At 37.2% G+C, this 57,671-nt stretch carries 57 protein-coding genes and 3 tRNA genes (1 of these 60 running past the window's edge); 30 read left to right on the forward strand and 30 right to left on the reverse strand.

What is annotated here, in order from left to right; translation table 11 throughout:
* The 10 genes from BM141_RS12220 to BM141_RS12260 all read left to right on the forward strand — a co-directional run.
* Nucleotides 1–341 (forward strand): transposase (locus BM141_RS12220; RefSeq protein ID WP_143090853.1); only part of this gene is annotated, 341 nt, incomplete at its 5' end.
* A 51-nt stretch (nt 342–392) separates the two neighbouring features.
* On the forward strand, nt 393–2,072 hold the full coding sequence (locus BM141_RS12225) for an SUMF1/EgtB/PvdO family nonheme iron enzyme (RefSeq protein WP_091545724.1): 1,680 nt from the start codon (nt 393–395) through the stop codon (nt 2,070–2,072).
* Nucleotides 2,073–2,237: 165 nt separating this feature from the next.
* Entirely contained in the window at nt 2,238–2,675 is a 438-nt protein-coding gene (locus tag BM141_RS12230) for an HRDC domain-containing protein (protein WP_091545727.1), read from the forward strand.
* Nucleotides 2,676–3,020, forward strand: coding sequence for a diversity-generating retroelement protein Avd (gene avd, locus BM141_RS12235; RefSeq protein WP_091545730.1), 345 nt, complete (start codon nt 2,676–2,678; stop codon nt 3,018–3,020).
* The gene (locus BM141_RS12240; RefSeq protein ID WP_091545732.1) at nt 3,008–4,024 is read left to right on the forward strand and encodes a reverse transcriptase/maturase family protein; all 1,017 of its coding nucleotides are present in this window, start codon (nt 3,008–3,010) and stop codon (nt 4,022–4,024) included. Before avd ends, BM141_RS12240 begins: the two co-directional genes overlap by 13 nt.
* Complete coding sequence (locus BM141_RS22600) at nt 4,021–4,248, forward strand: hypothetical protein (protein ID WP_143090908.1); 228 nt, start codon at nt 4,021–4,023, stop codon at nt 4,246–4,248. Before BM141_RS12240 ends, BM141_RS22600 begins: the two co-directional genes overlap by 4 nt.
* A gap of 457 nt (nt 4,249–4,705) precedes the next feature.
* Entirely contained in the window at nt 4,706–5,353 is a 648-nt protein-coding gene (locus tag BM141_RS12245) for a transposase (RefSeq protein ID WP_091545735.1), read from the forward strand.
* A gap of 252 nt (nt 5,354–5,605) precedes the next feature.
* Nucleotides 5,606–6,505, forward strand: a complete 900-nt coding sequence (locus BM141_RS12250; RefSeq protein WP_143090909.1) for a hypothetical protein — start codon at nt 5,606–5,608, stop codon at nt 6,503–6,505.
* Between the two features lie 25 nt (nt 6,506–6,530).
* Nucleotides 6,531–7,088 carry a hypothetical protein gene (locus BM141_RS12255; protein ID WP_091545741.1) on the forward strand — a complete coding sequence of 186 codons (558 nt, stop codon included), beginning with the start codon at nt 6,531–6,533 and terminating at the stop codon, nt 7,086–7,088.
* A gap of 320 nt (nt 7,089–7,408) precedes the next feature.
* Nucleotides 7,409–8,029, forward strand: a complete 621-nt coding sequence (locus tag BM141_RS12260; RefSeq protein ID WP_143090910.1) for an NADase-type glycan-binding domain-containing protein — start codon at nt 7,409–7,411, stop codon at nt 8,027–8,029.
* Between the two features lie 191 nt (nt 8,030–8,220).
* On the opposite strand, the gene BM141_RS12265 is transcribed toward BM141_RS12260, so the two are convergent.
* The 3 genes from BM141_RS12265 to BM141_RS12275 form a co-directional block, all read right to left on the reverse strand.
* The gene (locus BM141_RS12265) at nt 8,221–10,029 is read right to left on the reverse strand and encodes a sodium:solute symporter family protein (RefSeq protein ID WP_091545745.1); all 1,809 of its coding nucleotides are present in this window, start codon (nt 10,027–10,029) and stop codon (nt 8,221–8,223) included.
* Nucleotides 10,030–10,120: 91 nt separating this feature from the next.
* Nucleotides 10,121–11,191, reverse strand: coding sequence for an N-acetylmuramoyl-L-alanine amidase family protein (locus BM141_RS12270; RefSeq protein WP_091545747.1), 1,071 nt, complete (start codon nt 11,189–11,191; stop codon nt 10,121–10,123).
* 95 nt (nt 11,192–11,286) lie between these two features.
* Nucleotides 11,287–11,538 carry a hypothetical protein gene (locus BM141_RS12275; RefSeq protein ID WP_091545751.1) on the reverse strand — a complete coding sequence of 84 codons (252 nt, stop codon included), beginning with the start codon at nt 11,536–11,538 and terminating at the stop codon, nt 11,287–11,289.
* 182 nt (nt 11,539–11,720) lie between these two features.
* Between BM141_RS12275 and BM141_RS12280 the strand changes: the two genes are divergently transcribed.
* A complete protein-coding gene (locus tag BM141_RS12280) occupies nt 11,721–12,914 on the forward strand; it encodes a putative sugar nucleotidyl transferase (RefSeq protein WP_091545753.1) in 1,194 nt (397 codons plus the stop codon).
* A 64-nt stretch (nt 12,915–12,978) separates the two neighbouring features.
* On the opposite strand, the gene bshA is transcribed toward BM141_RS12280, so the two are convergent.
* On the reverse strand, nt 12,979–14,124 hold the full coding sequence (gene bshA / locus BM141_RS12285) for an N-acetyl-alpha-D-glucosaminyl L-malate synthase BshA (protein ID WP_091545755.1): 1,146 nt from the start codon (nt 14,122–14,124) through the stop codon (nt 12,979–12,981).
* A 146-nt stretch (nt 14,125–14,270) separates the two neighbouring features.
* Between bshA and BM141_RS12290 the strand changes: the two genes are divergently transcribed.
* From BM141_RS12290 to BM141_RS12310, 5 genes are all read left to right on the forward strand, one after another.
* Nucleotides 14,271–14,456, forward strand: coding sequence for a PspC domain-containing protein (locus tag BM141_RS12290; protein WP_221407678.1), 186 nt, complete (start codon nt 14,271–14,273; stop codon nt 14,454–14,456).
* A gap of 106 nt (nt 14,457–14,562) precedes the next feature.
* Entirely contained in the window at nt 14,563–15,459 is an 897-nt protein-coding gene (locus BM141_RS12295) for a 1,4-dihydroxy-2-naphthoate polyprenyltransferase (RefSeq protein WP_091545760.1), read from the forward strand.
* A gap of 8 nt (nt 15,460–15,467) precedes the next feature.
* Nucleotides 15,468–16,853 carry an HTTM domain-containing protein gene (locus BM141_RS12300; RefSeq protein WP_091545762.1) on the forward strand — a complete coding sequence of 462 codons (1,386 nt, stop codon included), beginning with the start codon at nt 15,468–15,470 and terminating at the stop codon, nt 16,851–16,853.
* A 109-nt stretch (nt 16,854–16,962) separates the two neighbouring features.
* Nucleotides 16,963–17,358 (forward strand): diacylglycerol kinase family protein, encoded by a 396-nt coding sequence (locus BM141_RS12305; RefSeq protein WP_091545765.1) that lies wholly within the window; start codon nt 16,963–16,965, stop codon nt 17,356–17,358.
* Between the two features lie 182 nt (nt 17,359–17,540).
* The gene (locus BM141_RS12310) at nt 17,541–18,035 is read left to right on the forward strand and encodes a general stress protein (RefSeq protein WP_091545767.1); all 495 of its coding nucleotides are present in this window, start codon (nt 17,541–17,543) and stop codon (nt 18,033–18,035) included.
* Nucleotides 18,036–18,114: 79 nt separating this feature from the next.
* Here BM141_RS12310 and BM141_RS12315 read toward each other — a convergent pair whose 3' ends face one another.
* Entirely contained in the window at nt 18,115–18,705 is a 591-nt protein-coding gene (locus BM141_RS12315; RefSeq protein ID WP_091545770.1) for a DUF6134 family protein, read from the reverse strand.
* Nucleotides 18,706–18,870: 165 nt separating this feature from the next.
* The gene (locus BM141_RS12320) at nt 18,871–19,527 is read right to left on the reverse strand and encodes a hypothetical protein (RefSeq protein ID WP_091545772.1); all 657 of its coding nucleotides are present in this window, start codon (nt 19,525–19,527) and stop codon (nt 18,871–18,873) included.
* Nucleotides 19,528–19,828: 301 nt separating this feature from the next.
* Between BM141_RS12320 and BM141_RS12325 the strand changes: the two genes are divergently transcribed.
* The 3 genes from BM141_RS12325 (at nt 19,829) to BM141_RS12335 (ending at nt 23,858) form a co-directional block, all read left to right on the forward strand.
* Nucleotides 19,829–20,401, forward strand: a complete 573-nt coding sequence (locus BM141_RS12325) for an RNA polymerase sigma-70 factor (RefSeq protein WP_091545774.1) — start codon at nt 19,829–19,831, stop codon at nt 20,399–20,401.
* A 453-nt stretch (nt 20,402–20,854) separates the two neighbouring features.
* Nucleotides 20,855–21,844: a FecR family protein gene (locus tag BM141_RS12330; protein ID WP_091545776.1), complete on the forward strand. Its 990-nt coding sequence runs from the start codon at nt 20,855–20,857 to the stop codon at nt 21,842–21,844.
* A 121-nt stretch (nt 21,845–21,965) separates the two neighbouring features.
* Nucleotides 21,966–23,858 carry a carboxypeptidase-like regulatory domain-containing protein gene (locus tag BM141_RS12335; protein WP_143090911.1) on the forward strand — a complete coding sequence of 631 codons (1,893 nt, stop codon included), beginning with the start codon at nt 21,966–21,968 and terminating at the stop codon, nt 23,856–23,858.
* 330 nt (nt 23,859–24,188) lie between these two features.
* Here BM141_RS12335 and BM141_RS12340 read toward each other — a convergent pair.
* Nucleotides 24,189–24,261: transfer RNA gene (locus tag BM141_RS12340), tRNA-Met, on the reverse strand.
* Between the two features lie 120 nt (nt 24,262–24,381).
* Here BM141_RS12340 and era point away from each other — a divergent pair.
* The 4 genes from era to BM141_RS12360 all read left to right on the forward strand — a co-directional run bounded on the left by era (nt 24,382) and on the right by BM141_RS12360 (nt 28,041).
* On the forward strand, nt 24,382–25,269 hold the full coding sequence (gene era, locus BM141_RS12345; protein WP_091545781.1) for a GTPase Era: 888 nt from the start codon (nt 24,382–24,384) through the stop codon (nt 25,267–25,269).
* Between the two features lie 18 nt (nt 25,270–25,287).
* Entirely contained in the window at nt 25,288–25,842 is a 555-nt protein-coding gene (locus BM141_RS12350) for a DUF3347 domain-containing protein (protein ID WP_091545785.1), read from the forward strand.
* A 102-nt stretch (nt 25,843–25,944) separates the two neighbouring features.
* A complete protein-coding gene (hslV, locus tag BM141_RS12355) occupies nt 25,945–26,490 on the forward strand; it encodes an ATP-dependent protease subunit HslV (protein WP_091545788.1) in 546 nt (181 codons plus the stop codon).
* Nucleotides 26,491–26,562: 72 nt separating this feature from the next.
* Nucleotides 26,563–28,041: an MBL fold metallo-hydrolase RNA specificity domain-containing protein gene (locus tag BM141_RS12360; RefSeq protein WP_091545791.1), complete on the forward strand. Its 1,479-nt coding sequence runs from the start codon at nt 26,563–26,565 to the stop codon at nt 28,039–28,041.
* A gap of 29 nt (nt 28,042–28,070) precedes the next feature.
* Here BM141_RS12360 and BM141_RS12365 read toward each other — a convergent pair whose 3' ends face one another.
* The 7 genes from BM141_RS12365 to BM141_RS12395 form a co-directional block, all read right to left on the reverse strand.
* The gene (locus tag BM141_RS12365) at nt 28,071–29,525 is read right to left on the reverse strand and encodes a hypothetical protein (protein ID WP_091545794.1); all 1,455 of its coding nucleotides are present in this window, start codon (nt 29,523–29,525) and stop codon (nt 28,071–28,073) included.
* A gap of 10 nt (nt 29,526–29,535) precedes the next feature.
* Nucleotides 29,536–30,723, reverse strand: a complete 1,188-nt coding sequence (locus BM141_RS12370) for an HU domain-containing protein (RefSeq protein ID WP_091545796.1) — start codon at nt 30,721–30,723, stop codon at nt 29,536–29,538.
* Between the two features lie 104 nt (nt 30,724–30,827).
* Nucleotides 30,828–32,525, reverse strand: a complete 1,698-nt coding sequence (locus BM141_RS12375; protein WP_091545799.1) for a TonB-dependent receptor — start codon at nt 32,523–32,525, stop codon at nt 30,828–30,830.
* 158 nt (nt 32,526–32,683) lie between these two features.
* On the reverse strand, nt 32,684–33,307 hold the full coding sequence (locus BM141_RS12380; protein ID WP_091545802.1) for a polysaccharide deacetylase family protein: 624 nt from the start codon (nt 33,305–33,307) through the stop codon (nt 32,684–32,686).
* Between the two features lie 71 nt (nt 33,308–33,378).
* Nucleotides 33,379–33,464 (reverse strand) — tRNA-Leu (locus BM141_RS12385).
* Between the two features lie 52 nt (nt 33,465–33,516).
* Nucleotides 33,517–33,589 (reverse strand) — tRNA-Gly (locus tag BM141_RS12390).
* 162 nt (nt 33,590–33,751) lie between these two features.
* Complete coding sequence (locus BM141_RS12395) at nt 33,752–34,369, reverse strand: hypothetical protein (RefSeq protein ID WP_091545805.1); 618 nt, start codon at nt 34,367–34,369, stop codon at nt 33,752–33,754.
* 128 nt (nt 34,370–34,497) lie between these two features.
* Here BM141_RS12395 and BM141_RS12400 point away from each other — a divergent pair, with 128 nt between their 5' ends.
* The gene (locus tag BM141_RS12400; RefSeq protein WP_091545807.1) at nt 34,498–35,760 is read left to right on the forward strand and encodes a DUF819 family protein; all 1,263 of its coding nucleotides are present in this window, start codon (nt 34,498–34,500) and stop codon (nt 35,758–35,760) included.
* Between the two features lie 4 nt (nt 35,761–35,764).
* Here the strand turns inward: BM141_RS12400 and BM141_RS12405 are convergent, their stop codons facing one another.
* Entirely contained in the window at nt 35,765–37,006 is a 1,242-nt protein-coding gene (locus tag BM141_RS12405) for a hybrid sensor histidine kinase/response regulator (protein ID WP_091545810.1), read from the reverse strand.
* A 431-nt stretch (nt 37,007–37,437) separates the two neighbouring features.
* Between BM141_RS12405 and BM141_RS12410 the strand changes: the two genes are divergently transcribed.
* Both BM141_RS12410 and BM141_RS12415 read left to right on the forward strand, forming a co-directional pair.
* Nucleotides 37,438–37,950, forward strand: a complete 513-nt coding sequence (locus BM141_RS12410; protein WP_143090913.1) for a hypothetical protein — start codon at nt 37,438–37,440, stop codon at nt 37,948–37,950.
* A 26-nt stretch (nt 37,951–37,976) separates the two neighbouring features.
* Nucleotides 37,977–39,098, forward strand: coding sequence for a serine hydrolase domain-containing protein (locus BM141_RS12415; protein WP_091545814.1), 1,122 nt, complete (start codon nt 37,977–37,979; stop codon nt 39,096–39,098).
* Nucleotides 39,099–39,140: 42 nt separating this feature from the next.
* Here the strand turns inward: BM141_RS12415 and BM141_RS12420 are convergent, their stop codons facing one another.
* From BM141_RS12420 to BM141_RS12455, 8 genes are all read right to left on the reverse strand, one after another.
* Nucleotides 39,141–39,881: a tyrosine-protein phosphatase gene (locus BM141_RS12420; RefSeq protein WP_091545817.1), complete on the reverse strand. Its 741-nt coding sequence runs from the start codon at nt 39,879–39,881 to the stop codon at nt 39,141–39,143.
* Between the two features lie 21 nt (nt 39,882–39,902).
* Nucleotides 39,903–42,380: a polysaccharide biosynthesis tyrosine autokinase gene (locus BM141_RS12425; RefSeq protein ID WP_091545819.1), complete on the reverse strand. Its 2,478-nt coding sequence runs from the start codon at nt 42,378–42,380 to the stop codon at nt 39,903–39,905.
* 2 nt (nt 42,381–42,382) lie between these two features.
* Nucleotides 42,383–43,279 carry a polysaccharide biosynthesis/export family protein gene (locus tag BM141_RS12430; protein WP_091545821.1) on the reverse strand — a complete coding sequence of 299 codons (897 nt, stop codon included), beginning with the start codon at nt 43,277–43,279 and terminating at the stop codon, nt 42,383–42,385.
* A gap of 221 nt (nt 43,280–43,500) precedes the next feature.
* Nucleotides 43,501–43,962: an amidohydrolase family protein gene (locus BM141_RS12435; protein WP_143090914.1), complete on the reverse strand. Its 462-nt coding sequence runs from the start codon at nt 43,960–43,962 to the stop codon at nt 43,501–43,503.
* 97 nt (nt 43,963–44,059) lie between these two features.
* Nucleotides 44,060–44,521 carry a hypothetical protein gene (locus BM141_RS12440; RefSeq protein ID WP_143090915.1) on the reverse strand — a complete coding sequence of 154 codons (462 nt, stop codon included), beginning with the start codon at nt 44,519–44,521 and terminating at the stop codon, nt 44,060–44,062.
* Nucleotides 44,522–44,617: 96 nt separating this feature from the next.
* The gene (locus tag BM141_RS12445; protein ID WP_245764054.1) at nt 44,618–45,964 is read right to left on the reverse strand and encodes a peptidylprolyl isomerase; all 1,347 of its coding nucleotides are present in this window, start codon (nt 45,962–45,964) and stop codon (nt 44,618–44,620) included.
* A gap of 40 nt (nt 45,965–46,004) precedes the next feature.
* Entirely contained in the window at nt 46,005–46,880 is an 876-nt protein-coding gene (locus BM141_RS12450; RefSeq protein ID WP_091545832.1) for a hypothetical protein, read from the reverse strand.
* A 55-nt stretch (nt 46,881–46,935) separates the two neighbouring features.
* Nucleotides 46,936–47,370 (reverse strand): hypothetical protein, encoded by a 435-nt coding sequence (locus BM141_RS12455; RefSeq protein WP_091545837.1) that lies wholly within the window; start codon nt 47,368–47,370, stop codon nt 46,936–46,938.
* A 231-nt stretch (nt 47,371–47,601) separates the two neighbouring features.
* Here BM141_RS12455 and BM141_RS12460 point away from each other — a divergent pair, with 231 nt between their 5' ends.
* Entirely contained in the window at nt 47,602–48,288 is a 687-nt protein-coding gene (locus BM141_RS12460) for a hypothetical protein (protein ID WP_091545839.1), read from the forward strand.
* A 23-nt stretch (nt 48,289–48,311) separates the two neighbouring features.
* Here the strand turns inward: BM141_RS12460 and BM141_RS12465 are convergent, their stop codons facing one another.
* Nucleotides 48,312–48,839 carry a DUF4199 domain-containing protein gene (locus tag BM141_RS12465; RefSeq protein WP_091545842.1) on the reverse strand — a complete coding sequence of 176 codons (528 nt, stop codon included), beginning with the start codon at nt 48,837–48,839 and terminating at the stop codon, nt 48,312–48,314.
* Between the two features lie 225 nt (nt 48,840–49,064).
* On the opposite strand from BM141_RS12465, the gene lgt reads away from it, so the two are divergent.
* Nucleotides 49,065–49,898: a prolipoprotein diacylglyceryl transferase gene (lgt, locus tag BM141_RS12470; RefSeq protein ID WP_177217368.1), complete on the forward strand. Its 834-nt coding sequence runs from the start codon at nt 49,065–49,067 to the stop codon at nt 49,896–49,898.
* A 4-nt stretch (nt 49,899–49,902) separates the two neighbouring features.
* Entirely contained in the window at nt 49,903–51,216 is a 1,314-nt protein-coding gene (locus BM141_RS12475; RefSeq protein WP_091545844.1) for a glycosyltransferase, read from the forward strand.
* Nucleotides 51,217–51,271: 55 nt separating this feature from the next.
* Here BM141_RS12475 and rplW read toward each other — a convergent pair whose 3' ends face one another.
* The 6 genes from rplW to rfaD form a co-directional block, all read right to left on the reverse strand.
* Entirely contained in the window at nt 51,272–51,559 is a 288-nt protein-coding gene (gene rplW / locus BM141_RS12480) for a 50S ribosomal protein L23 (RefSeq protein WP_091545847.1), read from the reverse strand.
* 15 nt (nt 51,560–51,574) lie between these two features.
* Nucleotides 51,575–52,204, reverse strand: coding sequence for a 50S ribosomal protein L4 (gene rplD, locus BM141_RS12485; protein WP_091545850.1), 630 nt, complete (start codon nt 52,202–52,204; stop codon nt 51,575–51,577).
* A 40-nt stretch (nt 52,205–52,244) separates the two neighbouring features.
* Entirely contained in the window at nt 52,245–52,865 is a 621-nt protein-coding gene (gene rplC, locus BM141_RS12490) for a 50S ribosomal protein L3 (protein ID WP_091545852.1), read from the reverse strand.
* Between the two features lie 159 nt (nt 52,866–53,024).
* Nucleotides 53,025–54,632, reverse strand: coding sequence for a type IX secretion system motor protein PorM/GldM (gene porM / locus BM141_RS12495; protein WP_091545856.1), 1,608 nt, complete (start codon nt 54,630–54,632; stop codon nt 53,025–53,027).
* A 58-nt stretch (nt 54,633–54,690) separates the two neighbouring features.
* A complete protein-coding gene (gene porL / locus BM141_RS12500; protein ID WP_091545859.1) occupies nt 54,691–55,518 on the reverse strand; it encodes a type IX secretion system motor protein PorL/GldL in 828 nt (275 codons plus the stop codon).
* A 457-nt stretch (nt 55,519–55,975) separates the two neighbouring features.
* A complete protein-coding gene (gene rfaD / locus BM141_RS12505) occupies nt 55,976–56,941 on the reverse strand; it encodes an ADP-glyceromanno-heptose 6-epimerase (RefSeq protein WP_091545862.1) in 966 nt (321 codons plus the stop codon).
* A 123-nt stretch (nt 56,942–57,064) separates the two neighbouring features.
* Between rfaD and BM141_RS12510 the strand changes: the two genes are divergently transcribed.
* Nucleotides 57,065–57,671, forward strand: the 5' portion of a protein-coding gene (locus BM141_RS12510; protein WP_091545865.1) for a hypothetical protein. Its footprint extends 17 nt past the window's final position; the window shows 607 of its 624 coding nt (coding positions 1–607); it begins with the start codon at nt 57,065–57,067; its stop codon lies beyond the right edge, outside the window.

The raw sequence follows: 57,671 nt of genomic DNA on the forward strand, positions 1-57,671 counted from the left end.
ATGGAGATAAGGGTTATATTACTGCACTAAAAGAAGAATTTGCAGAAAGAAACTTGCACTTAATCACTAAGTTAAGAGCTAATATGAAGAAAAATCAAGTATTAACAGAACCACAAGCCTATTATTTAAGGCATAGAGGATTGATAGAAACTGCTTTCGATGTACTTAAAAATCAACTAAATATAGAACATTCAAGGCACAGAAGCCCTAAAAATTTTCTTATTAATTTGCTGGCAGGCTTAATTGCTTATACATTTTTGGAAAAAACACCAAACATAAAAGCATATCCACAAAAATTAGAGGACAAACAAATTGTATTTATTCAAGAAAATGTAAAATAATTCACGTTAATACTATTTTTCATACTCGCTTTTACGCAAGCGAGGCAGTCCATGCCCGAAAAGCGAGTAGCTCTCTTAATTGGCAATGCCAACTACGCCGGAGAGGCAAAGCTCTACAACCCAATTAATGACGTAAACTCACTCACTACCGCATTGAAGAAGGTCGGATTTGAAGTTACTCTCTTCTACGACCTTTCCCTGACAAACATGAAGAGCAAAGTAGGCGAATTTATCAGTAAGATTACCTCGCTCAAGCAACAAGGGTATTACGTAACTGCCCTCTTTTACTTCTCGGGGCATGGAATGCAAGACAACGGAGAAAACTTCCTCTTCCCCATAGGGGCAGAAGTAAACAAGCCCGCAGACCTCCCTTATGAGTGCTACCCACTCTCTCGCTTGGAAGCCAACCTCAGCCAAAGCAAGGCAGATATGCAGATAATCATGATAGATGCCTGCCGCGCCAACCCCACAGCCAAAAGCTGGACACGGGACTTCCCCTCCATAGACCCCAACGCAGGCTTAACTACCCCCACATTTACCCGAAGAGATAATCAAAGTGCCACTATCAACTTTGCCCAAGCACAAGGCACACTCATCTCCTTTGCTGCCGCCCCAGGACAAAAGGCTCTGGATGGCAGAGGAGGCGAAAATAGCCCCTATATCAGGGCGTTTACTACTGTACTTGACCAATATCCTACCGAAGTCTTAGAAAGTTTTTTCAGAAAAGTAAATGAATATGTAGCCCAATATACCCAAGGCGTTCAAGAATCTTGGAGCACTAACAATGTAAAAGGCAACTTTTACTTCCAAAAACCCGATACCAAACCCGTAACTACCCCAACTACTGACAACAGAGAAGAAAAAGACTACCAACGTGCTATTCAAAGAGATGAAAAAAGCCTCTACGAAACTTTCCTCGAGGACTACCCCAACAGCAAGTACAAAACTGAAATCTCCCAAAAACTTAAAGCCAAACAACAAACCACTAACAACTCATCACTAATCACCAAACAAGACCTCCTCCCCTTCGAGCCTGAAATGGTCTATGTGCAGGGAGGCACCTTCGAGATGGGCTGCACCTCCGAACAGCGAGACTGCTATAATAATGAAAAACCTGTGCATAGCGTAACAGTGGATAACTTTTACATGGGAAAGTACGAGGTAAGCCAAAAAGAATGGGTAGCTGTTATGGGTAGCAATCCTTCTTACTTCAAAGGAGATAACTTACCTGTAGAGCAAGTTTCTTGGGAAGACGTGCAAGAGTATATCAAAAAGCTAAACGCCAAAACAGGCAAAAAATACCGACTGCCCACTGAAGCAGAGTGGGAATATGCTGCAAGGGAAGGAGGGAAAAAAGTCCTCTTTGGCAATGGGAGCAATACCGCAGACCCCAGCCAAATGAACTTTGATGCTTCCGCTTCTTACAAAAAATCGTATTCAGTGGCAGGGACTTATAGAGGTAAAACTGTACCTGTAGATTCTTTTTCTCCTAATAGCTTAGGACTTTACAATATGTCTGGCAACGTATGGGAATGGTGTAGCGATTGGTATGGGGCTTATTCAGCTTCTCCACAAACCAATCCAACGGGTGCAAATACAGGCTCTTACCGAGTGGGTCGGGGCGGGAGTTGGCGCCACAACCCGCGGTCCTTGCGTGTAGCGGTTCGTGTCAACAACTACCCTACGTATCGTCGCAGCAGCATAGGTTTTCGTCTTTCCAAGATGGATTAAGTTTTAGTATTCTTACCTTTTTACCTTTTAGCCCCCAATACAGTAGGTCTGACTTCCTAAGTCAGACACTTTTTTTTGTTTATATATAAACAAAAAAAGGAGCTAATATATTTGTTTTTTATTTTATATATAGTAAATTTATCTCACATATATCATTTTGTATATATGCTGATTCGTATATTTACCTTGCCTTTTGACGAGGTTACGCAAGGTTTTCCTGACCACATCATCGCAGATTTTTGCTTGAATAAAAAAGTGCATGAGGTCAAAAGTCGCTTTTTTACGAGTGAAGGTAAGCCTTACTGGTCTGTATCAGTGCTTTACGACGTATTGCCCAAAGGAGAGGAGAAAATCAGAGAACTGGACGATACGCAAAAAGCGGCATACATCAAGCTCAAAGAGTGGCGCAAACTCAAAGGAGAAAAAGAGGGCTTCCCTGTGTACTTGATATGCAACAATGCCCAGCTAATGGACATAGTTCTGCGAAAGTGCATTACCTTAGAGTCCCTCAAAGACATCAAGGGCTTCGGCAGGAAAAAAATAGATAAGTACGGCAAGGAAATCATAGAAATTATCAAAGCGTTTTATCTACCCGAAAAGTAAATGACAGACAACTTCCAATACCCCATATTTGAGCATTGGTATAAAACCACCGATTGGATTTTGGACAAATGCGACAAAATGCCCAAGCAAACTCGCTTTACGGTAAGTAGTCGGATAGCGGCTTTGACCATAGAAAACTTAGAGCTACTCACCGAAGCGATTTATTCCAAAGCCAAAATCCCCCTACTCCAAAAGGTAAATATGAATTTGGAAAAGTTGCGTATCTTTTTTCGTCTTTCCAAAGACAGGCAATATATGAGCCTTGCCCAATACGAATATGGAATCCAAGAACTCAATCAAACAGGCAGGATGTGCGGAGGCTGGCTCAAAGAATGCAAAGAATAGGAAACTTATATGCTACTTTTTGTAGCTTTGACAACTTGCTTTTGGCATACTACAAAGCCAAGAAAGGAAGCAGGAAAAACCAAGAAAGTGCCGCTTTTGCTTTTCATTTAGAAAAAGAACTGCTCTCCCTCAAAGAAGCCTTAGAAAGCCACACCTATCAGCCTGCCTCTTATCGGCATTTTCAGATTCACGACCCCAAAGAGCGCACAATTTCTGTGGCTACTTTTCGAGATAGAGTAGTGCATCACGCCCTTGTCAATGTGTTAGAGCCTATTTACGAAAAATGTTTTATCTATGATTCTTATGCTACCCGTAAAGGCAAAGGAGTTCATAAAGCCGTTTTGCGTTCTCAAGCCTTTTTACGTAAAAATCGTTGGTTTTTCAAAGCAGATATTGAAAAATTCTTTGATTCTATTGACCATGAAATACTTATACAGATTTTAGAAAAGAAAATCAAAGACAAAAAGCTGATAGAAGTTATCAAAAGAATCATTGGCAATGGAGGCAAAGATGGGAAAGGGCTACCTATTGGCAACCTCACGAGTCAGTTTTTTGCCAATGTTTACCTCCACCCCTTTGACCTTTTTGTCAAGGAAACCCTCAAAGTGAAGTGTTACCTGCGTTATATGGACGACTTTGTATTGTTCAGCCCTGATAAAACCCATCTCAAAATGTGGAGAAATCAAATCCAAAGTTTTCTTTCTACCCAATTAGGGCTTTTCTTGAAAGAAAATGCTTGTTTTTTTAACCAACAGGCAAATGGCTTGAGTTTTTTGGGCAGGCGAGTTTTTCCTGCTATGCTTCGCATCAGAAATGAAAACCTGCGTAGAGTAATTAAAAGGCTTCAAAACAAAGAAACTGCCCTGCAAAAAGGTAAAATTACAGAAGCACAGTTTTTAGAAAGCGTGAATAGTTATTGGGCTTATTTGTCTTATTTTGGCAATTATGAGCTGAGAAATAGTATCTTGCAAAAGGCAGCGAGCAGGAAGGCTCTAACCGAGTGAATCGGGGCGGGAGTTGGAACAACAACCCGCAGAACTTGCGTGTAGCGAATCGTAACAACAACAACCCTACGAATCGTAACAACAACATAGGTTTTCGTCTTTCCAATATGGAAATCTTCTCGATTGCTTGCTTTCAAGGAAGCGAGTACCATGAAATTTTCTATCTCGCTTGCTGTCTTGCGTGCCAAAAACACCAAATAAACCCAACCTTGTGCTGTGAGTAGTAGAGTTTTTATCGAAAGTGGCACAAGGTTCTCTGTACCCAACTACCCCTGTACCCAACAGTTTCCAACTGTTGGGATAGATTTTTTACCTATTTAGAAAATAGGTGCTACATACCCAACAGTTTCCTAACTGTTGAAATAAAAAATACTTCGTTTTTTCATCTACTTAGGAAAGTAGGTGTTACGTACCCAACTACCCCTGTACCCAACAGTTTCCTAACTGTTGGGATAGGTTTTTTACCTATTTAGAAAATAGGTGCTACATACCCAACAGTGTACAACTGTTAGAATATATTGATATAAAAAATACTTCGTTTTTTCACCTACTTAGGAAAGTAGGTGTTACGTATCCAACTACCCCTGTACCCAACAGTTTCCTAACTGTTGGTATTGTAAATATATTTTTTTACTATATTTATACACTTGGAAAGTGCATACTACAATCAAAGTAAGTACCATGATGCAAAATACTGATTTTTATAGAGCAAAACTCCCTCATTGGCAACCACTTGGCGGTACTTTCTTCGTAACTTACAATCTTAACGGCTGCATACCCAGAGAAGTATTTGAGCGGTGGCAAGAGGATTATGAAATAGAAAAGCGAGCCATTTTACAAAAAAATCCAATTTCCCCTATTGAATTGGACAACCTCGATAAGCGTTATTTCGCCAAGCGAGACAAATACTTAGATACTCTACAATCTGGCAATCACTACCTCAAAGACGACAGAGTCGCCAAAGTTGTAGCTGACAGTTTGCATTATTGGGACAACAAACGGATTGAGTTATATGCCTATTGCATCATGTCCAATCATGTTCATGTTGTTCTCCGTTTGTTAGGAGATGATGAAGCTGAAAAAGTGATTTATTTGCAGACCTTGATGCACTCCATCAAACTCTTCTCCGCAAGAAATTGCAACAAAATCTTAAACTTGTCAGGACAATTTTGGCAACATGAAAGCTATGATAGGCTGGTACGTGATGCTGATGAATTAGATAGGATTTTGTTTTATGTGCTTAATAACCCAGTGAAGGCAGGTTTATGCTTGCGAATAGAAGATTGGAAATATTCCTACATTAAGCCTGACTACAACCAATACTTTTAACTTTTACCCAACCACCTCTGTACCCAACAGTTTCCAACTGTTGAGATAGATTTTTTACCTATTTAGAAAATAGGTACTACATACCCAACTGTTGGTATAAATATGATTTGCTTTCCACCTACTTAGGAAAGTAGGTGTTACGACATATTAGATACTACATCGAAAATTCAAATAGGGTCTATGGTTTTTCATTAAAAAGGTATTAACTTTGGGATAAGGTATATTCTTTATAAAATTGTATCGTCATTACTAATGAAACGACTTTATTTACTTTTGTGCTTTTGCTTTATGTTTAATTCCTTCCTTGCTCAGGGGCAGGAAATATTTACTCAACAGGACTCTGCTTTTTTTGCTAACCAAAAAGCGGATATGAAGGCTTGGCTTGTCCAAGTAGGCATAGATAGCCTCAAAATCACAGATATTCGTATTCAGACAGTACCAAGCTATGTAATTTTACGGGTTTATGCTTTATCACCTGAGGTATGGATAGCTTTGCGAGAAAGCTACCTATCCCAATACAAGCGTAATTTGGAAAAAGATATTTTTGAAAAATTTGTTTTTCTATGCGAAGTAGAAGCAAAGCAAGCGCTGCTTATCATAGAAGAGCCTACTGAAAGTCTGAGTAAGTTTGAGGTCAAAGCAGGACTTGACCCTGATAAAGACTACAGTTTTAATATCATTGAACATAATAAGCCCAAAGTTGCTCATGTAGAGAAATTCCAACTGCCTGCTGCTAAAATCATTCCACCTAAGGAAGCAACCTCGATAGATGATTTTGAGGTTGCTCGATTACGTATTATTAGTATTTTACGCCAATATTACGCTAAGAAAGGGACTTGGTTCGAGCAGTCCAAGTTTGATGTCAAAGAGTCCATAGACAAGCAGGTCAAGATTATCATTACTAATCTAAGAAATGAGATGCTCCATGACCTATTTTTCGGTCATTTTGAGCGAATAGAACTGCGCTTTTACCTTACTAAAGAAGTAGAAAAAGTATTATTTGAGTGCATGATAGATGGCAAATATGGCACTTCCATTTTGCTTGCGCCTCGCAGTGATTATCACTACAAAGATATGGGCATACGTTACCAAAGCTACATTAATGATTATGCTTTGAAAATCAAGTCGTTACTGTATTATGCCTTAAAATGAATATTGACCTATAATCACTAAAAAAATGCAAAGCAAACATTTTATATGGGCAAATATCACATGGATAGGATTATTTGCTCTTTATCAAATATTTAGTTTTGAGCCTGACGAAGTGATTGGGGTACTACCTTGGATAGGGTTGCACACATTCTATTTTTTTATCTTAGTCAAATTTATAGCTATTTCTGCTCGTTTAGTTGGTGTAATTTGGATTTATGCCATTTTATTGATATTGATTATATCTTTCCATAAGCTATTAGGATTCATTAGCATAGAAGAAATGAATTATGGTATAGGTCTAATAGCCTTACTCTTTGGTTTTTATTTGCTAAGTCAGAGTCATCTTTTGAAAAAATATATCCAGCCATCGCCACCAACACCTGATGTTCTTGAGGGTTTAAGAAAAGTTTTAGTTCACATAGACAATGCGGATTTGGAAAAGGCTTTTGCTACCTTAGACCACATAGGTGTCCAAAATTCTACCTTCTCCAAACTCAAAAAGGAGTTTATTAGCGGGAAACAGGGATTTGATTTTGAAGACCGATTCAAGACAGCGATTAATGAATTAATCCATAGTCAATAACTTCGTTTGTAATTATGACCATGAATCCAAACTGACAGATTCATTTATGAGAATCAACTTGTTATATTATACTTTTTAGCAGCTTAGAGAAAATTTTAATTAAATCAGTAGAAACCTAAGCTAATACGTTACCATTTTTCTAATATGAGCAATTCTTTGATGTAGCTTGGGATGGCTTAGATTTGCTTTTGCTCTCTACAAAAATAGACAAAAGGTTTAGGTTTTCCTTAGCAAAAGAAAAGTTTAACAAATAGACTTGTCTGAGCGAGATTTTTATAAAAAAGGCTTAACTTTAAATCACAATCCAAAGACCAATTTTTATGAAAATCCTTATATTTCTATTATTGTGTTTTTACTTTTCTTTGAGTTATGCCCAGCAGTTACCTATTGTCAAAGCCCAAGCTACTCAAAAAGAGCGTTATTACGACTGGATGCTGGAGAAACCCAAACCCGGCGATGAGGGTCCTGACTTTTGGGTAACAGGCGATTGTTCTGAATTTGTAAACAGTCCCCAAGCCTCCTCCACCTTAGCCTCGCAAGGGAAAAATAGCTACCAAGCTAAAAATATCGCTGATGACGACCCTACAACTGCATGGGTAGAAGGGAAAGCAGACTACGGCATAGGGGAATACATAGAATTTAAAACGGTATTTTTTTATACTTGCTGTATTCTTAATGGCTATCAGAAGGATAAAAATACTTGGGAAAATAACTCCAGAGTAAAAAAACTACGCGTGTTTATCGAGGGCAAACCCATTTTTGAAGTAATTTTAGAAGACAAGATGGGCATACAAAGTTTTGCTTTCCCAGAACACCTCAAAATAGACCCTAAAAAAACAGAAACAGGGGGAACAAAAGTAAAAATGCAGATTTTGGAAGTGTATGAAGGCAAAAAGTATAAAGACGTAGCTATTTCAGAGATTTTTTTTGCTGGTTGTTAAACCCGAACAAGATTAGTTTGCGAATTATTTAAGTGAAAAAGCATTATTATCAATCTTTTACATCTGACAGGTTTGCGAAACCTGTCAGAGATGAGTATAAAAATCAATTTAAGTAAAAAGTAGTATTTACACGCACTTTTATCCAAATCCCTACCTCCAAAAGGAGAAGGGGACTTTAAGTAGCATAACTTTTATGACTGCCTCGTATTCAGTTTTCCCCATACTTTAAAAATAAAATATCCGCAAAGCAAAGCAAGCAAGGAAAGCCCAATAGCAGGGACAGTATTTCCGTAAATCCATGAACCTGTGGCAAATAAAGCACTGTATATAGTGATAGAGCCTAAGAACACACAAAGCAATTCTTTGGCAATGCCTCTGCTGTCTTCCTCCGCACTTTTTATGGGTGTGCCTTCTGCTTCAGCTTGGTCGACTACTGCTTTCCAACCTACTCCTCCTGGTCGTGTTAATTTGTAAAAAGAAATCAAGGTTTTCATGTCGGTTGGGCGAGTAGCCAGTGCTACACTTACCCAAGCAAGCGTAGTAATAAGTACACCTATGCACAACTGCCAATGGCTTTCTAAGGGAGAAAATCCCAATACTTTTTCGTGTATAAAATGGAAATACAAGGCAATGAGGAAAGAAACAACCATAGCCGTAATTTCACTCCAAGCATTGATGCGCCACCAGAACCAGCGAAGAATAAAAATAAGTCCTGTTCCTGCGCCTATTTGCAAGAGAATATCAAAAGTTTTCAAAGCACTTTCTAAGGACAAAGCCAGCAAAGCCGCCAAAGCCATCAATACTATGGTAGAAATTCTACCAATATTCACCAGTTGTTTTTGAGAAGCATGGGGATTGATAAAGCGCAAGTAAAAGTCATTGGTGATATAAGACGAACCCCAATTTAACTGCGTAGAGATAGTCGACATAAAAGCGGAAATCAAAGAAGCAACTACTAAGCCCATTAAGCCCACAGGCAGATAAGTAAGCATAGCGGGATAAGCTAAGTCATTGCCTATTTTATCATCAGGAATATGGGGGAATTTTTCTTTGAGGCTTGCCAAATCGGGAAATACTATCATAGAGCAGAAAGCAACAATAATCCAAGGCCAAGGGCGCAAGGCATAATGTGCTGCATTAAAAAACAAAGTTGCACCTATGGCATGTTTTTCATTTTTGGCAGAAAGCATACGCTGGGCAATATACCCACCCCCGCCGGGCTCCGCCCCTGGATACCAAACGCTCCACCACTGCACCGCTAAGGGTATGATAAAGAGCATGATAAGATTCTTAGTATCTGAAAAATCAGGAATAAAGTTGAGCTTATTTTGTAAATTGGGTTGTGCAAGTAGGTTATCCAAACCATTGATTTGAGGGAGGTTAAGCGCAACTATCGCAGCTCCTATAGAGCCAATCATCGCAATAATAAATTGGAAAAAATCGGTATAAAGCACTCCTTTAAGCCCTCCTAATGAGCTATAAATGACAGTAACTATGGAAGCAATCAGCAAAGTTTGGACAGGGCTGAGGTTGAGCATTACGCCTCCTATCTTGATAGCGGCAAGGGATACACTTGCCATAATCATCACGTTAAAAAATACGCCTAAATAAATTGCCCTAAAACCGCGAATAAATGCAGCTTCTTTCCCACTATACCGTAGCTCATAAAATTCTAAGTCAGTGATGACTTTTGAGCGTCTCCAAAGTTTGGCATAGATAAAAACGGTAAGCATACCCGTAAGTAAAAAAGCCCACCACACCCAGTTTCCTGCTACTCCGTTTTCTCTGACAATATTGGTAACTAAGTTGGGGGTATCCGCAGAGAAAGTAGTCGCTACCATAGATACGCCCAGTAGCCACCAAGGCATATTACGCCCTGAGAGGAAAAAATCTTCCGCACTTTTGCCTGCATCTTTGGCTACGGCAAGCCCAATGGCTATGGAAAAAATAAAAAAAGCACCAATGATTGCCCAATCAATCCAAGAAAGTTCTAATGTCATATTTACTATTGAGTTTAGATTCGAGTTGGCAAGCTAAATAAATCTATTTGGAAAATGAAAGGAATAGTGAAAATTTGTGTATGCCATTTCTTTACCTATTCAACTTAATAATAAAAGCATCTTTAAATCCTCTTTTTCGCACATACTCCATCAAAGTCAGGGCATCTTCTATAGTATAGACATTCCCAACAGTATATTTGTAGAAAAAACTACCCTTTTTTTCTTCATTTTTGATTTCATCTATCTTCATGTCCAACTTTTTAAAATCTGTATGATTAGTAGGAATAGGCTTAGGCGAGGCAGAGATTTGGACTTTGTAAACTACTTTTTCGTCTTTGGGTGCTTTGGCACGTGGGGGAGTTTTTTCTTCTTTGTAGTTAGCTAAGACAGCACTATTTGCATTTTGGGTATCCTGCTTTGCTACTGCTTTTTTATCCTCTTCTTTTTCCTTAGCAATGAGTTTGTAGCCTGATTTTGTCAAAAAATTTCTTATTCCTCTGTAAATCGCAGAAGATACTATCTCCTGACCACTTTCAGAGTTCAAAAACTCCTCCTCCTCTTTGTGCGAAAGGAAGCCTGTTTCTATCAATACTCCCGGCATAGTGGTATATTGGAGTACATAGAGGTTAAAACGGCGGTCTTTGGCATTGAAAAGCCCTTTGGAGTTGCGTTTGGCACGCGTGGTAAACTCTTCGTCTAACATCTGTGCCAGCTTGGTGCTTTTCGGATAAGTAAAGTCGTGTACGTGCATTTGCGTACCTGATACATCTTTTTTGTGGCTCGAGTTGCAGTGAATACTTACAAAGTAGTCTGCTTTGGCTTCGTTGGCTATGGCTACTCTCTGCTCCAAACTTATTGTAATATCTCTTTTTCGAGTATAGATAACCTTAATGTTTTCGTAGTTTTCATCTACTAACTTCCCCACTTTCAAGGCAATATCTAAGGTAATGTCTTTTTCATTTTTAAACTTAGGACTGCTCCCTTCTGTACCGGGGTCTATGCCCCCATGCCCTGCATCTATAACTACTTTGACTATTTCTGTTTCATTACTTGCTTTCTGATTGGCGTTTTTAGCAGTCGTATCTATTTTGGAGTTAGCATTTTTTTGGGCTTTTACGCTCGCAAAAATACCAATCAGGCAAACTATCATCAAAAATCGCATACATTAATAGGTTTTAACAATGATAGAAAGATTACTTGGCAAATATTAGAAAAAAAAACTAAAATTCAAATAAATTGATAATCAATCGTTTATTTTTACAGGTCAATACCTAAATCTTCTAGTAAAAATCTCCAGTCATCTTGGCTAATATTTAATTTTTGAAGGAAAACCATAAAATCTTCTTCTGAATAGACTTGGGAATAGCTCATCGCTTCGTCAAATTCTATGAACTCAAATAGATTATCGGCGTATGCTAAACCAAAACCTACTCGTCCACGCCTTGCAAAAGTTTGCCCATTTTTGAGAGCATCAATAATTTTTTTGATTTGAATTTGGGCTAAGTACATGCGAGAAATAGGTGATTATTTGGGCTAATTTAGCAAATAACTCTGTTAAACTTGTACTTTTACAAGTAAAAATGATTTGATTGGGCTACAATATTGTGAAAATGAGAACAAAGTCCTATCTTAGCAAGGTTTTTTGTATGACTTGATGCTGAACAAATTTTAAACCTTATCTTTCAAAAAGAATGAACCTAATTTTTTTTGATACGCCAACTCAACATCTTGACCTCTCTCCACTTACTTTGACTCGTCCTTTGGCAGACTTGCGTATAGGTATTTTGAAAATTGCAGAAAAGTGGAAATATTGGTTCAGCGAGTATTTTGGAAATCAAGACATTAAAGTTTCCTTTCTGACCCCCAACTACCTAAGTACAAAGTTCCCACTCCAACATGATACAGATAATTTCTACATTAATGGAGGGCTGCTTCCTAACAAAGAAATTACAAGACAAATTTTTCAACTTTTTCATAATGAAGTCATTAGTAATGAACAACACCTGCTTGCGGCAAGAACAGATAAAATATTCAATAGCTATGAGGCTTTGGTAGAGGGCATACCTGTTCTCCAACAAATGAATGAAGATATTACCATTATCAGCCAACTTTGGCACATATTTGAGCATAATAGAAACCAGATTATTGCTGATTTTGAAATGATTACAAAAGGTAGAAAAAGCCAGCCTATTACAGACCCTCATACTATTGCTTACGCTAAAGATAATATTTTTTTAGAGGAAGGAGCAGTAGTCAAAGCCGCAATATTAGATGCTGAAAATGCCCCGATTTACTTAGGGAAAAACTCTTTGGTAGAAATTGGGTGCATAATAAGAGGGGCTTTCGCCCTTTGCGAAGGAGCATCATTGAACTTTGGGGCAAAAATGCGGGGCGACACTACGATTGGTGTTTTCTCTAAATTTGGAGGAGAAGTAAGCAATGTAGTAGTGCAAGGATATAGCAACAAGGCGCATGATGGCTATTTAGGCAATTCGGTGATTGGGGAGTGGTGTAATATGGGAGCAGATACGAATAGTTCTAATTTGAAAAATACCTTTAAACCTGTTAGCATTTGGAACTATCGCTTCAAAGACTATATAAATACAGAAAAACTGTTTTGTGGCACATTTATGGGCGATTTTGTACGGTGTGGTATCAATACCATGCTCAATACAGGGACGGTCATAGGCGTTGGAGCAAATGTTTTTGGTGCAGACTTTCCCCCAAAGTTTGTACCTGATTTTGCTTGGGGGGGAGCTGCGGGTTTTGTCAAAACACAATTAGATAAGCTATTTGAAACAGCAAGCGTCATGAAGTCGCGCAGGGGGCAGACTTTGACAAAGGAGGACAAAGCTATTTTGACTCATCTCTACGCATCGAGCTGATAAATAGGACACAGATTTAATCACTAAAAATCTGTGTTCCAAATTGGGAAGTAGATAGTTAGAATTAATAAGCTACCTCAGTTTTCATGCTTTTAGCCAATACTTTTTCATAGACAGCCTCGTACATAGGTCTAATTTTATCCAACTCAAAGTCTTTGGCTCTGGCAAGAGCATTTTCTCTAAAGCGAGGTAAGTTATTGTCATCTAAGATGATGAGCGCATTTTTTACCATGTCTTCTATATCTCCTACATTGCTCAAAAACCCTGTAACACCTTGCACGTTCAATTCAGGCAACCCTCCTGTATTAGTAGAAATCACGGGCACTTCGCAAGCCATCGCCTCCAAAGCCGCCAAGCCAAAACTCTCTTTCTCAGAAGGCATAATGAATAAGTCAGCTACAGAAAGTACCTCCTCAATAGCTTCCAATTTTCCTAAAAATCGTACATCGTCCAAAAGATTATGCTCTTGACAGAAAACTTCTGCTTTGCGTCTTTCGGGACCGTCGCCTATCATAAGCAATTTGGCGGGAATTTCTTTACTCAATTTACAAAAAACGCTCAGTATATCGTCTATCCGTTTTACTTTTCTAAAATTGGAAGTATGCACTATGATTTTTTCTCCATTAGGGCTGATTGCCTTTTTGAAATGGTCTTTTTTCTGTTTTTTGAAACGCCTCAAATCTATAAAGTTAGGGATTACATCTATTTCTTGGGTAACAGCAAAATGTTCGTAAGTATCTTGCTTGAGGCTTTTAGATACTGTCGTTACGCCGTCAGATTGGTTGATGCTAAATGTAACTACAGGCTCGTAGCTTTCATCTTTGCCTACCAAAGTGATGTCAGTTCCGTGCAAAGTCGTAACTACAGGAATATAAATACCTTCTGTTTTTAGAATTTGCTTAGCCATATAAGCTGCTGAGGCATGAGGAATGGCATAGTGAACGTGTAGCAGGTCTAACTGTTCGTATTTGACTACATTGACCATCTTGCTTGCCAAAGCAAGTTCGTAAGGCGGATATTCAAATAGTGGATAGGTACGAATATCTACTTTGTGATAGTAGAGATTGGGGCTAAAAAAGTCTAAGCGAGTAGGCTGGTCGTAGGTAATGAAGTGAATTTCATGCCCTTGCTCTGCCAATGCCTTGCCAAGCTCGGTAGCTACTACGCCACTCCCGCCAAAAGTAGGATAACAAACAATGCCTATTTTCATTTTTTTTAGGATATTGGATATGAAAAAATTATCAGATTTTACGTAAAAAAATGTATCAAAATTTCTATCATTACGTATAACAATAAAAGTCAAATTAATTCACAGAAAAACTAAAAATTTAAACAAAATTTAATCCTTAGTGTATCATGAACATAATAAAATCAGAAAAAAACAAGATGATAGCAGGGGTATGTGGAGGACTTGGAGAGTATTTTGGCATAGACCCTGCCATAGTAAGAATAGGCTTTGTAGTTTGCTTTTTTTTAGGCATTGGCTTTCCTGTAATTGCTTATTTGGTGCTTGCTTTAATCATGAAAAGGGAAACTTGGTAAAATAATTATTTGCCACTTTTGTATTTTTTCTCACTTTTTGCCATACTTTTTTTCTTAATTTGTGTTTTGAAATCAGACATTTTAAGAAAGATTAAATCATACAACAATGAATATTAAAGTATGGCTAAGTGCTTTCCGACTTCGTACCTTGCCTTTGGCACTGTCTTCTATTTTCATGGGAAGTTTTTTAGCTGCTGCACATGGAAGATTTGAACTAAGTATTTTTATTCTGGCAGTACTAACTACTATTTTCCTTCAAATATTGTCTAATTTGGCAAATGACTATGGGGACTCGGTGCATGGAGCAGATCATTCAGAAAGACTGGGACCGAAGCGTGCTGTTCAGACGGGGAAAATCTCTCCCCAAGCTATGAAAAAAGCTATTTACATTTTTATTGGCTTAGCTTTACTCAGCGGGCTGAGTCTAATTTGGACGGCTTTCAAAGACAACTTATCTCTTTTCTTTATATTTTTGGGATTAGGCATAGCCGCTATTATAGCCGCTATTACTTATACAGCAGGAAAAAAACCTTATGGATATGCAGGGCTGGGCGATATTTCTGTGCTGATATTTTTTGGTTGGGTGGGAGTAATAGGCACTTATTTTCTTTACACACATCATTTTGGCGTTTGGATACTCTTACCTGCTACAAGTTGCGGGCTTTTTGCCGTAGGTGTACTGAATATCAACAATATCAGAGATATTACCTCAGACAAAAAAGCAGGAAAGCTATCTATTCCTGTCAGACTTGGGAGAGAAAAAGCTGTCTATTATCATTGGGCATTGCTGTCGGTGGGTTTTTCTTGTGCGATTATATTTACTGCTTTGAACTATTACAGTAACTATCAATGGCTTTTTCTTATTACTGCCCCACTTTTCCTTATTAATGCAAGAGCTGTCAAGCTGTATGAAGAACCTGCTCGCCTTGACCCTTACCTTAAACAAATGGCATTAAGTACCTTGCAATTTGTCATTATGTTTGGTGTAGGTCTTTTGCTCTAAACGAAAAGATGAAGTGGCTGTTTGCTCCTGTTTCTCCTGTCCCTTTAGCAATATTTCGCATTGGATTCGGCACGTTGATGCTTCTAAGCACCATTCGCTTTTGGCTAAAGGGCTGGATTGAAGAACTTTACATCAAGCCTAAGTTTTATTTTGCCTATTATGGATTTGAATGGGTAAAGCCCCTGCCTGCTTATGGCATGTATGTATTATTCTTTTTAGTGGGCTTGTCTGCCTTGCTGATAGCTTTGGGCTTTTTCTATCGCATTTCAACCGTCGTATTTTTTTCTTCTTTTACCTACATCGAATTGATAGATAAAACCAACTATCTGAATCACTATTATTTGATAAGCCTGTTGAGTTTTTTATTAGTTTTCCTTCCTGCTCATTGCCGCTTCTCGGTAGATGCTTGGCGTAGCCAAAAAGTTTACAGGAAAGAAATACCTTCTATCTATTTGATAACTATTCAATTGCAGTTAGTTATTACTTATTTTTTTGCAGGAGTTGCTAAAATACATGCTGACTGGCTCTTAGAGGCTCTGCCTCTAAAAATATGGTTATCAGTAAAAACGGATTTGCCCGTTGCAGGGTGGTTTTTGCAGTTTCCTGAAACAGCCTATATATTTTCTTGGGCTGGAATGTTTTTTGACCTTTCTATTGGCTTTTTGCTATGGTGGAAAAAAGTACGAAGGGTTGCGTATCTCTTTGTGCTTATTTTTCATGTACTTACAGCTATTCTTTTCCCTCAAATAGGTCTATTCCCTTATATCATGATAGTCAGTACTTTAATTTTTTTCTCAGAAAAAGATTGGCAGTCCTTAGCCAAAAAGATTAATGAACTTCTTTTTTTTCATTCATCTTTTCAGAATAGAAGCTATCAACCAAATATAAATAAAGAGCAAAGATTAGAAACTACCTCGCTACAGCCATCACATTTTTTAGTGCAATACAAAGTTCTCAAAACTATTTTGTTTCTTCTTTATTTTGCGGTTCAGCTATTTTTGCCTTTTCGCTATTTGCTGTATCCCAATGATTTGTTTTGGACAGAAGAGGGTTTCAGATTCTCTTGGCGGGTCATGCTGATAGAAAAGACAGGGATTGCTTTTTTTACTGTTAAAGACGCTATATTAGGGAAAAGCATAAAAATCAATAACCAAGGCTACCTCACCCCTTTGCAGGAAAAAATGATGAGTACCCAACCTGACATGATACTCCAATTCGCTCATTTTTTGGCAAATACTTATCAACAAAAAGGTTTGCGAGAACCAGAGGTCTTTGTAGAGAGTTATGTTTCTCTCAATGGACGAAGTAGCCAACTTTTTATTAATCCTCACACAAACTTGGCAAAAGAAAGGGAAAGTTTTGCTCCTAAGCACTGGATTTTAGTTAAAAAATAGAGATATACCTATACTGTAAAATAAATCGTTTATTTCTGTCTAATTTTGTACTATCAGCAAGGAAATTTTAGCTTTGCTTTCTCTTAGGATAAATAACATCAAAACTACTATGTCTTTTCTTTTCAAATATGGCATTAATCTGCTCAAAATGCTGGGAAGTTTTATTTTTGCGTGGAGAGGCATTCGCATCACGGTCAAAGAAGAAAATAACATGAAAGTCCATGCGGTTGCGGCTGTGCTGGTCGTAGGTGTAGCTTTTTTTTTCCAAATTTCTATGACAGACTGGGCGATTTTACTGTTAGTGATAGGCATGGTTTGGACGGCGGAGATTTTCAACAGTGCCTTTGAGCGTTTGGTAGATATGGTTTCACCAGACTTTAACCCCAAGGCAGGCATTATCAAAGACATGGCGGCGGGAGCGGTGTTAGTAAGTGCTATCGTTGCAGTTGTGGTTGGCGTGCTGATTTTTTGGAAATATGTAGCGGCATGGGTAACAAGTTGGTAAACTGTTACTTACCAATTAGCTTGTTGCTTTGTGTGAAGTTAAAATTGTTGGTAGGTAAAGGTCAGATTAAATCTCTATTAGAAAATGCCTTTGATGACTTTTATCATTTATTTTCCACTTAGCGTTTCCTATCTTTGATAAGCAATAAAAATTTATTTTCATCAACACTAACCTCGTACATCATGGAAACACTCAATTCAACAGTAGGTATTTATAAATCTCATAAAAAAGCAGTACAAGCAGTAAAGGAACTTCAAGAATCAGGTTTTCCAATAGAAAAAATCTCTTTGCTTGGCAGTGCCAAAATAGAAGATGACCACTTGCACGTCATTGACAATGAAACTATTTTTGATACCGTAGCCGCTACAGGCTCAGTATTAGGGACTATCTTAGGAGCATTAGCAGGAATGAGCATCATAGCCGTTCCGGGAATAGGTTTGCTCTACGCCGCAGGAGCATTAGTAGGGGCAGTAGGCGGGCTTTCTATCGGTTCTATTAGTGGAGGCATTGCTGGGGCATTGCTTGCCTTAGGAGTTGGGAAAGATGGCATTTTACTTTACAAAGAGCATTTGAAAGAGGGCAAGTTTTTAGTGGTAGTGCATGGAACGCAAGACGATGTGGACAAAGCACATGAAATTTTAGAAAAGACAGAATATCACGAAATCAATAAGCACTAAGTTGCTCATTTTATTAAAATTTAAGCCTGTTAGTATAGAAAAACTAACAGGCTTTTTGAATCATAAGTAAGCAAACTATCTACCTTACCAATACAAACCTAATTTTTTTCATCATTGTGCTGGTTTGCATTTCCTTGCAAATACCATTTTCGTATAAGTAATAATTTTTATCTCCATTAGGCAAAGTTAGCTCGTATTTGTGAGAGGCTATCTCTTTGATAATACCAAAGTTAGCGTGCCTTTCCATAAAAATCTGTCTTACTTCCTGTGGCTCGTGGTGATAAAGCATAGCAACGCTGTAATAAATAGGTTCTTTTACTATTTTTTTTATCTCATCTTTTTTTATTTCGTATTGATTATCAACAAAGAAAGTTTTTGTACAGCCCTTTATCTTGCCATTTACTTTCTCATTGGCACAAGCCTCCCAAAGTTGATTTTGGCGAAACTTGCTTTCAATGGTACTGCTAATCTCCCAAAACATAAAATCAATCTGAGTTTTCATGCTAAAAACACACTCCTGCTCGGCAGATAGGATTTTTTCCACACACAAACTTCCTGCTTGCCTGTCCCCAATCCAAATTAGGTATTGCAGGCGGTTTGTTTCTTTTTTATGAGGCATGAAGGCTGTCAATAAAATAACCATCATGCCGTTGAAAAATAATTTAGTCATCGTATTTTTAGCTTTAAGTATTTATTTTCTACAAACCACCTTATCACTTTTTTATATTGGCACAATATCAATCATTTAGTTTTAGGGCAAACCCCTGCAAGGCAACTTTTTATTGCAGAGATTTGCTTTTATAAATAATTGGAGAATAAGACTTTAAAGAGATTGCTAAAATTTTCCAAAAGAAAATCCAAACTGCAAAGTAGGTGCGCTTAGGTCTTTGTTGGGGTTGATACTAAAGGTTTCTTTACCTGACATGAAGCTATAGCCCACTCCTGCAAAAGCCTGCATCCAGCGAAAAACATTGACTTCTACGTTTAGCATAGGATTCACCATGTAAAAAGCTTGGGAAACTTCTGCATCATGGTAGCGGCTATTGTAGTACTTTTCATTAATCATAAACGCTCCTCCTATTTTTGTGCTAAAATTGAGGTGAACCAATTTAGTGGGGAAAAACTTGTAACCAATCAGCCCTCCAGTTTGAATCAGGCGAATGTTGCGATTGTCCGTAGTAATGCTGCCATTGCCCAAAGTGCTGATGTCAGTGGGAGAGAGCGAGGTCATACCATAAATACCAATATAAAAACTACGATTGAAAAGTAATCCGCCTTCTGCACCAATGGAATAAAAACTACGTATCTTGTCATTTTTAGCCAAATTTACCTGATTGATTAGCGAGCCAAAACCCGTAACGCGAGACTTGCCAGAGAATAAAGTCTGTATTCTTTCGCTGTCTTGGGCATGAGCAAAGGAAGCCACAACGAGTAGATTAAGAGCAAGGATAAAAATTTGATTTTTGACGAAAAAGTTTTTTAAAGTTTTCATTGAATTAAAAAAGTTTAAGTTTTCTATAAATTAATTTGATGATGAAATAGTAGCATTTTACTGTTTTCATTGCTAAGACAAATCAAGATGTACTTACCCCTATGCCTCCTGCATTTTTTTTGAAAATAATTTTTCTTGGTAAACTCAATAGGGGTAAAAGCCTTTTCGCTTGTCTTAGAGATATAGCAGGAAAGTTGTTTTTTGAATCAGAAAAACTAATTTTGTGGTATGTAGTGAAATGCTCTGTTAGGAGTTATAAAACTCTAATAGCGATTTATACTACTATTTTAAAACCTCAAAAATGCAAGCTACTGATTCCACAATTATTACTGCTATCCAAAAAGGTGATGAGCGAGCTTTTGAAAAGATTTTTCGCGAGTATTATGAAAAACTTTGCCATTATGCCTATTCCTTCCTTAGAGATATGGACGAAGCGGAGGAGATGGTGCAGGGCATTTTTCATTACTATTGGGAGAAGCGGGAAAGTCTGGAAATTACGACTTCTCTCAAATCGTACCTCTACAAGATGGTGTATAATCGCTGTCTGAATGTGAAAAAACACGAAAAGGTAAAAGCAGAACACCAAAAGCATACGATGGTGGATTTTCGTCAAAGTCCCAGCTATGCTTCTGACGTAGCAGAAAGACAGGAACTTGAAAAACAAATAGATAAGGCAATAGAAAGTCTGCCAGAGCAGTGCCGCCTCATCTTCAAAATGAGTCGCTTTGAAGAACTGAAGTACAGCGAAATAGCCGAACACTTGGGCATTTCGCCTAAAACAGTGGAGAATCAGATGGGAAAGGCTTTAAAGCTGCTAAGACAACAGTTGATTGAGTATTTGACGATTGCGCTCTGGGTAGTTATGAATGTATAATTAGGAATCTGGAATGAATACAAATTATAAATGATGAATTATAAATTATTGTTTTTTAATAAGTTATAAACTAATCAAAGTTCCAGAGGGATGACAGCTTTGTAGAAATTAAGGTTGTAACATTTTGATTAAAGTCCCAGAGGGACGAAACCTATTTTGACCATTCCCTTTTGCTATGCACGTGATAACACGTGTAGAGTGGGAATAGATAATATTTTATGTGAAAACACATGAAATACAAATAATTATGATATATGTATTTCTTGTTTTTAAATCGCTCTTGTTTTAAAGGTATGATTCGATCTAATATGGACTGCGGTAACAGTGGCTTTAATTTTGAATTATTAGCCAAATGATTTGATGACAGCAAGTTTTAAAAATATAACAAAAAATATTGTTAGTGAACAATTAGCAATATTCTAACTCTCAACCTTTTAAATTTACTTTTAACCATTGGAAAAACAGACACCCATAGTAAATGACGACCTGATTGCCAAGTTTTTGGCGGGAGAGGCAGATAATACCGAAAGCGAGGCGGTGAATGACTGGATTTTGGAATCAGAAAAGAACGAAAATTACTTTTTTGAGGCTCAAAAGACGTGGGAGAAAGCAAGTAGGAGCAGGAACTTCCGAAAGGTTAATACTGATGCCGCATGGCAGAAGTGGCAAAGCAAAGAGGCAAAAGTGGTGCAGCTAAAACCTAAGCGAACTGCTGTACCTTTCATGCAAATTGCCGCCGCAGTAGTGCTTTTGCTTGGGGTAAGTACAATTTGGTATTTAGTTACTAAGCAAAATATTGAGCAAGTAGCTTTTGTTACCAAAGAAAAGGTAGATTCGCTTTTGTTGGCTGACGGTACGCAGGTTTTTGTAAATAGAGAAAGTAAGATTACCTATCCCAAAGAGTTTTCTGGGAAAAAGCGTAGGGTAAAGTTGGAAGGAGAAGCCTTCTTCCAAGTCCAATCTGATAAAGAAAAGCCTTTTGTGGTAGAAACACAAAGTACTGAAATTCAAGTAGTAGGTACAGCTTTTAATGTAAAATCTACCTTTGCTCTCCAAAGGACAGAAGTAGTTGTTCAGGAAGGAAAAGTATTGGTCAGAAGCGGCAAAGATAGCCTTTATCTGAACGCAGGAGAGCAGGTTACAGTAGAAAAAGATAAGATTCAAAGAAAAGAAAGCATACAAGATAAAAATTTTCTTGCTTACAAAACACGCTTATTAGTTTTTGAGAAAACAAGTTTAAATGAGGTAATCGCAAAGATTAATGCCTTGTATGCTACAGAGATAATTTTAAAAAATAAGGCATTAGGAAACTGCCCCATCACAGTTACTTTTGATGATGCAAGTATAGAAGAAATCATAGATATTATTACACAAACGCATCAGGGCTTGCGGGTAAGCAAGGAAGGAAAGCGTTTTGTTTTTGAAGGAGAGCGGTGTGAGTAAATGTTTTTGGCTATATGAGTAGGCTTTCTAATTGGTTTTTATAGATTTGCAAGAATTTGCATATCTTCCTCACTTAACTTACGCCTTTTTAGCTGTGAGAACTCTTTACGATGCGATAAAAATGTTCAGACTTTATATTGTTATCTTGCTATTATTTTTTTGTTTTCTATCACCATCCAATACCTTTGCCCAAACTTCTATTTTAGAAAAAAATATTTCTTTGGAAGTTCGTAATGAGCCTATTAGCGAGGTACTTAAAAAGATTTCCCAACAAGGTAACTTTATTTTTTCTTATAATCCATCAGTCATAGAAGTAAGTAAGACTGTTTCGTTCTCAGCAAACGCAAAGACCATCAGGGAGGTTTTGCAGCTTATTTTCCAAGAAAAAGTAAGGTACAAGGAAAAAGGAAAATATTTGATTTTGCAAAGAGCAGAAGAAGATGAAAATAGCAAATATTTCTTTATCTCTGGCTACGTGCTTGACTACCAAACAGGGAAAAAACTTGCCCAAGCCAGTGTATATGAGCCTCTTACTTTTGCCTCAGCGGTAAGTAATGAGTATGGTTATTATCAAATCAAGTTATTAAGCAAGCAAACACAAGTTACCATAAAGGCAGTAAAACAAGACTATCAAGAGCAAGATTTGGTAGTAGAAACGAAAAAAAATCAAAACCTCAACATCATTCTTTCGCCCCAAACCACCAATGCTATCCAAGTAGCTGAAATTCGTAAGCAAGATAGCCTTACGATAAGGCAAGCAAACCCCAACCTACCCGATTCTATTGTAATCCAAATGGTAGAGATTAAGCAAAAAGAAAGAGAATCTTTGGCAGCACGCTTAAAGTCTTCATTATCCAACTTTCTTACTTCTGCCAACCAGAAAATTAATGCTCTTAATATCAAAAATGTGTTGAGCAAAGAGTGGCAGGTGGGTTTAGTACCTTACCTAAGCACCAATCAGTTGATGGGAAATACAGAAGTGGGCTTTTCTCTGAACCTAATTGCAGGTAATAATGCGGGGGTAAAAAAAGCAGAACTGGGCGGTGTAGTTAATATAGTGGGGAATAACGTTGAGGGGGTGCAGGTGGCAGGCGTACTCAATCTGGTAGGAAAACAAGTAAAAGGCGTACAGATAGCAGGTACGGGTAATATCGTAGGTGGAGAGGTTGGCTATATCCAAGCGGGAGGACTATTCAACATTAATAAAGGCAGCATGACAGGAGCGCAGATAAGTGGCTTATTTAACTTGAATGCAAAATCGCAGATTGGTTTTCAGGCGGCAGGCTTATTCAATTCCAATGGGAAAGAAATAGGCGAAGGCATACAAGTGGCAGGTTTGTCCAACTTCCAATTTGGAAGATATGAAGGTGTCCAAATCAGTGGCTTGCTTAACTTTGTATCTGGCGAGTTTGAGGGTGTGCAAATAAGTGGGCTTGTGAACTATGCCAAAAAAGTAAGTACGGGTGCTCAGATTGGTGTTTTTAACTATGCTGATTCTGTGGGTACTTTGATTCCTATTGGTTTGTTTAGCTATATCCGCAGAGGAGGCTATCACCCCTTAGAGTTCTCTGTCAATGAGATGGAATTTACCAATCTTACTTTTAAAACAGGAGTTAGAAAATTTTATACCATACTCACAGTAGGAATGCAACCGCACCAAGTAGCCAAACGCTTGTGGCACTTTGGTTATGGCGTAGGCACTTACTGGACTCTGAACAATAGCTTGGCGGTCAATTTGGATTTGACAGTGCATCAAATTAACCAAGATAGCTTTAGCCGATATGTGAACCTGCTTAATAGGGCAAGCCTTGCTCTGGAAGTGCGAGGCAGGTGGCTTGGGTTTGCTATTGGTCCTGCTTGGAATCTTTTGATTACAGATACAAGCAACCCTAATTATCAAACTATATTTGATGACTTTCCTCAATTTTCGCTTGGCAAAAACGAAACTGTAAATTCAGGATTTAGGGTAAGGTCTTGGGTAGGGTTGCAGGCGGCAGTAAGAATGGGGAAGTGAGTGAAAAATTTTTGTCAGTGCAGAAATAATAAAAAAGGTTTTCTGACACTTTCTGTGTAAAACTTATGTAACCGATGGACTTTAGTGTGCCATTAACTAACACCTTAGGTGTACTATTTTTGTAGGAAATAATGAATAAAACCGCGTAGCGGTGGCATATTTCACGCCTACAGCGTTGCTGTATGCTGGATTTGCTCTTTTCTACAAAGATGACAGCCCTACGGGCTTAAAGTTACACATGGTATTGTTCATTGGCTAACTTCACAAAAAGTGTCAAAGAACCATAAAAAAACCCTTACGAAAAAAATCGCAAAGGCTTTTTTGGATTAGTGGCGGAGGCAGGACTTGAACCTACGACCTTCGGGTTATGAGCCCGACGAGCTACCAACTGCTCCACTCCGCAATATGGAATATTTGAAACTGTTTTTGTGATACATTTTCAAATAGTGGTGCAAAGATACAAGGATTTATTGTAAAAAGCAATAACTTTGTAAAATTTTTAAAAAATAGAGAAAATTGTGGCATGGAAAAAGTACACAAGGCTGGTTTTGTGAATATCATTGGGAAGCCTAATGTAGGGAAGTCCACGCTCATGAACGTGATGGTGGGCGAGAAACTCTCCATTATTACCTCTAAGGCACAGACCACGCGACATCGCATCATGGGTATTTTGAATGGTGAGGACTTCCAAATAGTTTACTCAGATACACCGGGCATCATCAACCCACATTATGAATTGCATAGAGCCATGATGCAATTTGTGAATGTTTCCTTAGAAGATGCTGATGTTATTCTCTTTGTTACGGATATTTTTGAAAAGTACGATGAGGAAGACGTATTAAAAAAGTTAAAAACTATCTCTGCCCCTATTTTGTTACTTATCAACAAGGTGGATTTGGCAAAGCAAGAACAAGTAGAGGAAAAAATTGCTTACTGGGCAGAGGTTCTTAATGCCAAAGAAATTATCCCTATTTCTGCTTTGAATAATTACAACATAGAAAAAGTTTTTGATAAAATTTTGGAAAAGCTGCCAGCACATCCTCCCTATTACCCCAAAGACGAACTGACAGACCGCTCAGAGCGTTTTTTTGCTGCAGAAATTATCCGAGAGAAAATTTTTATGAACTATACGAAAGAAATTCCTTATAGTTGCGAAGTAATTGTTACTTCTTTCAAAGAAGAAGAAAGCATCATTCGGATTAGTGCAGAGATTTTAGTAGAAAGACCTACGCAAAAATCTATCGTGATAGGGAAAGGAGGGGAAAAACTCAAAAAAGTAGGCACAGAGGCACGAAAAGACTTGGAAGAGTTTTTCCAAAAAAAGATTTTCTTAGAACAGCACGTCAAAGTAGAACCAGATTGGCGTAATAAAAAGAATAAGTTAGTATCTTTGGGCTATATTCAAACATAACCTTATAAATTTGGAACTATGAAAAAATATATTTTACCAATCTTCTTTGTTTTCACCGTATTAGCCTTTAGTGCTTGTGGGAGTGGACAGCAAGAAACCTCCCAGGAGGCAAGCCAAGCACAAAAGACCACCAAAATTAAGTTAGAAGTTCCTAACTTTGATACTACCAAAATTAGCAAAGCCGACGTAGAGGCTATGATTAATCCGTACCTATCTTTGAAAGATGCTTTTGTAGCTTCTAATGCAGAAAGGTCGCAAAAATTGGCAGAAGAATTAGCTAATGCCATTCAAAATGAGGCACTTCAAGCCGTCAAAGCTGATGCCCAAGCTATTCAACAAAGCACTGATTTAGAAAGTCAAAGATTGAGCTTTTATCAACTCTCCGCTAAGATATTCTTTTTAGTAAAAAATATTGGTGGCAACAAAGAACCACTTTATCAGCAGTACTGCCCTATGGCATTTAATGACCAAGGTGCTTATTGGCTTAGCAAAGAGAATAAAATCAGGAATCCTTATTTTGGAGATGAAATGCTCACTTGTGGGATAGTGAACGAGGCTTTGGCAGTAAAATAAGTGATATAGCATTTTACCACCCCTCAAACTACATAGCTCTAACTAAGTACACAAGTATCTTAATGTAAACAACGCTTAGATTTTTCAAAGAAATAATATACAATGACAACACCAACCATTCATGCCACCACTGTTTTAGGCATTATACACAATGGGGAAATCGTTATCGGGGCAGACGGACAAGCAACTATGGGGGCAACTGTAGCTAAAAGTAATGTTCGCAAGGTCAGAAAACTCATGGACGGAAAGGTTGTAGCTGGCTTTGCTGGAGCTACTGCTGATGCTTTTACCTTATTAGAAAAATTTGAGGAGAAACTCAATGCTTACGGCGGCAATCTTCGCAGAGGAGCGATAGAGTTAGCCAAAGAATGGCGTACTGACCGCTATCTCAGGCACTTAGAAGCAATGATTATAGCAGCAAATGCCAATGAGATGCTCATTATTTCTGGCTCGGGAGATGTTTTAGAGCCAGACAAGCAAGTAGCCTCTATTGGGTCTGGCTCTATGTACGCACAAGCCGCTGCTTTAGCCCTCAAAGCCCATGCTCCTCACTTGACAGCAGAGGAAATGGTCAAAGAGGCTTTGACTATTGCAGCAGATATTTGTATCTATACCAATCACAACTTTATTATAGAGAAGGTGAAATAACGATTATACTTTATTGATTTTTATTTATAAAGTTTTGACTATTAGGCATTTTACTATAAATTCGGATATTTTATGAAATTGACTTTTTGGGGTGCGGCAAGGCAGGTTTCGGGCAGCATGTTTTTATTGGAGTTAGAAGATGACTACCGCATCTTGATTGATTGTGGCTTAGACTTAGAAAAGGAGCGTAGCAAAAAAAATGGACAGCATCTCTCCTTGGTGAATGGAGTACCCCAACAAGCCTCTGCCGCGCATGCCATTTTCCCTTTTGAAGCAAGCATGGTCAATGTTGTTTTACTTACCCATGCCCACATAGACCATTCTGGGAATATCCCTAATTTGTTCAGAGAAGGTTACGAAGGTCAAGTGCTTTGTACTTCTCCCACTTATGAACTTTCTGAACTTTTGCTTATGGACTCCGCCAGTTTGCATAGGCGAAGACTCAATGCTTTTAGTAAAAAGAAAAATAAGAAAAATAAAAAATCTTCTCTTTCTCCCTCAGACCTTGCAGAAATGTATTTGGAACACAACGTCAAAGAATCCTTAGAGCGATTTGTTCCAATTGCTTTTAATAAAAAATTTAAGCTAAAAAAAGGAGTAGAAGTTACCTTCAACCCTGCAGGACATCTTCTCGGTGCGGCAAATGTGATTTTAGAAATTACAGAAAATGGTGAGAAAAAAACGCTTGCCTTCTCTGGGGATATAGGAAGGTATGACTATCCTTTACACATAGACCCACAGCCCCTGCCCCAAGTAGATTACCTAGTTTGCGAAAGCACTTATGGAAATAGAAGACATGACTACGGAAGAAAATCTGCTATCATAGATGCAGAAGAACGATTATCAGAAATCATACAAAAAACTTGTGTAGATATTCCAGGACGCCTAATTATTCCTGCTTTTAGCGTGGGCAGAACTCAGGCTTTGCTTTACACCCTAAAGAAACTTTGTGTAAAAAAACAATTACCTCCTATCAAAGTATTTTCTGACAGCCCTCTGGCACACAAGAGTACAGAAACTTATATCAAGTATCACAGATTTTTGAACTCTGAAGCCCAGCAGTTCCAAGAAGAATACGATGATTTGTTTGACTTCGAGAATTTGGAATACATTGAGGATTTGAAAACAAGCAAAAAAGTAGCAAATCACAACGAACCTTGTATCATTATCTCCTCCTCAGGAATGATAGAAGGAGGACGTATCCAATACCACGTCAGGACAAATCTCTCCAATCCTTACTGCACTATTTTGATGATTGGCTATGCGGCAGAAGGTACCATAGGGCATAGATTATTGCAAGGAGAAAAAACCATACGCATAGAGGATAAAGAAGTCGCAGTACTGGCAAATATTGCTCGAATAGATGCCTTCAGTGGACACGGGGACTTAGACGACCTACTCGGATTTGTCAAGCATCAAAATCCGCAAGCACTGAAAAAAGTATTTTTAGTTCACGGAGAAAATGAATCTTTGGAGCATTTCAAAGCCTTATTAGAAACAGAAGGCTACCAAGTAGAAATTCCTACCAAAGGACAGAGTTTTGAGCTGTAATTAGCTAATTTACAATATACTAAAAATGACTATTTGCTATACACCGCAAAGCCTAACTCGTATGCTTTGGCAAAATCCCTATTGAGCCAATAGGTAGTATCTGCATAAAAAGAGTTTCGTTCTAAACTGCCCGGGGGCAAAGTAATAGGGTTTAATCCCACAGGTTCACGATGCTTTTTAGCCTTCAAATCCAACAAATATTTTACCTGAACATCATACTCTTGAGCATATATCTTTGCCCCTTTGACCTCATTTACCCACCTATACCTTCCTTCATATACTAGTGCTATCAATGCCAAAATAGCCAACACTAAAGCCAATTTTTTAGGGAAAAGTGTCTGATAACCTAATTGGAAAGCAAAATAAGCACTAAAAATCACCAATAAAAAAGCTACTATCGTAAGTGTTCGGTTGGGCTCTATATTGCCAAAAGCATAGACAACTGGTAAAATACTCACCAAGATAAATCCAAGCAGTAAGATTATACCCAAAAGCAATTCAGAAATTAACTTTATTTCTTGCTCTGGGTTTATTTCTTTTTTTTTGAAATACACCCCTACGTAGCACATCACCAAAGCAAGCAACAATAGGTAGTTGATTCTGGAAAATGCAATGTCATGGAAAAAATAAGGCACGCTTTTGCGTACCTGCCAAAGGAAGTCCGTCCAATTAAGCACTTGACTTGTAGCTAACCTCGCTTTCGTTCCCGAGGAGAACCAAGCAATAACAAAAGAACTCAGATGCACTATCCATGCGGTAAGCCACTTGCTTTGGTTTAATTTTGTGCGTTGATTAAAGAAAAATAGAGAATAGTTTGAAAAAGAAAAAACTAAACCTATGCTCAAAAGCAATCCACAAAGAATTGCTATGTTTTCTACCGCACTACCCACGAATAAAGAACTTAAAATCAAACCTGTCCATACTAAGAAATGAGTCGAGGATGACAATAAGCATACTGCCAATATACTTGCAAATAGTACCCCACCGAAGTAGCCAATAGAGGCGCAAAACCAATAGAAAGTGCTAAAATTGTAGTTGGTGATGACAAAAATGATAAAAAGGAAAATAGCTAAATTAAGTATCAAAAAATAGTCTTGACGACTGTTAATCAATGATTTAAATACTAAACGAAGTCCATAAAAGAAAGTAATGCTGTAAGCAAATACTAAAAAGAAAGTCCAAAAAGCAAGATTTTGTAGATATACATACACTTGGATAGCCACTAACATCAACCAGACCGAAGCAAATCGCCCTGACCAGTGCTGATAAAAATCTGCTACTCCCTCCGTAATTCCATGCTCATTGAATACACAGAGGGCAGTAAAGTCGTCCATTGCCAAGCGATTGTAAAAAGAAAGGTGAAGCAAGTAGCCAACAAAAAGAAAGTTGGCAAGGCTAAGAAAAAATAAAAATACAGCGTGAGATTTTCGAGTAAAAGATTCATGTTGAAAATATGCTTGGATTTTAGCTATCAACTTAAACATATCAGATGTTTTATTCTCCCTTGAGCACCCAAGTCTGACTAAAATCGCTACCAAGTGCTACTTTCTTGTTATTTGCTTCTTCATAAGAGTTAAACTCTCCTATCACTACTCGATACATGTTCTTAGCACTAAGGAAAATCAATTTTACCTCTAAACCTTGATTCTCAAGCATTTTACGAGCCTTTTCTGCTCCGTTTTTTGCACTGAAACTGCCATATACTAAGTAAAATTTACCTGCAACAAGTTCATCATTGCTTGCTTTGGAATCCTTAACCACAGGAGGCGGTTCTGTAACAGGCTTTGTATCTTGTATGGGTGTCGGATTGTCGCTGAGGCGATTGTCTATGGGATTGATTTCCTCTGTGATAAGATTCGAATCCTCTTCGCTATCCAAAGATGATGTAATCTCCTCGTTAATAGGATTATTTACCTCTTCGCTTACTTTCTCCTCACTTGTGAAATAAGATTTGAAATTTTGCATAGCTTCGGGAGAGGTGAATAGATATATTAGAAAAGCCAATAAGAAAACCATAGGCACTACAGCAATCCACCAAGTTAGGTCTGTTTTTCTTTCTGCTTGCTTAGTATCAAGGTTTGTTTTTGGGTCTTTATTAGTTTTTTGCTCGAGTATTTCTTGCTGTCGTTTTATTTCTTGTCGGTTGGCTTCTTCGTATTTTTCTACTACTTTTGTTTTAGTAGCATTGGGCTTCTCTTCACTTGGCTGTGTTTCTAATGGCTTTACTTCTTCTATTTCAGGGACTTCTTGCTCTTTGGATTTATGGACAAAATTAGTATCTAAGGTGGGCAAGCCAAAGCTATCGCCTAATAAAAACTCATTGGGGTCTTGCTGCAAAATAATTTTGTTGTATGCGTCTTTCACCAGCGTACCCAGTCCCTCTAAGTGATACTTGCCATAGGTAGCAATAGACTGCTGCACCTGTTCCACAAAAGCCAATAGACTCTCATTAAAATCGTAATAACCAATATTTTCAGCTTTCATTACTGCTTTCATAAAATCATCATTTCGGTCCTCTTCGCGGATGTAAATGCTAAAAGAGATTTCTTTATGAGGAGGTAGTAAGGTAGTCCCGTCAGCACTGATACGTGAAGGAGAAAAAGAAGCCGTAAAAGTTCCTAAATGAGGAACTGTAACCTTGTCTTGTGTTAAAAGCAGTTCTTTAATGTATTTTTCTATCATTGATTTGAATATGCGCTTGTTTTTTGTTTTACTGAAACACAATTTTAATAATTTTCTGATGAATAAAAAAATAATTCTCTTTGAAAATGTGAAACATACGAATCTTAGAAGGCAAAACTAACGCCCCCCAACAATTCTGTAGTCCTTACATCATAGCAAAGAAAGCGTTGGTAAGGCTGAGCAAGCAGATTATTGCCTTTGAAAAAGATAGACCAATTAGTACTGAAAGCATAGTCAATCTGCACACCTAAGTCTATAACATCTTGAAAGTCAATACTTGCTGACTTATTTATATCAAAAGCAGTGATTCCTGACAAGTGATACAAACTTGACTGTATAGATAACTTATCTTTATAGCGATAAGTAAAGGAGAGTGTATTGGTAAGTAAAGGGCGATGCCAAGCGGCGGCAAGTGTTTGTAGGTGGTATTGGAAAAACTCAGTTTTAAGGCTTGTCCTGAATTTTTTAAAACTCAATCCGATTTCATTCATTACTTGGAATACAGGTACGGTTTGAGTTTCATATTGAATAAGAAACTTCGCAGGATTATGCGAATCATTGATGAAAAAATGTAGGTTTTGATAACGTCCATAGCTTGCCTTTGCCTTCCAATTCAACGGGCTTGATAGCTGCGTTTGTATGCCCGCAAAAGACTCCCATAGTTGATTGGTATGGCTAAGGTTTACATTAGCCGCTAAAAAAGGATTTTCATGTATCATTTTTCTCAGCAATCTTTTTTGCATACCTCCTTCTAAACCTAAATAGAAGTTTAATTTATTTTTCCAAGTATTCCAAGAAAAATACAATTTAGGATAAATGTTCCATTGTGGTATCCTCCCTAAGGTGTCGTTATGAGTAGCCACTTTCCCTCCAAATTGGAGTTTGATTTTATCATTGGCTAATTGATAAGCCACCTCCATTTGAGCCAACCTTCTATTCAAATGTCCTTCGCTATCACTTCGTTTAGAGATTGAAGTTGTTGTTTTAAAACTTAACTGCTGAAAAGGATTAATAGTAGTATAATCTTGTACTTGTAACTCAACTTCTTGCTCTCTGGCTTGGTAACGGTCTGCCAAGTAATGGTATCCTATACCAAGTTCAAAGCTGTTTTTATTCATGCTTGGTTTATTGCTATAGCCTACTTGGGCATTCAAGAGATGAAAACGCTGTAAGATTTGGTCTTTGGGAGGGATAATAGTAGTAAAAGGCTTGTATCCATAAAAATGAACTTGATTTTGTTGCAAATCCATGCTCCCTGAAAGCACATTTTTTTTGATAAAATATTTGTAAGTAAAGTTCAACTCATTTTGGCTATTCCCTGAGTTCTGTTCATCTACTTTACCTGTGCGTGCTGCCAAGTGCTTTACATGGATTCCGTAGTTATATTTTTCGCTTCTTTTGTTATTAAAAAATGCTTCTGCGTAAGAAGTAAAATAATTGCCCATGCCTGCTTTGATGTAATTTCCGTACAATTTTTTTTGAGGCAACTTGCTTATGAGCATCGGTCTGATGTTGAACTGCAAAGGCACAGCTTGTTTAAGAAGATGAAAATGATATTTATTTTCTATTCTTTTTGGAGGTGGTTCTATAGAAGACATAGGCACTATTGGCTTTTGCCACTTGTTCATATCTATCCAATAGTCCTTAATAGAAGGGGGTAGCGTAGATTGGGCTGAGATAGACTTAGAAGCAGTAAGTAAAAAAAATAATATAAACAAGAAACAGCAACAACGCCAAAAACAAGCATTCCAAAGCACAAAAAGATAACTTAATGCACTTCTTAAAGTAAGCAAAAACTGCATAAGGGGTTAAGGGGAATAAATAGTTTGCTGAATATTTATTTTATCACAAGACCTTGCAAGTTATAAATAAAATACGCATGAAAACAAGCAAACTTCCAACTAATTGTTGAAAATATTTTTGCTAAAACAAGTCTAAGATTGCACAATCTTACTTTTGCTTACAATTTTTCAAATCGGAATCCTTGCTTGCTAAAATATTCCAAATAACGAGGCAGCGTATAATATAGGTTCTTTTTAGCTTTTTTGCTATCATGGAATATAACAATGCTACCGCCTTTGGTATATTGAATGGTTTTCTTCAGACATTTCTCCTCAGCTAATTTCTGGTCAAAGTCTCCTGAAAGTACATTCCACATGATGATTTGATAGTTTTCTTGTTCTCGTAAGATTTGACTTTGTTGGGTGGTAAGTCTTCCATAAGGAGGGCGGAAAAGTTTTTGGCTATGTTCATGCAAGTACTCCTCGCACATCTTTACATTAGCTATATACTTATCTGTATCGCATCTCCAGCCATTCAAATGGTTAAAAGTATGATTACCAACGCTATGCCCTTCGGATAGGATTTTCTCAAAGATAAGACCATGCTTGCGGATATTGTCCCCTATACAGAAAAAAGTAGCTTTGGCTTGGTAGTTCCTTAGCTGCTCTAATACCCATGGGGTTACTTCTGGAATAGGTCCATCATCAAAAGTTAAGTAAATAACCTTCTCATTAGCAGGGATTTGCCAAATGAAATGAGGAAAGAGATTTTGTATAAAACGGTTTGTAAAGTGCAAATACATGAGAGAATACCTTATGAACGAACAGGACCAATAGCAAAAAAGCCTATCACATATCTTGTAATAGGCTCTTGTACCAGGAGTGGGGGTCGAACCCACACGGCATATAACTGCCACAGGATTTTAAGTCCTGCGTGTCTACCAATTCCACCATCCCGGCAGCTACTTTATGAAAAAAAATAGATAAAGCGTCATACTTTATCTATCAATAGAGCGGGAAACGAGACTCGAACCCGCGACCCTCACCTTGGCAAGGTGATGCTCTACCAACTGAGCTATTCCCGCTTATATTTTCCAATTAGGTTTTTGCTAATTGCGATGCAAAGGTAGCACAATTTTTTTTGCTTGTCAATATTTAGCAAGAAAATTTTACAGATTTTGTACTAAGATTTTTTTAAAATACTGATTAACAAATTATTAATTTTATAAAAACAAAGCAATTATTCCTTAATTTAGAAGTGTATCAAACAGTTCATCAAAAGAAAGTACAGGCGTATAGAGAAAATCTGAATAGTAGTGCGTCATGAAACGCAAGAAACTTGGTTTTTCGTCTATGGTGATGTATTCTATTAGTATATTGCCGTAGCGTTGGTCAAAAATAGCTTTATTTTGTGGGCTATTATTCTCCTCAATGCTCTGTACCTTTGTATTAATAGGCTTCAGGTAGTGTTTTTCTATACTTTCGACATGATTAGTATGGTCAAAAGTTCTACGGTCAGAGGTGTAAAGGCGATAGCCCATATTGAGCAACTTGTCTTTGAGATAATCAAAAAGAAACTGAAGGTCTTTCTCTGCCATGAGAGGGCTGTGCGTAACGGCGAAGCCTTTTGCTCCTGTGGAGTTAAGTATGTGTACTTGTATGTCGTAAGGTTCATTTTGTTTTTTTAGTGCATAACCTTCTCTTATTTTTTGAGTAAGCCATTGGAAATCTTTTTCATTTACCCATCGGAAGTAGGCTTTCCTATATGCCTCACTTCTCTTGATTTCTTCTTCTATCAGAGGGATAGCACTATTTACTTTATGAGAACCAAAGATTTGCTTGATTAATTTATCAAAAAAGGTCATTGAATTTATTTGTATATTTACAAAGATACATTTTGTATTGTAAATTTTATAGTATTGCATTAGTTTTGAAGATATAAGTATGACTGATTTTCAAAGTTTTCTCTACTGAATCTAAAAGTAAAGTTACTATGCCTACACCCTTACTCTCCAACCCTATTGTCATTGCAGGATTGCTTTTTGTTATCTTGTCTTTGGTTTTCTATACTTCCTCTTTGGACAAACCTTTTTGGAAAAAATTTTATAGTTATGTCCCAGCCTTGCTTTTGTGTTATTTTATCCCGTCTTTGCTCAATACCTTTGGCTGGATAGACAAGCAAGATACAACACTTTATAAGTTTGCTTCTCGATACCTACTTCCTGCAAGTTTAGTATTATTTACGGTAAGTTTGGATTTGAAAGCTATTTTAAAATTAGGTAAAAAAGCCTTAGCGGTGTTTTTGGCAGGGACGATAGGAGTAATAATTGGTGGAGCAGTAGCAATGGTAGTCGTAGGAAGTATTTTCCCAGAAGTAATGCAAAAGCAAGGTGATGAGGAAATCTGGAAAGGTTTAGCCACAGTAGCTGGCAGTTGGATAGGGGGAAGTGCGAACCAGACTGCATTAAAAGAGGTATTTCAGCCAAGTCCTACACTTTTTGGGCAAATGGTAACGGTAGATGTGATAGTGGGTAACTTATGGACGGCAGTCTTGCTTTTAGGGATTGGATACAACCAAAAGTTAAATACGTTTTTGAAAGCGGATACCTCTATGATAGAGGAAGTCAAGAACAAAATAGAAACTTATAGGGCAAGCATTGCTCGTATTCCTACGCTGAAAGATGAAATGTTGGTACTTACGGTGGGGTTTGGAGCTACTGCCTTAGCATATATAGGCTCGGACTGGCTTATGCCCATCATGGAAGCAAATAAAGCATGGCTTGTTTCCCATAACTTATCTTCCTTGATTTCCCAGTTTTTCTGGGTAGTGGTGATTGCTACTTTGATAGGTTTAGGGCTTTCCTTTACCAAAGCAAAAGAATTAGAGGGAGTAGGGGCATCTCGGATGGGAAGTATTTTGCTTTATTTTTTAGTAGCTACGATTGGTATGCAAATGGACGTATTGGAAATATTCAAAGAACCAAAGTTTTTCTTGATAGGTGTGATATGGATGGTCATTCATGCCATTTGCATTATTACAGTAGCAAAAATTATCAAAGCTCCTTATTTTTTTATTGCTGTAGGTAGCCAAGCTAATATTGGAGCGGCGGCTTCTGCACCTGTTGTTGCCTCAGCTTTTCACCCTGCTTTAGCACCTGTGGGAGTATTGCTGGCGGTATTAGGCTATGCGGTAGGTACTTATGGAGGCTGGTTGAGTGCTTTGCTAATGCAGTGGGTATTTCAGCACCTTTTTTGAGAAATTATCCTTTGGGTAAAAATATCTCAAAAGTTGTCCCGATGTTTAGTTCGCTTTCTAAGTGAATGCTGCCATTAAGTTGATGCACAGCTGCCTTAGCCAAATAAAGCCCCATGCCATTGCCTTTGGATTTGGAAGTACCTCTAAAAAATCGCTCAAATACTTTGCCTTGAATCTCCTCGCTGATGCCTATGCCGTTATCGGCAATAGTGATTTTTACTCCTTCATTCAATATAGGTATTATAGAAATATTAACCTCTGCTTGGCGAGCTTGATTATCAATACGGTAGAGAATAGCATTGTGCAGGAGGTAGAAAAAGATAAATCGTAAAAGTAAAGGGTCATTCTCAAAATGAAGGTCTTTAGCTACCTGCACATTTATCTGCACTTCTTGATAGCCAGCTACGCTATGCATACTTTCTAAGACCTCTTTGATAAGGGAATGAAAATCAATTTCTACTAAGTGTAGTCGTCTATACTTGATTTCATTTTCTCGTATTAGATTAGTTAGTATATACCGCAGATTTTCTGCCTCGTCTTTGAGAAGTTTGAAATAAGTTTGGCTACTTGAGTCTTGGCTTTCTATCAAAGCAATATTGCATAGACCCGCAAAACGGGCTAAGGGTCCTGCAATATCATGCGAAGCCCTGTAAATGTAATTATCTAATTCTTTGTTAAAGTCCAACAAAGTCATATAAGCACTGGATAGCTTAGAAGTACGCTGTTGGATTTTCTCCTCGAGTTCATCTTTGAGTGCATTAAGTTCTTTGGTTCTTTCTTCTACTTTGGTTTCTAAGGTTTTAGCATATTCTTCTAATTCTTTGTTTGCCTGTTGGAGGTTTATGATAAGTGCTTTGTTTTGCTGTCGGAGTTCATAGCTTTCCAAAGCATTTTCTATGGTAATTTTTAGTTCTTCCTGTTTCCAAGGCTTTGTAACATAATGATAGATACCTCCCATATTAATTGCCTTGATAATCGTCTGAAGGTCCCCAAAACCTGTCAGAATGATATTAATGATGTCAGGATACTTTTTTAGTACAATTTCTATCAGATTTAGCCCACTCATTTCAGGCATTCTCTCATCAGCAATGAGTAAAGCTATGTCAGGATTTTTTTCTAAAATTTGTAGGGCATTGAGAGCAGAGTTAGCAGTAAATATTTGAAAATGCCAGCGAAAAGCAGATTCAAAAACTACTAAGTTGTCTATCTCATCATCCACGTAAAGAATTTTTTTTGTTAGTGTCATGTAAAATAATAAGGAGTCAAAACCAAGATTAAAGGCAAAGGAAATTAAATCAAACGTGAAATTATAAAGAGTATGTTTTTTTCTATGGAATATATAACAAAATTTGCGATTTTCTCTTAATATGTGTAGTTTTCAACAAAATACTTCTTTATTTTGCTATCTTATAAGTTTTGTGTGCTTATAGTGATGATTCCAATCGTATGATGGTATTTTATCTACTGTTATCAATTTGATGAGAAAAGTGTTTTTTTGAATAAAAATCTGTGTTTATCAGCCCAATCCGTATTATCGGTGTTCTGTTTTGGAACACTGATGACACAGATTGTACCGATGAGAACGGATTTTTTTAAACACATAAAATTATCATACATTTGAAAGCAACACCTGATTATAATGAAACGAAAATTTTTAAATCTTTATTTTATAAAACAATGAATCCCGGATACAATCCCGAGAATATCAAAAATCTAAAGCAAGCCGCCGCTCATGCGGGGAGGTCATTTGTCATCAATGATAGCCAAGAAAGCGATGACCAAAGTGTATATTTTCTTTTTGTAGGAAAAAACGATGCAGGACAAGAAGTTATCTATGATACCTTCATGTACACCTTACACGCTGAGTATGAGGTACAACTATACGAAGCTGCAGAAGCCTTACTTTTTGAGAAATTTCCCGACTTAAAAAGTATAGATGAAGCTACTGAGGAGCAGATGGAATATTTAGACCTCTTGGCTGATGAAATAGAACAAAGAAATGAAATTCATGTAGTGGAGTTTATCAACATAGATGAAGCCGTAGAAATGGGCATAGCAATTGATGTATGCTTGAATGTAGAAACCATTACTACTGAGGTGATTGAGCAGTTTATTCATGATTTCAATAACAATACCCTTGATTTAGACGATACAGAGTATTCCTTCAGCCCGTATGCAGAGGAGGAGTAGAAAAATCTATTTAAAATCACTTGCCTATGAAGTACTTAGTAATTGGTATTGCATTATTTCTTACTTTAATTATTGGAGAGAGAAAAGCTACTTCTGTACCCAAAAAAAGTTTTGATAGAAGCCTTTATGAGCAGTGCAAAAAAGATTTCCAAACTTCTATGATTCATTTGCTGATAGACAGTATGCACAAGGCAGGGAACTACAACGGGGTATTGTTAGTAGCCGAAAATGGAAATGTCATTTTCAAAAAAGCATACGGTCGCTCTTGGTATGATACTACCCAAGTCTTTACTGTTAATACCGCCATGCAGTTAGCTTCTGTATCTAAACCTTTTACAGCTATGGCAATCTTAATTTTGGCAGAGAAAGGCTTAGTGAATTACCACGACGACATTACTAAGTATTTTCCTAATCTAAAATATAAAGGCATCACCGTCAAGCATTTGCTCAATCATACCTCCGGCTTGCCTGATTATCTCAATCGCCCTTGGCTGTTTGCTAAGTACATTGGGAAAAAAAGTGAGCTTACTAACGAGGGCTTATTAGACATTTTAGAGAAACATGCTAACAAACTCCGACTTGATTTCACTCCCGGTAAGCAACATAGATACAGCAACACAGGCTACGCCTTACTTGCCCTCATTGTAGAAAGGGCTTCGGGAATACCTTTTAAAACCTTCATGTCGCAGCATATTTTTATGCCTTTGGGAATGACAAGTACTTTTATCTATGATAAAAGTAAGAAAATCAAAATGTTAAGGGAAGAAGAACCCAAAGATGGAGTTTGGGGGGACAAGGGCGTATTCTCTACGGTAGATGATATGTTGCGCTGGGACCAAGCCCTCTACACAGAAAAACTCATTAAAAGAAAAACCTTAGATGAGGCTTTTAGTCAAGGAGTTACGCTTGATGAAACGAAATTTGACTATGGCTATGGCTGGCGTATAGCCCAAAGTGATAATGGCGAAAAAATTATTTATCACAAAGGACTTTGGCAAGGAGCAAATCCCATGCTTATTCGCATTGTAGAATGTAACCGTACTGTGATTTCTTTGAATCCTGTTAGCTCAAAATACAACTCTTGGGAAATGGTGTATAAAATTAATAGAATCATGAACGAAAGTGAAAAAGTGTGTTCAGGCTATTGATTTCTTAAATAAAAAGAGTTCGATGAGATGTGGTTTTTCTCATTAGATAAGTGTACCATTTAGCAAATCTAATTTGAGTGCCTTTTGATAGTATGGGAGAGAAACAGTATTTTTCATTGCCTGAATATGCCTCTCTCCATGGCAATCGCTCCCTAAAAAGTTCACCATTTTGTTGTCTATGAGTTTTTCTGCTAAAAGTTTGGCAGAAGTAGAATAATAGCCACTTAAAGAGTTGATATTGAGTTGCATCAGCACTCCTTTGTCATACCATTGTTTAGGTTTTTCAAGGCTATCAAATAGATATACGTAGCGTTCAGGATGCGCCAATACAGGTTTGTAACCTTGCGATTGCATCAAAAAAACAGCATAATCAAAATGAGGGGAGGCATTCATGTAAGAAGTTTCAAATAAAAGGTACTTATGCTTTCCAAAAGCTAAAAGAGGTTCTTTTCTCTCCAATTTCGTAATAAATCCCTCATCTAAGTAATACTCTGCGGCAGCTTCTATTTCTATAGCTATATGTAAATTTTTGATAATATCGTTCAATTTATCCAATTTATCCAAAATGATTTCAGGAGTATTGGTGTAAAAATCACTCATAATGTGTGGAGTAGTGATAAGTTTTTTGTAACCCATCGCCACAAAAGATTGAATGAGTTGGATAGAATGCTCAAAGTCTTTAGCCCCATCATCTATGCCGGGTAGCAGATGCGAGTGCATATCTACTTGGATAGTAGAGGAGTACACTTGAATTGTTTTTTTCTTTTTAAATAATGAAAGCATAGGTAAAATCGTTTAAAAGTATCAAGCGTCTTTTTCTGCTTTTTGCTTGGAAAATATATTTTTAATTTTGCCCAGAAGAGTAGGTGCGGGCGTATCATCATAGTAACCATAACCACTGCCATACCCCCCATAGCCGTAGCCATAGCCATAACCGTAGCCGTAACCGTAACCATAGCCATACGTACCTGCTTTGCCTACCCCGTTGAGTACTACTGATAGCTTACTAAAATTATTTGCTGAAATCAATTTATTTAAGTTGCTGATAAATATTTTCTTAGAGTAGGCAGAACGAAGTACGTAGATAGGTACATCTGCCATTTTCATTACTAACAATCCATCAGTTACTATACCCACTGGAGGAGTATCGCAAATAATCAGGTCATACGTCTGGTGTAACTCTTTGATAAGGTCTTTGAACTCGTTTGACATAATCAATTCGGAAGGATTAGGAGGATGCGGACCCGCAGTGATGTAATGCAAGTTCTCAATTTCTGACTTTTTGATACATTCTTCTATGGTCGCTTTCCCAATCAAGATATTGCTTATCCCGTTAAAGTTTTCCGCTCCAAAGGCTAAGTGAATTTTGGGTTTTCTCAAATCTAAGTCCAAGATAATAACCTTAGTTTGCGAAAGTGCAATAATACCCGCCAAATTGACCGCTACAAAAGTTTTGCCTTCCCCACTAATCGTAGAAGTAACAGAGATGATTCTTTTATGCTGTTTTTGGGTCATAAAATCCAAGTTGGTACGAATAGAACGCATAGCTTCGCTCATGGAAGACTTGGGATTGATATTCACGACTAACTGAGAGTTTTCCATTTTGAATTTACTGTAGTACGGCACCATACCCAGTATAGGTGCTTTAGTAAATTTTTCTACTTCTTTGAGGTTTGTTATCTTATTGAGTAGTAAATATCTTACTATTATTACGGCTACACTCAAACCCAAAGCGGCAATAAATCCATACAAGTAAAAGGTATTTCGCACTGGATAAATTGGCACTTGAGGAATAGAAGCCTTAGAAAGTACTTGAAAACTTGCAACTGTACCTGCCTCTGCAATACCCAACTCCACAATACGACTTAATAAAATATTGTAATTATTTTCATAAGAAGCATAGTAGCGATTTAGGCGGCGAAGCTCTAAGTCCATGTCCGAAGCGCCATTAGGAATCTTATTTTCTAACTTTCTAATCTCTACATCTATTTGATATACTTTATCATACAAGCGAAACTTGTTAAAGCTAATCAACTCTAATAATTCTTCTCTGATTTCTTCTAATTTTTTTTGCTTTTGTTGGAGAGCAAAACTTGGCTCTCTATAAGACTCACTAATACGCTTTAACTCTTTTTGTGCTTCTTCCAACTGATTAATTTTCTGATTAATACGTCCATCAGTAATGCCCATGGCTACCGTATTGATGAGTTGGTAGCTGGAATCAGAGGAAAGAAAATTAACTACATCTTTGTATTTTTTTATCTCATCATTCAGTTTCATTTTTTCTGAATGTAACGTCTTGATTCCGTTCAATATTTCAGCTAAGGTAGGTTCAAGATTGAGGGGATTGTTTGCTTCTCCTTTTCCTCTCTTATAAGCATCTATTTTGGCATCATACTCTTCTAAACGCAAGGTAAGTGTATCTAACTGTTCCTCAAGGTATTGTATTTGTTGCTTATTCGTCAAATTTTTATTATCAATACTTTTTTTCAAATATACTTCGTTAATGGCATTGACTATGGCGGTGGCTTTGTACTTATTTGCATCTTTGAACACAATGCCTATGGTACGAGCCTTTACATTCATCGGGAAAACAGAGAGATTCTGCCCAATATAAGATTGCAAGTAGCCATGACTTTGGAAAATGAAAAAGTACTTATTTTGTATGTCTAAATTGATTAAGTGTATTGTACAGTTAAAATTTTCATCTTTGATTTTTTCCCCAAATCGATAGGTTTTACTTATGATAGCATCATCAAGCTCATAGCTTAGTGCAAAATGAGCGGAATCAAGCATTTGTAAATAAATTTTTTTATTGTCAAAAAAATCATAATTGGTAACTTCATAATTGACTACTTTAAATGGAGAACTATTGAACTTCTCATCGTCTATGAATCTACCTTGTATCCAATAACTTATGTACAAGTCCAACATATTGATTACTTCATCTTTAATTTTGTTGGACATAATGAACTCTGTTTCCCCGACCAAGTAATCATTAATGCTCGATTCGTCTTTGAAAATCCCTAAACCAAGCGTAGGGGCTGTACCTTTGGCTTCTAACTGAATAATGGCATCAGACTGATAGATTTTTTTTACATACCGAAGTGCAATAAAAACAGCAAAAATACAAACAGCAAAAATCAATACTACCCAAATGATGCTTCGGCGGACTACCCAGAGAAATTTCTCCAAGTCAAAGTCTGCCAAAAAATCATTTTCTTCATCTTCTACTACTACTTGCTTAGTGGCAAGGTATTGTCCATTACCATTTACTCCCATGGCTATTTATTAAGACTTTGTAATGCTATAATGCTAAGAATGACAGTGGAGATAGTCCCCATAATAGCCGAGATAGGGCTAAGTATGCGTACTGTATCATTAATTGTTTCTTCCCTGCCTACACGTCTGCGGGGTTCTATGTAAATAATATCGTTAGGTTCTACTTTTAGATTTGCCGCTCTCATTCCCTCAAAGGTAGTCAAATCTATGACTTGCATCACAGGGTTATTAAGAGGGTTTCTAATGATACGAATTTTATCCCCGCGTACTCTTTGGTCAAAATTACCCACTGAGGCAATGACTTCTATAACGTTTAGGTTCTCATTATCCAAAGAGATAATTCTATTACCTAATGCCCCAATTACTGTTGCTCGTCTGTTAAGCAAGCGTGTTACTACATAAGTTTCTTTGTAATTTTTCTCATATTCTTTGGACAACAAGCTATCTATTTGATATAGCTTCAGTCCCTCCAATTTGACTGCCCCTAAAATAGGGAGGTAAGCATTTCCGTCATCTTGTATCATGTATCTTCTTGCAGCACTGAAGTTAGCTACTCCTTGTTGTTGTAAGGGATTCGCTACCCCTATTCCCCCGCCAAAACCTGCAAATGACTGTGCTGTAGCAGCGTCTTTCCGTCCTAATTGCAACTCAAAATTAGGGTCGACAAGTAACTCCCCTTTATTAGTGAATACTTCTATGGCTAAAAAGTCAAATTTTTGTACTTTGTAGTTTTTCTCTGCTTGTGCTGCCATTGCTGCCGCTTTCAAAAAGGCATCATTAGAAAAGTTTTCACCTTCTTTGAATAGCAATACATGGTTGTAAAAACCACAAGAAGATAAAAAGGCAAGTAAAAAAACACTACCCAGAGAATATATTATTTTAAGAAATGAGTGATTCATCAGACAGAAAAAAGTAAATAATAAAATTTATGATGTGTATGCTTAAATAAAATTATGCAAAATTAAAACCAATCCTTAGTTTGATGTATGAAAATAAAAAAACATGCTACTTTTTATAAAAGCATTATAAAAAATATCATGTTTTATCTTAGAATAATAACAAAATATTGCCTTCAAAAATTATTATCTGAATAACTATACTTGCTGTATCTCTTGCAGATTTACATTTTTTGAAAACTCTTTAACACGACAAGTGCATAGTCCTCCATATCAGGAGCATAGGCAATCACTACAAAAAAGTTGTCATCGCTATCAGCGTCTAATAAACTCAAAATAATGGCTTTCACTCCGCTTTTTGTTCCCTCTACATAATAGCCTTCATAGCCATTCAAATCCACCTCTCCACCATCTTCTATAGAGGAGTACTTGAGTTCTTTAGCAAGTTTCAAGGTCGCATCAGCCAAATTGTCGTGAGTAACACTTGCATCTTTGAAAGGATAAATTCCTACAGAAAAGCCTGTCTTAGAGGCTTCAAAGGCATCTCCTGTACTTTTGGTAACTTTACAGCCTTTGGGCAAAGCAAACTTCATATTGTAACTATCCCATTCCCAAGGGTCGGGTTGAGCATTTGCTTGGACAGCCCAAAAAGATAAAAAAGCAAGCAATAAGAATTTTTGTTTCATAATGAGTTTTGGTTTAGTAAAAAAAATGATATGAGAAAGGTACAAAAGCGAGTTGTTAAAATAAGTTTAAATATGTTAAGCAATTTTGCAACCAAAATTAATCTCGCCTCCAAAAACTTTTAATAATTTGGCTGACCTCATAGGTGTTAGTGGCGCTATAGATGAGAACGGCAGCAAAATGTTGATGACCTTTTTGATTTAGTAGGCTCATTATCATTACCTTAACTTCTTTTTTTGTGCCTATGACTGCACAACATTTAAAATTTGAGCTATAAAAAAATTCTATATGCTCTATCTTATCATAAGCTACTTGCTTCGCTGCCTCTTGCGTTACCTCTGCTTGGTTATCGAGGTTTAAATTTGCATTTTTGAAAGAGAACACGGTCATAGAAAAGCCCGTTTTCCGTATCTCAAAACGAGAAGTATCATCAGCAACTATTTCACAGTCAGTAGGTAAGCTAAAAGTTAAACCCTTAGCCATCCAAGCGAAAGTATCCATTTGGGCTTGTGATAACAAAGAGTAAAAACATAAAACAAAAATCAATACTAACTTTTTCACTTTATTAAGATTGAGCCAATATTTGTTTCCATCTGGAAGCCTGATTTTCCAAATCAGGTAATGACTGACTTGGAAAGTCAGGCTACAATCAACAATCTATAAGTTTTTCAGTAAATTACAGTAGTCAAACTCCTCATCTATGTCTATAAAAACCTCTTTTTTAGCTTTTTCAAACCACTTCATCAGCAGTTCTGCCTTTTGGTCTTCTTGAGCTAACTGTGTGATTTTTTGCCAGTCATCTTTGAGGTTCATGTAATGTGGTGGAATACGCGTTTTATAATACAAAATGCGTAGGGCTTGCTTCTCATCATTTGTCCTGAACTCAATTACTTCGGAGATTTCTCCAACTTTCATTTTTTCCAAAGTCATATATACCCCAAAACCTAACAATTCAGTATTGTCCACTGGAATCTTTGTTTCCCCATTTTCTGGATTGTGAATCATTCCTTCTTTAGCTTTGGTAGCCTTGTCATCAGAAAATTGGTGTACTGCATCTACAAACTTAATACTGTCTTTTTTAATCAAAGTGCGGATACTATCTAAGAAATTTCTTGCATCTTGAATATCCTGGGGAGTAGGTTTAGGACGAATGAGTATATGACGAGAGCGGTGTCTATTCCCTTGCCTTTCAAGGAGTTGTATCAAGTGAATACCAAACTCTGACTCGACAGGCTCGGAAATTTGCATGGGTTCTAAGGAAAATACAGCCGCCTCAAAAGGAGGGACTAACTCACCTCTTCCATGCCAGCCTAAGTCTCCACCACGCCCAGCTGAACCCAAATCTTCTGAATATTTAGAGGCTAACTCCTCAAAATCTACTCCATTAAGAATCTGCTTTTTAAAATCTAATAGCTGGGCTTTGGCTTTGTCTTTTTCTGATTTGCTTACCTTAGGGAAACGTACTATTTGCCCTACTTCCACCTCGGCAGGTAGGAAAGGTAAACTATCTTTGGGAATCTCAGCAAAAAACTTTTTTACTTGGCGAGGTGTAATTTTAGCTTCATCAGTAATTTTTTTCCGCATAGTTTGTACCGTCAGTTGTTCTTTGATTTGGTCGCGCAGTTCTTCTTTGAGCATAGAGGTTGTTTTTCCCAGCGTTTTTTCCAATTTTTCTTTATCTCCAAACTGCCCAATGAAGTAATCCATACGACGGTCTAACTCAAGTTCTACCCTACCATTATCTACCTCTACCGAGTCTATTTCTGCCTTTGCTACTAAAACCTTATTCACGATGAGTTGTTGCAGCAGGTAGCAATATATATTGGGAGGTAGGTTTTTCTCCTGCTCCAAGACCTGCTGATACATCTTTTCTAAGTCTGATTTTAAAATAATTTCGTTGTTTACTCTGCCCACAATTTTATCGATGACAACATTTTGAGCTGTTAGTTGCTTAACAAACAGCATCATAAATAAAGTAATGCTGTACGCTACAAATTTTTTCATAATGAACAATATATGTTTAAATAATTGTGAATCAATATTTTTACTTAAAAATCTCCACCCTTTTTTCTTTCTCTGCCTTGTGGAGGATTTCGCTTTCATGCTGATTTTGCAACTCTATCTTTCGCTTGTTCAGAATAATATCTTTGATATGTTCTTTGACAAAATCCAGAGGGGAAATTTGCTCTGCTATTTTGTAATCTATGATTTTGATTAAATATACAAAATCATTATCTGCTATTTCTAAAATTTTATTTTGATTGAGCAACTGATTGCGATTGGGATTATTAAAGAAAGGCGTATTGGCTATCATCTCCTCGAAATCAATCCAAGTTGTGTCGCTCAGCAACTTCACTTCTGCATACGGATAGTTCTTAATTTCTTCTTGCACATCATTGCTATTAGAACGCAGCCACAAACGCATCTCGTTAATTTTTGGTGCAGAAATAGGAATTTTCAGATAATATCCCTTGACGATATTTTGTTTTAATTCAAAATTGCGTTGATTAGCATGATAGTAGGCTTCTATTTGGGCTGGCGTTACAAGCGTATCTAAGTTTTTTTCTATGTATTGTTTTTGGTAGGCATAAATAAGCAACTGGTCTTTGTACTCTTGTACCCTTCGCTCTATCTCTGCCATGTCTGCTTCCATGTTATTCTCGGCGGCATGTACCAACAATTGCTTTTTAATCCAAGAATCTATGTATCTTTGTATTACATCTGCGCTGTCTTTTCTATTAGGAGAACCTTCTAATATATTTTTGAGGTCTTTTTGGTACAAATAAACATTGTGGACTCTTGCCACTGCCTTCATGCCAATATCATCTTGGCTCTCACCAAAAAGGCTACAAGCACTAAGTAAAACAGAACATGCAAGTAGTTGAAAAGCAAATAATAATCTATAAACAACTTTTTCCATTTTGCAAAAATAGCAATGGTACTCTAAAACACCGAATTACAAGCGTTAAATCTTATTAATTCGTGATAGTCAATATACTACCCGCTAAAGAAGTTCTGTACCTTAGCATAGGGCTAAAGGCAGGACCACTTGTAGGATTACCTTCAAAATCAAAGTAAGATTTACAACATTCGTCTAACATAAAAAAGCCAGAAATATCTACTTTCACTTGGGCGCAGGCATCATAAGGGCGATACGGGCAGTTCCGCTCAAAAGCATAGTACACATTGGCATTTTTACGATAAATAATAATGCCTCTTACTCCGCCTTCCTCATAGACAAAGCCACCGTCAAACTTAAGTCTTTGGTAAGCTAAATTATTCAAGTCTATAATTTTATTCACAAAGCGATAAGGGATTGGCTCTGGGGTAGGGGTATTGTCGCAGGCATAGAAGCAAGATATAATACATACTAAAAAGAGTATTTTTCCTATTTTTTTAAAAGCAACCATAGAAGTTAATTTTTTATCATTACGTTGTCAAATTCTATTCCGTTGATTCATTTTTAATAAAAAGGTATTAATTTTGCTACTCTTAGCAAAATAGTGTAAATTTTGTTCTAAAATGGCTAATTTTAAAAATTATCTAAGCCATAGATGGTTTTCATACATAATAAAAATTTTGATACTTGACCTTACTATCAAAGATATACGCTTAATAATCAATAGTATAAAAAACGGATTATGAAAAAAATTGCTTGCTTACTTATTGCCATATTTTCCTTCTTTGCTATTCAGTTGATTTTTGCTCAGCAATCGTATGCCCAATTTTTTAGTGTAGGTGGTGGTATAGCCAATTCACGCTATTTTGGGAAAAGGGCAGACTATCCGCTCCAAACACCCAAAGATTACCCGCATACCTTTGGCTTGAAACTACGGGGTAGTTATGGAGGTTTTGGAGATAGAAAAAATGCCCTTAATGCGAGTTTTACCTATTTTTTCCCTACCAAATCTATAGACTTACAGTACGGAGGTGCTACTTTGAGAGGAAAAGCTATGGAGTTAGAAATTAATTATTTGCGATATTTGCGTGGGAGATATATAGATGATGCTTTGAATGTGTATGCTATTGGTGGATTCTCTGGAACTATCAATACACTGGACTACAATGTGCCAGCACCAGAGTTGATTATTCCCGGTGAGCAGAAATATTTTAAAGATGAAACTACACTTTTTGGTTATTTCAACATAGGCATAGGGGCAGAGTACCCCGTAGGAGAGCTTTATGTATTTTTAGAAGGCAAGGCGGCAATTCACCTAAACGCCTATGTAAGTAATACTACTATTTGGCAAAACAATCTCATGTATTGGGGAGGAGGTACTTTCGGAGTTCGTTATCCTCTTTTGCCTAAACGCCCAAGAAATAGATAGCCAAAGCCAAATCAATAGAAACACTATGTCATATCTTTTGGTGGTGGGCTTTTCTTCAGAATTAGCCCAATCACCATACCCATAATCAATCCTATAAAAAGGGTTTTTATCCACTCGTCTATAGCAATAGTACTTGCTGAAATAGATTTGATAGACTCGAACTGAGCCTCGTACTGTTTTATATCCAAGTTTTCTACCTCTTTATATTTTAAAAGTAATTCTGTTAGCTCTTTTTTGTGCAAGTCTAAAATACTGCCGTCAGCATACGCCAAGAGTACGTAAACCAAAACTGCATACAAAAAAGCCGCACAAATATTGATAAATAAAGCCAAAAATATAGCAATCCCCCCCCCTATGTAACCTCCATTGCGGTAATCTCTGTAAAATTTCAAGCCTCCTACTATGCCAAGTGCGTAAATAGGCAGATATATCATTTTGTACTGCCCAAATGGATTTAAGTCCATGACATACAACAGAATAAGAAATAAAAAGTAGGCTACTGCCGTCAAAGCTCCACTTACCAAGACTACTTGAATAAAAACTTTCCTCATATTAAATTTATTTAACCAAAATAAAATAGGCACTATTGCATATAAAGTTGAAATTACAATAAATTTGCAAGTCTTGTTAGTAATGCCTTTGACTACAAAAATATCTTATTTGGCATTGCAAACAAAATAATTACTCTGTTTAAATTTTAACTACTAATTTGCAATCTATTAGTTATCAATATCATAAATTTAAAATACTTTTACTACTCTCGAATTTTTTTACTTATGAATATACTATCCGCAATTATTTGGGACGCAAGCCCAGATATTTTTTCCTTTGAAATCCCTTTTATCGGAAGCACTTTGACCATTCGTTGGTATGGTCTGCTTTTCGCTTCAGGCTTTTTAGTAGGGCAGTACATTATGCTCAAAATTTTTAAAGCAGAAGGTAAACCTGAAAAAGACATAGATGCGATGACGCTTTACATGATAGTTTCTACTTTAGTGGGGGCGCGTTTAGGGCATTGCTTATTTTACCAGCCTGATTTTTACTTAGCTAATCCTATTGAAATTTTAAAAGTTTGGGAAGGAGGGCTGGCAAGTCACGGTGCAACTATTGGGATTTTATTTGGACTTTATTTATATAGCCGCTCCCGCCCTGACCAGTCTTATTTATGGGTGCTTGACCGCATCGTAATTGTAGTGGCTTTGGGTGGTGCCTTTATTCGCTTAGGCAACTTATTTAACTCTGAAATTGTTGGTTTGCCTACCGACCTTCCTTGGGGTTTTGTTTTTGTCAAATTGGGCGAGGATTTTGCTCGCCACCCTGCGCAGCTTTATGAGGCTATCTCTTGCGTTTTCCTATTTTTATTCTTGCTTTGGATGTGGAGCAGAACCAAAGAAAAAACTCCAGAAGGCAGACTTTTTGGGCTTTTTGTTGTAATTTTATTTAGTTTGAGAATTTTCTACGAATTTTTGAAAGAAAATCAGGTGGACTTTGAAAATGGCTTACCTCTTAACATGGGGCAGATTCTAAGTATTCCTATGGTATTTATTGGCTTGTGGATATTAATAAGAAGTACTAAAAATAAGGTAGAAAATAAGCCATTACCAAACTAAGTACATGGAGAGGAAAAAGGTACTTATCATCACCTACTATTGGTATCCAAGTGGAGGTATTGGGGTTTTAAGATGTTTGAAAACTGCCAAATATCTAAGACAATTTGGCTGGGAGCCAATTATTTACACCGCAAAAAATGCTCACTATCCAAGCATAGATGAAAGTAACCTAAAAGATATTCCCCCACATATTACAGTACTGAAACAGCCTATTTTTGAGCCATATTCTTTGTATAAAAAATTTACAGGAAAGCCTCCAGAAGCCAATGTAAACCATGCCTTAGTCGCCAATGAAGATAAAGAAAGTTGGAAACACAAGGTAGCTGTGTGGATTCGCAGTAATTTTTTTATTCCAGATGCAAGAGCTTTTTGGATTCGCCCTTCCGTCAAATTTTTAGTCAATTACCTGAAAAAGAATCCTGTAGATGCTATTTTTTCTGACGGTCCTCCTCACTCCAATACACGCATTGCTTGCTTAGTAAAGCAAAAAACAGGGATTCCTTGGCTATGCGACTTCCAAGACCCTTGGACGCAAATGGATTTGTACGAACGCTTAAATGTTTCCAAACTTGCTTGGCAGAAACACCAAAAAATGGAGCAGGAGGCTTTTCAAACCGCCGATGCTATTACGATAGTAAGCGAAACTTGGAAAAAAGACTTAGAAAGTATTGGGGCAAAAAATGTCAGTGTGGTGCCTTGGGGCTACGATGAGGACGACTTCAAGCACGCCAATTTTGCTCCAGACTGGAAACTTACCCTTACCCATACAGGACTGCTCGGCGAAGACCGAAACCCTGAAAACTTGTTTGTATCAATGCGAGAACTCAGCGAAGAGCTTACAGACTTCAAGCAACTATTCAGACTTAGGTTAGTGGGGGAAGTGGATAGCAAAGTAAGACAAACCGCAGAAAAATACAAAGTCGCTACATTAATTGAGTACATTCCACAAGTTCCAAGAAATGAGGCTCTTAAATACACCATCAATACGCAAGCCTTACTTTTATTACTTAATGACGCAGGAAACGTCATGGGACGTATTCCCGGAAAGTTTTTTGAGTACTTAGCGGCAAAAAGACCTATTTTGTGCTTGGGTGCAGTGGGTAGCGATGTAGATAAAATAATGCAAAAAACTCAAGCAGGAGTTTCCGTAAATTATGCTGATAAGCAGGGCATCAAGACCCAGCTATTATCATTTTATGAATCTTATAAAAAAACAGGAATTATTGAAGGCAAAACTTGTCATATAGAGGAATTTACAAATAAGAATTTGACTAAACAAATAGCTCACTTATTAGATAAGATTAGTACACAGAAATAAAAAAGCCACATTTTGCTATGTGGCTTTTTATCAATATCACATTTCATTTAAAAAACTATGCTTCTGAATAGAAATCTATAATCTCTCCCGCTGCCAACTGAACAATAGCTTTTTTGTACTTTGGCTTGCGTCCCTGAGCAACACCAGACTTTGTAAAGCGAACTTTTCTCTTTCCTGCTACTACCATAGTACGCACACTGTCCACATTTACCCCGTACATTTGCTCTACTGCCTTCTTAATTTGGATTTTGTTAGCCTTTACATCAACTACAAATCCATATACGCCTTTCTCATTCATTGCGGCGACTTTTTCTGTCAATAAAGGTCTTTTTAAAATTTCCATTGGATTTTAGTAATTTTAGTTTGCTAACAATTCATTAATCTTCTCCACAGAACCCTCACATAAAATAAGGTTTTGAGCATGAAGTATGTCGTAAGTATTCAAAGAATCTGCGGTAACTACCTTTGCATTTTGAATATTACGAGAAGAAAGATATACATTAGGACTATGCGTTGGTACGACTAAAAGTGTCTTTTTGTCAGCTACTGACAGAGCAGAAAGCAACTTAATGTATTCTTTTGTCTTAGGAGCGTCAAAGCTAATATTTTCTAAAACAGTAATAGAAGCATCTTTTGCTTTATAGCTCAAAGCAGAACGTCTTGCTAATTGTTTTAATTTTTTGTTTAGCTTAAAACTGTAATCTCTTGGTACAGGTCCGAATATACGACCACCACCCTTGAACTGAGGGTTTTTGATGCTACCTGCACGCGCTCCACCTGTTCCTTTTTGCTTTTTCAATTTTTTTGTAGAACCAGAAACTTCGTTACGTTGCTTAGATTTATGCGTACCTTGTCTTTGATTAGCCAAATACTGCTTTACATCTAAATAAATTGCGTGGTCATTTGGCTCAATTCCAAAAATAGCCTCTGACAACGTAACTACTCTACCTGTTTCTTTTCCACTTGTGTTTAATACTGCTAATTCCATTTTTTTTCAGGATTTTAATAGTAGAAATGGTTTTCAGAAATTATTTTTCGATGAGCAAGTAAGAATTTTTCGCACCTGCTACTGAGCCACTGATTACCAAAAGGTTCGCTTCTGGAATAATTTTCAGAATTTTCAGGTTTTGAGTTTTTATTCTTGCGTTACCTGTACGACCAGCCATGCGCTGACCTTTGAATACCCTTGCAGGGAAAGAACAAGCACCGTTAGAACCTGGGTGTCTTTGGCGGTTATGCTGACCGTGAGTCTGCCCACCTACCCCACTAAAATTGTGGCGTTTTACTACCCCTTGGAACCCTTTACCTTTGCTTGTACCTATCACATCTACAAAGTCCCCCTCGACAAAAATATCAACGGCTGTAAGCGTATCTCCTAAACTTACTTGCTTAGCAAACTCTTTGAATTCTGCTAATTTACGCTTTGGAGTAGTGTTCGCTTTCTTGAAGTGTCCCAACAATGGTGCGGAAGTATTTTTTTCTTTCTTCTCACCAAATCCAAGTTGGACTGCTTCGTAGCCGTCTTTGTCCATAGTTTTTACTTGCGTAACTACGCAAGGACCAGCCTGAACTACTGTGCATGCGACATTTCGTCCATCGGCACTTATCATGCTCGTCATTCCGATTTTTTTACCTATGATACCAGACATTGATTGAACGTTAAATAATTAACCAATTCATTTTAAATTTGGAGTGCAAAGGTAGGTACTTTTTTTAGATATATGAAAGTTTTTGCTAAAAAATTCTATAAAAAAAATAGCTACCCGATGAGAGGTAGCTATTTAAGAGTATTTACAATGAGTAAGAGATTAGTTGATAGAATATGTAAAGATTGGACTTCCAATTTTTGCATCTTCTGTTTGTCCTCTAAAATTCATACGCTTTACGTTCTTTATCTCAATAATCAAGCGGTCACCGGGCTGTGCTTGGCTGGCAAATTGAGTAATGTCAACTGTTTCGCTTGTAACTTTCATTGGCGTACCTATCGGTCTTCTACCTCTTGCCAAGGTAATTTCCCAAGCTGTTACTTTGTATCTTGCGTCTTTTGGAATCGCATCTCTAATACTTTGCTCTGCCAATGCCTTAGCTGTTAAAGACCTTGGACAAGGACCTCCTACTTTGAGGTCAAGTGCTCTTGTCCCACTAAAGATTTCTATATCTGGTTTTGGTAATAGGCGAACAGGAAAATGCTCTGTACCTATCAAAGTTCCTCCACTGCTTACCTGCAAATCAACTTTTGCTGCATTAGGAACGATGATAATATCCCCTTTCTTAGCACCCTTGATAACTTCAGCATTTACAGCTGAGAATGAAGGATCATAATTAGCACCTAAGGCTGGTACTTGTACGCTTAGTTCATTACCGCAGTTCAGATAAAGAGACTTTACTGTAGCTGACTGAATTTGGATTACAGGTTTAGCAACAATATACTCTTGTTCAACTTTGAAGGTAGTATCGTTGCCACGAGTAGTTTTGATAGTGATAGCACCCTGCCAAGTTTTCTTTTCATTGCCATCTTTATCGTAGTTATTGCCGCTTGCTTTAAACTCTATATGACCTACACCGTTTTCTACTTTGACTGCACCTACACTTGAACTCATACGAGGAGTGATTTGGGAAGAGGACGCAGCTAAGTACATAGTGGCTTTGTAAGTTGTACCTGCAGCAACTATTTTGGACTCTGCACTCACTTTAGCTTCAATTCTATCAAACTTTACTACTACCTGACCCACTTTTTGAGAAATTACCTCCAACGCTTTAGCTTCATAACGAGCAACTTGAGTTTCCATTTCACTCATAATAGCCAAAGCTGCTACCAGAGGCGTATTACCAAAGTTGATTTGAGCAAAATCTTTACCTTTATGGTCTGGATTATTCTTGTACTGTTCCATTTCAGAAGCCTCAAGCGCAATCCTTGTTTGCAGTTGTTTACCAAGAGCAGTGTCCATTTCTGCAATTTTTTTAGCAAAGTTGTTCAAATCTGCTTGAAGTTGATACGCCTTACCAGATTTGCTACCTTCAGGACCTATCATATAGTTCATTACCATATCGTAATCCTTACCGTTTTTTAATTCTCCTGTTTTAGGGTCTCTACCTCCTGTAAACTCGATTAAATCTGCACGCAGCTTTTCAATCTCCCCAATCATCTTGGAGGTTTCTTCCTTCACACTTTCTGCCTTTTTCAAATATGCTAAATCTCTTGCGTCATTGCCTTCATCAGCTACTTTCTTTTTCATAGCTTCGAGCACCTTGGAGGAAGCATCTCTGGAAACATGGACAGAGTGTTGCAAACTTTCATCAATAAAGATAAATTTTTCGAGAACGGCATTACTTACCTGTAACGCTAATAGGGCAGTAAGTACCAAGTACATCAGACCTATCATTCTCTGTCTGGGCGTTTCTTTAAGACCAGCCATGTAACTATATTATTTTGGTTTAAAAGATTAAACAATTAGTTGAATTAGTAAATATAGATTACTGACCTCTCATTGCAGTAAGCATATTGCCATATATTTTGTTCAGAGATGTCAAATTGGTTGTCAATTTAGACATTTGCTCTTTGAATATTTGAGATTCTTTACTTGCATCAGCCATGCTTTCCATAGCAAGAGTAAGATTGCTATAAAACTTATTCATTGCTTTCAAGTGACTATTCGCATCTTTCAATTCCATCTCATATACTGCGTTCAATGCACCTAAGTTCTTAGTAATTAACTGAACTTGAGAGTGATACTCTTTTGCATCTTTAGAAGCATTTGACATTTCTGTCATCGCAGTAATCGTAGTAGAGTATGCCTTATTCAAGTTTGCCATAGAAACAGCCGCTTCTCTTACGTTTTTAGTATATTCATTAGAAGCAGATGAGGCATCGGTAATATCTCTCATTTTAAGAGCTGTTTCATTTAGCGATTTGATACCTTGTCCAAAACTTTTGAATGCCTCAGTACTTAAATTGGCTTCTGCAAGCATTTGGTCAAGACCAATCAAAGCAGCTGTAGCAGACTTATTGCCACTTGTTTCAGGAAGTTTTCCCCAAGTATCCTCAGGTGCATCTGGGGCTAATTGTGGATAGACTCTTTCCCACTCGTAGTGAATTTCTGGAGGAGGAACGGGTTGCCCTGCGGTCAAAAGGAAGATGACTGCCTCAGTAAGCAGACCTACGGTTAGTAGCTCGCCTGCAAAGGACCAGTGCATGATTTTGAACAACGCTCCAACGATAACGACAGCCGCACCAATACTAATCAATTTTGGTACAATTACTCTGTAGAATTTTTCAAGGCTTGTTTCACGTACTTTACTCATTGTGTTTGGTTTTAATTAATAGTTGTTGATATAATCATTTTTTAGATTTCCAAAGAAATATGAATAAGAGGGCTTATCCATTGCTAATTGTAAAAAACATTTTCACAATCAACAAGCAAGTTTATGTAAAACTTTTCAAAGTTACAAAAATTGTTGGATTTTTTATATTTCACTTATTTAGAAATTATCTCAGGAAAATGGTAAATAGATGAACAATTATCTTTGCTATCTATTACGAATTTTCAAAGTTATGAAAAAAGAAAATACTTTTAAAAGCATTTTGAGAAATATTTTATTAAGGTTGGTATCAAAAGGATTTAAAATATTAAAGAATTTAAACTTTTGAAACAATAAAAATGAAATGTGCTACTCTCAATGTATGCTAAAAATAGTAACAAATTTTATTCCAAAAGTACATTTTTTATATTTATATGGCACAAGTTTAAGAATATTGTATTTAAAAATATTGATTGGCTGATAAATAATTTTGCACGTAATCTGAAATTCCCTCCTCCAGCGAATAGAAGGGTTTTGTATAGCCTGCTTTTTGGAGTTTACTCATATTGGCTTGAGTAAAATATTGATATTTGTCGCGAATATCCAAAGGCGTATCTACGAAATTTATATTCTCTTCTACCTTTAATGCTTTAAAGGTATTGCGAGCTAAATCCAAAAAGGTACGAGCCTTTCCTGTCCCCAAGTTATAAATTCCTGAACTCACCGCATTCTCCAAGAAAAAGAGGCATACGCTCACTACATCTTTGACGTAGATGAAATCCCGTAATTGTTCTCCGTCTTTGTAATCGGGGTGATGGGAACGGAAAAGTTTCATAGACTTAGTTTGGCTGATTTGATTGAAAGCATGAAAAATTACTGATGCCATTCGCCCTTTGTGGTACTCGTTAGGACCGTAAACGTTGAAAAACTTTAACCCGTACCAGCGTGGAGGCGTTTGTTTTTGTGCTAATACCCACTTATCAAACTCATTTTTAGACTCGCCGTAGGGATTCAAGGGTTTTAGTAAGTGAATTTTACTCTCATCGTCGTCGTAGCCCTGTTCTCCTATGCCATAAGTGGCAGCAGAAGAAGCATAGACCAAAGGAGTTTGTTTATCTGCACAAAACTGCCAAATCTGCTTAGAATAATTTATATTTAGTTGTTCAAAAATCTGATAATCAAACTCAGTAGTATCAGTACGCGCACCTATATGAAAAATAAAATCAATGTTTTTATGATTTTCTTTGAGCCAATCAAACAAAGAAAACCTCTCTACTTTTGCCATGAATTGTTTATTGGCTAAATTTTTGTTTTTTATTTCATTAGAAAAATCATCTACTATCACGATGTCTTTGCGACCAATTTTGTTCAGTTGGCTAAGCAAACAACTTCCGATAAAACCAGCTGCCCCCGTAACTACTATCATACTTTTTAATTTTATACTTGATTATAAATATTTAACTTGAAAAATAGGCTTTACCTCTTCTATGATTACTTTGTAAAATTCTATAAAATTTAGCAATACGGCAAAAAGCACTAAGGAAAAAATATGGTACGCAGTTTTTTTATGCTTTTGTGGGCAAGTTTGTATTTTCTTTTTGGGGCTTTGGCTCAGTCAGACAAACCGGGATTTAAAATTACGACATGGACAAAACCTGCTGAGTGTCAAGGCAGAGGGAGTAATTTTGAAATAGGGTATGTTTTCTCTCCCTTGGGTAAGGAGGTGGAGATAGCTTTGTATTTACAATTAGAGGACGGTAGTTGGGCGGTAAAAAAGTATTTGACTAAAAGTTTTGGTTATTTTAAGATAGATGCAAGGAGTTGTCAATATACAGGGAATCATTATGGCTTTGCTAAATATACAGATGATAAAGAGAGCAGATTCCCTACCGAAGAGGCAGTAAGGCAACAGCATGAAGCCTCTGACCAGACGCCTCAATTTAGAATTTATGAGCAGATAGAAAATCCAGACTGTAAGGGAGTAAGGCTGGAGACGGGCTATGTGTATTCGCCTAAGGGGACAAAAGTGGCTATCGTACTCTCCTTAGAAAGATTAGATGGCTCTTGGACAAAAAAGCATTATACTTTTTTTGGTACAGGAATTATGGACTTGGCTTTGCAAGACTGTAACTTTACAGGAAACTTCAAAGCAGAGG

This window comes from Thermoflexibacter ruber (genome assembly GCF_900113045.1).
Classification (GTDB): Bacteria; Bacteroidota; Bacteroidia; order Cytophagales; family Thermoflexibacteraceae; genus Thermoflexibacter; species Thermoflexibacter ruber.

What these genes read in the sequence shown, in the direction of transcription:
- BM141_RS12225 (WP_091545724.1), top strand. Translation starts at nt 393, where the DNA reads ATGCCCGAAAAGCGAGTAGCTCTCTTAATTGGCAATGCCAACTACGCC.
- BM141_RS12230 (WP_091545727.1), top strand. Translation starts at nt 2,238, where the DNA reads ATGCTGATTCGTATATTTACCTTGCCTTTTGACGAGGTTACGCAAGGT.
- avd (WP_091545730.1), top strand. Translation starts at nt 2,676, where the DNA reads ATGACAGACAACTTCCAATACCCCATATTTGAGCATTGGTATAAAACC.
- BM141_RS12240 (WP_091545732.1), top strand. Translation starts at nt 3,008, where the DNA reads ATGCAAAGAATAGGAAACTTATATGCTACTTTTTGTAGCTTTGACAAC.
- BM141_RS12245 (WP_091545735.1), top strand. Translation starts at nt 4,706, where the DNA reads ATGATGCAAAATACTGATTTTTATAGAGCAAAACTCCCTCATTGGCAA.
- BM141_RS12250 (WP_143090909.1), top strand. Translation starts at nt 5,606, where the DNA reads ATGAAACGACTTTATTTACTTTTGTGCTTTTGCTTTATGTTTAATTCC.
- BM141_RS12255 (WP_091545741.1), top strand. Translation starts at nt 6,531, where the DNA reads ATGCAAAGCAAACATTTTATATGGGCAAATATCACATGGATAGGATTA.
- BM141_RS12260 (WP_143090910.1), top strand. Translation starts at nt 7,409, where the DNA reads ATGAAAATCCTTATATTTCTATTATTGTGTTTTTACTTTTCTTTGAGT.
- BM141_RS12265 (WP_091545745.1), bottom strand. Translation starts at nt 10,029, where the DNA reads ATGACATTAGAACTTTCTTGGATTGATTGGGCAATCATTGGTGCTTTT.
- BM141_RS12270 (WP_091545747.1), bottom strand. Translation starts at nt 11,191, where the DNA reads ATGCGATTTTTGATGATAGTTTGCCTGATTGGTATTTTTGCGAGCGTA.
- BM141_RS12275 (WP_091545751.1), bottom strand. Translation starts at nt 11,538, where the DNA reads ATGTACTTAGCCCAAATTCAAATCAAAAAAATTATTGATGCTCTCAAA.
- BM141_RS12280 (WP_091545753.1), top strand. Translation starts at nt 11,721, where the DNA reads ATGAACCTAATTTTTTTTGATACGCCAACTCAACATCTTGACCTCTCT.
- bshA (WP_091545755.1), bottom strand. Translation starts at nt 14,124, where the DNA reads ATGAAAATAGGCATTGTTTGTTATCCTACTTTTGGCGGGAGTGGCGTA.
- BM141_RS12290 (WP_221407678.1), top strand. Translation starts at nt 14,271, where the DNA reads ATGAACATAATAAAATCAGAAAAAAACAAGATGATAGCAGGGGTATGT.
- BM141_RS12295 (WP_091545760.1), top strand. Translation starts at nt 14,563, where the DNA reads ATGAATATTAAAGTATGGCTAAGTGCTTTCCGACTTCGTACCTTGCCT.
- BM141_RS12300 (WP_091545762.1), top strand. Translation starts at nt 15,468, where the DNA reads ATGAAGTGGCTGTTTGCTCCTGTTTCTCCTGTCCCTTTAGCAATATTT.
- BM141_RS12305 (WP_091545765.1), top strand. Translation starts at nt 16,963, where the DNA reads ATGTCTTTTCTTTTCAAATATGGCATTAATCTGCTCAAAATGCTGGGA.
- BM141_RS12310 (WP_091545767.1), top strand. Translation starts at nt 17,541, where the DNA reads ATGGAAACACTCAATTCAACAGTAGGTATTTATAAATCTCATAAAAAA.
- BM141_RS12315 (WP_091545770.1), bottom strand. Translation starts at nt 18,705, where the DNA reads ATGACTAAATTATTTTTCAACGGCATGATGGTTATTTTATTGACAGCC.
- BM141_RS12320 (WP_091545772.1), bottom strand. Translation starts at nt 19,527, where the DNA reads ATGAAAACTTTAAAAAACTTTTTCGTCAAAAATCAAATTTTTATCCTT.
- BM141_RS12325 (WP_091545774.1), top strand. Translation starts at nt 19,829, where the DNA reads ATGCAAGCTACTGATTCCACAATTATTACTGCTATCCAAAAAGGTGAT.
- BM141_RS12335 (WP_143090911.1), top strand. Translation starts at nt 21,966, where the DNA reads ATGTTCAGACTTTATATTGTTATCTTGCTATTATTTTTTTGTTTTCTA.
- era (WP_091545781.1), top strand. Translation starts at nt 24,382, where the DNA reads ATGGAAAAAGTACACAAGGCTGGTTTTGTGAATATCATTGGGAAGCCT.
- BM141_RS12350 (WP_091545785.1), top strand. Translation starts at nt 25,288, where the DNA reads ATGAAAAAATATATTTTACCAATCTTCTTTGTTTTCACCGTATTAGCC.
- hslV (WP_091545788.1), top strand. Translation starts at nt 25,945, where the DNA reads ATGACAACACCAACCATTCATGCCACCACTGTTTTAGGCATTATACAC.
- BM141_RS12360 (WP_091545791.1), top strand. Translation starts at nt 26,563, where the DNA reads ATGAAATTGACTTTTTGGGGTGCGGCAAGGCAGGTTTCGGGCAGCATG.
- BM141_RS12365 (WP_091545794.1), bottom strand. Translation starts at nt 29,525, where the DNA reads ATGTTTAAGTTGATAGCTAAAATCCAAGCATATTTTCAACATGAATCT.
- BM141_RS12370 (WP_091545796.1), bottom strand. Translation starts at nt 30,723, where the DNA reads ATGATAGAAAAATACATTAAAGAACTGCTTTTAACACAAGACAAGGTT.
- BM141_RS12375 (WP_091545799.1), bottom strand. Translation starts at nt 32,525, where the DNA reads ATGCAGTTTTTGCTTACTTTAAGAAGTGCATTAAGTTATCTTTTTGTG.
- BM141_RS12380 (WP_091545802.1), bottom strand. Translation starts at nt 33,307, where the DNA reads ATGTATTTGCACTTTACAAACCGTTTTATACAAAATCTCTTTCCTCAT.
- BM141_RS12395 (WP_091545805.1), bottom strand. Translation starts at nt 34,369, where the DNA reads ATGACCTTTTTTGATAAATTAATCAAGCAAATCTTTGGTTCTCATAAA.
- BM141_RS12400 (WP_091545807.1), top strand. Translation starts at nt 34,498, where the DNA reads ATGCCTACACCCTTACTCTCCAACCCTATTGTCATTGCAGGATTGCTT.
- BM141_RS12405 (WP_091545810.1), bottom strand. Translation starts at nt 37,006, where the DNA reads ATGACACTAACAAAAAAAATTCTTTACGTGGATGATGAGATAGACAAC.
- BM141_RS12410 (WP_143090913.1), top strand. Translation starts at nt 37,438, where the DNA reads ATGAATCCCGGATACAATCCCGAGAATATCAAAAATCTAAAGCAAGCC.
- BM141_RS12415 (WP_091545814.1), top strand. Translation starts at nt 37,977, where the DNA reads ATGAAGTACTTAGTAATTGGTATTGCATTATTTCTTACTTTAATTATT.
- BM141_RS12420 (WP_091545817.1), bottom strand. Translation starts at nt 39,881, where the DNA reads ATGCTTTCATTATTTAAAAAGAAAAAAACAATTCAAGTGTACTCCTCT.
- BM141_RS12425 (WP_091545819.1), bottom strand. Translation starts at nt 42,380, where the DNA reads ATGGGAGTAAATGGTAATGGACAATACCTTGCCACTAAGCAAGTAGTA.
- BM141_RS12430 (WP_091545821.1), bottom strand. Translation starts at nt 43,279, where the DNA reads ATGAATCACTCATTTCTTAAAATAATATATTCTCTGGGTAGTGTTTTT.
- BM141_RS12435 (WP_143090914.1), bottom strand. Translation starts at nt 43,962, where the DNA reads ATGAAACAAAAATTCTTATTGCTTGCTTTTTTATCTTTTTGGGCTGTC.
- BM141_RS12445 (WP_245764054.1), bottom strand. Translation starts at nt 45,964, where the DNA reads ATGAAAAAATTTGTAGCGTACAGCATTACTTTATTTATGATGCTGTTT.
- BM141_RS12450 (WP_091545832.1), bottom strand. Translation starts at nt 46,880, where the DNA reads ATGGAAAAAGTTGTTTATAGATTATTATTTGCTTTTCAACTACTTGCA.
- BM141_RS12455 (WP_091545837.1), bottom strand. Translation starts at nt 47,370, where the DNA reads ATGGTTGCTTTTAAAAAAATAGGAAAAATACTCTTTTTAGTATGTATT.
- BM141_RS12460 (WP_091545839.1), top strand. Translation starts at nt 47,602, where the DNA reads ATGAAAAAAATTGCTTGCTTACTTATTGCCATATTTTCCTTCTTTGCT.
- BM141_RS12465 (WP_091545842.1), bottom strand. Translation starts at nt 48,839, where the DNA reads ATGAGGAAAGTTTTTATTCAAGTAGTCTTGGTAAGTGGAGCTTTGACG.
- lgt (WP_177217368.1), top strand. Translation starts at nt 49,065, where the DNA reads ATGAATATACTATCCGCAATTATTTGGGACGCAAGCCCAGATATTTTT.
- BM141_RS12475 (WP_091545844.1), top strand. Translation starts at nt 49,903, where the DNA reads ATGGAGAGGAAAAAGGTACTTATCATCACCTACTATTGGTATCCAAGT.
- rplW (WP_091545847.1), bottom strand. Translation starts at nt 51,559, where the DNA reads ATGGAAATTTTAAAAAGACCTTTATTGACAGAAAAAGTCGCCGCAATG.
- rplD (WP_091545850.1), bottom strand. Translation starts at nt 52,204, where the DNA reads ATGGAATTAGCAGTATTAAACACAAGTGGAAAAGAAACAGGTAGAGTA.
- rplC (WP_091545852.1), bottom strand. Translation starts at nt 52,865, where the DNA reads ATGTCTGGTATCATAGGTAAAAAAATCGGAATGACGAGCATGATAAGT.
- porM (WP_091545856.1), bottom strand. Translation starts at nt 54,632, where the DNA reads ATGGCTGGTCTTAAAGAAACGCCCAGACAGAGAATGATAGGTCTGATG.
- porL (WP_091545859.1), bottom strand. Translation starts at nt 55,518, where the DNA reads ATGAGTAAAGTACGTGAAACAAGCCTTGAAAAATTCTACAGAGTAATT.
- rfaD (WP_091545862.1), bottom strand. Translation starts at nt 56,941, where the DNA reads ATGATAGTAGTTACGGGGGCAGCTGGTTTTATCGGAAGTTGTTTGCTT.